Here is a 57671-nt window from a genome sequence, read left to right on the forward strand (position 1 = left end):
CGTCCGTCGCGTCCGGTGACGTAGGCGATGAGGCGGGGGGTGTTGTTGTCGTCGCGGCGGGTGACGATGGCGGTGGTGACGTCGGGGTGTTGTTCGAGGGTGGTTTCGATTTCGCCGAGTTCGATGCGGATGCCGTTGATTTTGATCTGGTGGTCGATGCGGCCGAGGATTTCGAGGGCGCCGGTGGTGTTCCAGCGGGCGAGGTCTCCGGTGCGGTAGGCGGTGCCGCCGGTGTGGGGGTCGGTGACGAATCGTTGGGTGGTGAGTTCGGGGCGGTTGAGGTAGCCGTCGGCGATGCCGTGGCCGGTGATGAGGATTTCGCCGGGCATGCCGGCGGGGACGAGGTTGAGGTTGGTGTCGACGATGTGGATCTGTCGGTTGGGCATGGGCCAGCCGATGGGTACGTAGGGTCCGCCCCAGCCGGTGGAGGCGTCGTACCAGGTGCACGCCACGGACGCCTCCGCCGGCCCGTACGCGTTCAGGACCCGTGCGCCCGCCGCCAGCCAGCGCTGGACGAGTTGCGGCGGTGCGGCCTCGCCGCCGAGGACGACGCAGCGCAGGCTGGGGCAGGCCGTCGGGTCGAGCGGGGCGACGTTCGTCGCGGGCCCGAAGGTGTGGGTGACGCCGTGCCGCTCGATGAGCCCGGTGAGCCGTCGTACGTCGAGCAGGTCGTCGCGGGAGCAGACGACGACGCGTCCACCGGAGATGAGCGTGGCGAAGACCTCCCCGAACGCGGCGTCGAAGACCGGTGCGGCCGAGTGCAGCATTCTGCTGTCGGGGTCGATGGCGCATTCGTCGGCCATCCACGTCAGGAAGTTCGTCAGTTTCTCGTGCGTCAACACCACACCCTTCGGTGTGCCCGTCGACCCCGACGTGTAGATCACGAACGCCGGCCCATCCACCGCGACCGTCGGCAGGTCCACCGGATCGGACGCCTCGATCTGCGGCCACTCGTCGTCCAACGCGACCACCCGCACCCCACCCGGGCACGGCACCCGAGACGCGACCTCACCCACGGTCAACACCACCCGCGCACCATGATCCGCCAACAACACCCGCATCCGCTCCGCCGGCCACGCCACATCCATCGGCGTATACGCCGCACCCGCCCGCAACACCCCCAACGCCGCCACCAACGTCCACAAACTCCGATCCAACGCCAACGACACCACATCACCGGAACCCACACCCACCGACCGCAGAAACCCCGCCACCAACCCCGACCTGCGCTCCAACTCCCCATACGTCAACACCACACCACCCGCCACGCCCGCCACCGCCTCCGGCGACCGCTCCGCCCACCCCACCACCAGGTCATGGATCGGCGTGGTCGGCACCACCCGCACCGGACCCCGACCCCACCCCAACAACCGCTCCCGCTCCACCACCGACACCAACGTGAGCCCCGACAACGCCACCCCCGCCCCGGCGACGCCCGCCGACACCAGCGTCACCACCGCATCCACAAACCCCCGCACCCACCCCGCCGAAAACTCCTCCACCGCAAAGTCCACCCGCAACCCCGACCCATCACCGGCCACCCACACCACCAGCCCCGCGTCCACCACATCCGGGCCCACCTCGCCCACCGGCCCATCGGCCACGTGCACCACCACCGGACCAACCGGACCATCCGCCGCCGGCGACGGAGCCGCCAACGCAACCTCGACCCGACCCGTCAACTCACCGAACCCCGGGTCACCCGCCACATCCACCCGCACCACACCACCACCGGCCAGCCCGAGCACCACCTCCGACTGACCCGTATACCGCGCCAAAACACCCACCAACCCCGCCACCACCACACCCGAACCCGCCACACCCGCCGGCCACGACACCACCCCCGACACCGAACCCGCCCGCGCCGGCCACACCACCACCCGCCGCAGATCACCCACCAGGTCCAGACCCCCGGCGTCCACCGCGCCATCAGCGAACCCAACAGGCATGAGCCCAACCTCCGAGTGAATGGGGACGACCGGGAGAGGCGTGGGCCGAGGCGGCCGGTCGGCCGTGGTGCCGTGGGGCGGACGTACCGCAGCACGACATGCCGTGGCGGGGACGTGTCGCGGGTGGACGTACCGCAGGGTGCCGGGCCACCGCCGAACGACCCGCCCTCGCCATGTTCCGGTCGCGGACGGGCCCACGATCGCCCACATCCGTTCCCGGTCCGGTGCGGTGCGGGGGAACGACGACCCGACGGGGCCAGACGCTACGGAGCCTGGCCAAGCGGCGTACACCCCTAGAATTCGGGTGGGGTGGACCCCTAGCGCGGCGGTGGCGAAATGGGCCGGTCCGACTCGGCTGTCCGGCCCATCCGCGCGCCGGCAGGGCGCTGACTATGCTTCACCGATCATGATGTCGATCATGACGCAGTCGGTGACTGGTTGATCACACATCGGCTGCTGGTGTGCACCGCGCCGGCGCAGCGCTGACCACAAGCCAGCCGCTAGCTGACCGGCCCAGCCCGGATCCGTCCGGCCGGTGCACGCGGCACGCCCGACTCTCGCGGCCGAGCGGCCTCACCAGGACCGGTACGCCATTGCCTCACCCGCCACGTGCTCCGCAGCTCGCGGCCGGGGCGTACCGGGCTTCTCGCCACACCCCGAGGCCCCCTGTGCGGGGCCGGCATGTCAGGAGATCCAATGGATGGGCCTATCCAAGTACAGGTGTTCGCGCACGACGGGGTGGTCCTGGCCCGGCCGCCCAGCCCGGTGGAGACCGCCGGCAGCCGCTATCTGACCAGCGCGGGCGCGGGCCTGCACAACGGGCTGGACATGGTCACCGGCCTCCACCTGACCCTGCCGCACCAGTCGGCGGTCATCTGCAGCAGCGGGGCCAGCGCCGACAAGTCGCTGCGCCTGCTCAGCCGGTGCGGCCTCAAGACGCCCAGCGACCTGCGTGAGTATCGCTCCGGCGAGCAGGCGGTGCGGCTCGCCCGGGAGGCCGCCGGGCGGGGCGAGCTGCTGGAGTTCCAGTTTCCCCCGCAGGACCCGCAGCTGCGGGCCGCGCCGGCCCGGGTCGCCCCGGACCTGCTGGCCCGCCTCAATAACAAGACGGTCCTGGAGTCCCTGATCGCGCCGGACTACCTGCCGCGCCGGCAGGTGGCCACCCCCGCCGAGGTACGGCAGATCGTGCGGGCCGACCGCCGGCCGGCGGTGCTCAAGCCGGCCGGCACCGAGGTGTACAGCGGGATCGCGATCTTCACCCGGAGGCTGCAGGACCGGCTCAACCGGTCGTTGTTCCACCAGCTGGAGCAGGTGAGCGACCAGTGGATCGTCGAGGAGGAGGTTCCCTTCCAGACGGTCTGGGGTCTCCAGTTCGGCGTGACGGAGAGCGGTTCGGTCGAGTATTTCGGTTCTTCCGTACACCTGCCGCAGCCCACCTCGACGTGGGTCGGTTGCGTGCTCGACGACGACCAACCGCCGGCGGAGCTGGTCGAAGCGCTGACGGCAGGGGTCCGAAAGGCCAGCGCCCTCGGGTACCGGGGGTACTGCTCGTTCGACGCCGGGGTCGGCCGAAACGGCGAGCTACGGGTCATCGACCCGAACTTCCGGGTCAGCGCGGCCACCACGTCGGTGCTGCACCGCAGCTCCCTGCTGGGTCAGCACCCGTGCGCCATGACCACCTTCTTCACGCTCGCGCCGGGCCTCGACGTCGAGCCGGTCCTCGCCCCGTTCATCGACCGCGGGGAGCTCGTCGTGTTCATGCACTACGACCCGGCGGAGACGGACAACGGCCCGCATCCGGCGACCATCCTCGGCATGGTGGGCGCGGCCGACCGCTACGCCTGCGGCGTCCTGATCTCCCAGATCCAACGCGCCCTCCCCACCTGACCCACCCCGCCCCCGACCCCCGCCGCGCCTCCCGGCACGGGCCCCCGGCACGCGGTGATCAAGAGGTTTGCGTCAGGATCGGCCTCGCGGTGACGCAAACCTCTTGATCACGGGGGAGGGGGGTCGCGGTGGGGGGAGGGTTACAGGGCGAAGGTGCCCCTCGCCTTCCAGTTGTATTCGTTGATTCCGGGGGACCAGAGGGTCACCTCGCCGTTGATCTGCGTCGTGCCCGGCGCGTAGACCATCATCGAGTAGCTCGATCCGTAACCGGAGTCCGACTCGCTGTTCCAGCCCCCGAGCGACGAGAAGATGTTCTTGGTCGTGTTGCCGCCGTACGGGTTGCCGGTCACGCGAATCCAGTTCGACTGGCAGGACCAGGAGTAGAAGATCTGGAGGGTGGCGACCTGCTGGCCGGTGGAGCGGTCGGTGATCGGCCGGGTGGCGATCTGCGACGCGTTGACGTTGCAGTAGACGCCGGACGAATCCTTGGTGGTCGCCGGGTTCTTGCCGTCGTAGTAGTTGCTGCCGCCGCTGGCGCTGCCGGCGTGGGCGGCTGTCGCGGCGGACAGCAGCAGCGCCGTGGCGGTCACGAGCACGGCGGCGATCCGGCGCGGCGCTTTCCGGCTCCCGGTGACTGTTCTCATGCTGATTCCTCTCTGCGCCCACCGTGGGCGACGGCCGGGCTGGGACGACTCCTCCCATCGTCGGAGGACGGCACGGCCGACGCCATTGGCCCGCTGCGTATCTGCGCCGGTCGGGCAGGTACGACAAAGTCGTACGTCAGAAGGGTCTCAGCTTGGCGGCGACGGCCGATCGTTGGCGGACGCCGAACTTCCTGAGGATGCGGGTCACGTGCGTCTTGGTCGTCTTCTCGGAGATGACCAGGCGGGCGGCGATCTGTTCGTTGGTGAGGCCGTCGGCGACGAGCCCGGCGATCTCGCGCTCGCGGGGCGTGAGCGTCGCCAGCAGGTCGCCCCCCTCGGTCGTGGGCGCCAGCAGGAGCTCGGCGATGTCGGTCTGTAGCTGCTCGCACTGTTCGAGCACCTCGCGCAAGGCGCGAACGGCGGCGTCGTCGTCGGGGCGGTGCAGCGCTGCGGTGATCCGTACCGTCATGGCGTTCAACGCGTGGCTGACCATCTCGACGACGCCCGGAACGGAGCCGTGGGTCAGCACGGTGCGGCTCGCCCCGCTGGCGAGCCCGGCCAGCTCGTGCGCGTCCTCCCGCTCCCGGGCGAGGGCCCGCATCGTGCGGCGAGCGAGCCACTCGAACGCCCGGACGGCCTCGTCGCCGTACGCGTCGGGCTGGTAGGTCAGCATCGACGCGAGCCCGGCGACCCGCTGGCCGTCGGGCGAGGACTCCAGCAGCGGGACGACGACCGCGTCGCGCGACAGGCGCTCGTGGTCGCCGAAGGTGTGGCCCCGGTGGAGCAGGCGGCCCCCGTCGGACCCGTACCGGTAGGTGCGCGCGTTCTTCTTGATCCAGGCGGTGAGGCCGTTCGGGCCGTAGGTCTGGAAACCGGCGTGTTCGCGTTCGTGCCCGTCGTAGAGGTACGGGATCACCAGCATGTGTTCGTCGCGGAGGAAGGCCAGGTAGAAGCTGTCGACCGGCGCGATGGTGGACATCGTGACGCGGACGAGGTTGTAGAGCTTGCGGTGGTTCCCCGGTGCGACGTGTCGGATGGAGAAGTCGGCGGTTTCCAGTGCACGGGCGACGGCGAGCGAGAAGCGTGCGCCTTCAGCAGTCACGCATCGATTATGGGTGGTGACGCCGAGGCGGCCGGTACGCGGCGGGCGGCGCACGCGCTCGGGCCGATGACGACGGTGAACGACACCTTCACCTGCACCGCCGACACCGGCGCGGACGCCCTGTACCGGGCCGAGCTGGGCGACGACACCTTCGCCGGGTTCGCCGCCACGCTCACCGGCCTCGGCCTCGACCCGGCCGACTACCTCTACCTGCCCGTGCACCCGTGGCAGTGGTGGAACCGGCTCGCCGTCACGTTCGCCGCCGACGTGGCCGAGCAGCGGCTGGTCTGCCTCGGCCCCGGCCCGGAGGAGCACCTCGCCCAGCAGTCCGTGCGGACGTTCTTCAACGTCACCCACCCGCAGCGGCACTACGTCAAGACGGCCCTGTCCGTGCTGAACATGGGCTTCGTGCGGGGGCTGTCGGCGGCGTACATGGAGGCCACCCCGGCGATCAACGACTGGCTCGCCGACCTGATCGACCGCGACGAGGTGCTCGCCTCGACCGGCCTGACGATCCTGCGGGAGCGGGCCGCGATCGGGTACCGCAACCGCCGCTTCGAGGCGGCGACCGACCGGTACTCCCCGTACCGCAAGATGCTGGCGGCGCTGTGGCGGGAGAGCCCCGTGCCGGGCCTGGAGCCGGGGCGGCGGCTGGCCACCATGGCGTCGCTGCTGCACGTCGACTCGGCCGGCGGGTCGTTCGCCGCCGCCCTGGTCGCCGAGTCGGGGCTGCCCGCGCCGGTGTGGCTGCGCCGCTACCTCGACGCGGGGCTGCTCAGCGAGGAGGAGTTCTGGCGCACGGTCGCCGACTGCGCGGCCGACTACGCCGCCCGGGTGCCGCACCTGGCCGACCGGCTGGCCCGCCACGACCTGTTCGCGCCGGAGTTCGCGCACTCCTGCCTCAACCGGCTCCAGTTGCGCGACAACCAGCAGATGGTGGACCTGTCCGACCCGTCGGCGGCGCTCCAGTTCGCCGGCACCCTGGCCAACCCGATCGCCCCGTACGCCCGCCGCGCCTGACGCCCGCCGCCGCCCGTGCCGTCAGCCCTTGCGGGGGTACGGGCGGCGGGTCAGCGTCGCGTGCAGCATGGTGGTGAGCGTGACGATGTCGAACACCGGCAGGCCCAACCGGGCCTGGACGGCGTGCGCGAACGGCACCAGGTCGGTGCACTCGACCACCAGCGCCCCCAGCTCGGGGTGCGCCTCGGCGAGCCGGTCGACGCGGTCGAGCACCTCCCGTTCGAGCCGGTCGGCGTCGAGGGCGTCGCGGCGGCCCTCCAGCATCACCTCGGTGAACTCCGGCTGCCCGGCCATGCCCGTCACCCGCACCGGCACGTGTTCCGCGCCGATCGCGGCGAGGTGGCGCGGGGTGAGCGCGGCCTCGTCGGCGACGAGCAGCCCGACCGGCCGGTCGACCATCCGGTGCACCAGCGGAAGCTGCAGCAGGCTCGACGACCACAGCGGCACCGACACGGCGGCGGCCAGTTCGGCCTGGAACAGCACCAGGAACCCGCACGCCCCGGTGATCCCGGCGACCCCGGCGGCTTCCAGGTCCCGGGCCGCCGCCACGAACGGCTCCAGCAGCGTCGGGTCGGCCTCCCGCACGAGTCGCTGCGGCGTGGCCCCCTCGACCACCCGGTAGACGACGGGGAAGTCGAAGGTGGCCGGGTTGCGGATGTGCCCGGGGATCTTCTCGAACGAGGTGTCCAGGCAGAGCACGCCGATCGGGGCGTCGGTCATCGGTTCCTCCGCGAGTCGGTTGCGCCGCGACGGCATCATCGGTTCCTCCGGGCGAACGGGCGACGCCGCCACCGGTCCACGGCGAACGGCGCGAGGTCCAGCTCCGGGCGCTCGCCGCCGACGAGCTGGGCGACGAGCCGGCCGCCCGCCGGGGCCAGGCCCATCCCGATGTGCCCGTGGCCGGCGGCGACGACCACGTTGCGGTACGCCCCGGGCCGGCCGATCAGCGGCAGGCTGTCCGGGGTGCAGGGGCGCAGCCCGCTCCACACCGCCACCCGCCGGTCGGTGTCCAGCCCCGGCAGGTACGCCGCGACGGTGCGCACGATGCCGTCGATCCGGCGCGGTGAGACGCTCGTGTCCATCCCCACCAGCTCCAGGGTGCCGGCCAGCCGCAGCCGGTCGCCCAGCGGCATGACGGCCACCTTCCCCTCGCTGAGCAGGATCGGCAGCCGGGGCGGGTGCGCGCCGGCGGCGACGGTCACCGCGTACCCCTTGGCGGGCTGGAGCATCAGGTCGACGCCGAGCCGGCGGGCGCAGGCCACCGACCAGACCCCGGCGGCGAGCACCACCTCGGCGGGGCGCAGGTCGCCGCCGCTGGTGCGCACGGCCCGCACCCGGTCGCCGGACACCTCGAAGTCTCGTACCTCGGTGTGGGTGCGGATGTCGACGCCCGCGGCCCGCAGCGCGTCGGCGAACGCGACCAGGAACGCGGGGATGCGCAGCGCGGCCCCCTCGGCGTTGAGCAGGGCCCCGGCCACGTCGAACGCGACGCCCGGTTCGAGGGCGGCCAGCTCGCCGGGGTCGAGCACCCGCAGCGGCACGCCCCGGGCGACGGCCGCCGGCACGGAGGCGCGGGCCGCCGCGAAGCCCTCCGGGGTCCGGCAGGCCAGCAGCATCCCCTGGGCGGTGAGGGTGCCGGCGAGCGGGCCGGTCGCGCACACCTCGCGCAGGATGGCGAGGCTGCGCTGCTTGAGGGTGAGCAGCACGTCGAACGCGGCCCGCGCGTGAGACGCGGTGCAGCGGCGGCGGAAGTGCCACAGCCAGGCCAGCAGGGCCGGGTCGGGGCGGGGCCGGACGTGGAACGGGCTCTCCGGGTCGAGCAGGTAGCGCAGCCCTTTCGCGGGCACGCCCGGCTCGGCCAGGGGCGCGGCGCCCTGGGTGCCGACGAAGCCGGTGTTCCCCGACGAGCAGGCCGCCGGGTCTCCTATCTCGCCCCGGTCGACGACGGTGACCCGGTGCCCGGCGCGGGCCAGGAACCAGGCGCAGAACAGGCCGACGACGCCCGCGCCGACGACCAGCACGTCGGGGTCGTCGCCGGGTGGGCGCGGCGCGGGCGGCGTCGACATCGCGGCGGCCTAGAGGCTGACCACGAAGAAGCAGGTGGGCAGGTTGAGCACCACCCGCTCGTAGATCTCGGCGGTCAGCGCCACCCCGGGCTCGGCGAACGTGCCCGGCGGCGGCTCGGCGAAGGAGATCATCGACCGGCCGGCGTCGAACAGCAGCGCGCCGTGGCCGAAGTCGCCGACGATCGCCGTGCCCGGGTCGACCAGCCGGGTCCGGACGATGAACACGCCGTTCTCCTCGACGTTGCGCATCAGGGTGCCGGAGCCGAGCAGCCGGTAGTAGTCGGCCGGGTTGATGATCAGGCCGTCGGCGGTGCTGCCGTTCTGCTCCACCTCGTTGCAGGCCGACAGGATGGTGGAGCCGAACGGGCCCGGGTCGGTGAGCCGGGCGATGTCCGGCATGGTCAGCAGGCCGCCCTCGCCGCGCAGGATGGTGACGTTCTCGGCGGTGGCGAGCCGCACCACCAGGCGGTAGTTGATGAACTCGGCGAAGCTGGTCGGGTCGTCCCAGAGCCCGTCGGGCACCTGCACCCACGCCTTCGTGGTGAAAAGCGGCGGGATGGGGGACCGGTGGAAATGGTTGGCGGCCTCCCGCCGCAGGTCCGCGCCGTCCACGGCCGGGTCGCCGGGGCGGGCGGGGCTCTCGTGCCAGTAGAACTCCTGCGGGTCGCGGGACAGGTCCACCACCTTGAGCATGTTGCGCGACGGGTAGCGCGGCTTGCGCCGGGAGCTGGTCAGGGAGTCGGTGATGGTGACGTCGTAGTCGACGCGGGTGTCGAAGCCGCCCTCGGCGAAGGCGTCGACGAAGACCTGCCCCGGCGAGAGCTGCTTGCGGCGGTCCTCGACGACCTCGGCGATGGTTCGTTTGATGACGTCGGTTCGTTGCATCGGGCGCACACCTTCCGGTCGGGGTCGGGTCGTCACTGCGCGGCGGGCTTGCGGGCGACGAACATGCCCCAGCCGAACTCGCCCCGGTCGATGGCGGCCTGGATCTCGCCGCAGGACGCGGCGAAGCCGAGGATCCACTCCCGGGCGGCCGGGTCGTCGGTCGCGGCGGCCCGCCGCCGGGCCGTCTCGCCGAGCACCCGGTACGTCTGCCGGATGTGGGTGTCGAGGCTGCGGGCGGTCAGCACCTCGAAGCCGGCGGCGGTCAGGGCCTCGGCGTACCCGTCGAGGGAGTAGCCGCCGCTCCACCGCACCCGGTCGTAGACGTGCCGGCGGGCGGCCTCGCCGATGTCGGTGGTGGGCTGGAGGAAGTCGGTGACCGCGAGGATCCCGCCGGGGGCGAGGACCCGGTGCATCTCGGCGTGGCTGCGCGGCTTGTCCGGCACCAGGAACAACGCGTCCTGGCTGACCACGTGGCTGAAGGTCGCCGCCTCGTACGGCATCGCGGTGGCCGAGCCGTGCCGGAAGGTGACACCTGCGACGCCCCGCTCGGCGAGCTTGGCCTGGGCGAACCGGACCCGCTCGATGCTCAGGTCCAGGCCCTCGCCCCGGCAGCCGGTCTGCCCGGCGAGCCGCAGCAGGAAGTTGCCGCAGCCGCAGCCGACGTCGAGCACCGTCGACCCGGCGTCGATGCCGGCCTCTGCGGCCAGCAGGTCCGAGGTGCGGTCGGCGGCGGCGTGGTAGTCGGTGTCGGCGTCGTCGGCGAAGTAGCCGGTGTGCAGCACGCCCTCGCTGTCCCAGAAGCTGAGGTACGTCTGGGTGGTCTGGTCGAAGAACTCGGAGACGTCCCGCTCGGTGAACGTGGGGCTGGTCGTGGACATCGCGCACTCCTTCGTGCTGTGCCGCCGGCCGGCGAGGCCGCCGCCGGGATGGGGATCTCAGGCGTAGGTGTCTTTCCGGACGCCGGTGAGGTGCGGCAGGTCCGGTCCGGTGGCGCTCGCGCCGCCGTCGACCAGGTGCACCCCGGCGGTGACGAACGAGGCCCGCTCGCCGGCCAGGAACGCGGCCACCGCCGCGACCTCCTCGGGGCGGGCCAGCCGGCCCAGCGCGCTGTGGTGGCCCATGGCGGCGAGCTGCTGCTCGACGTCGCCGTCGTCGCCGGCGAGCCGGGCGGCGGCCCGCTCCATCGGCGGGGTGCGCACCGAGCCGGGGGCGAGCACGTTGACGGTGATCCCGTCGCGACCCACGTCCACGGCGAGGCCCTGGGCGAAGCGGACCAGCGCGGCCCGGGTCACTCCGGACAGCAGCAGCGGGGCGATCGGCACGGCGGCGGTCTCCGAGGCGACGAAGAGCAGCCGCCCCCAGCCGGCGGCGCGCAGGTGCGGCAGCGCCGCGAGGGCCAGCCCGACGGCCGGCAGCAGCACCCGGTCGACGGCGGCCCGGTAGTCGGCCGTCTCGAACAGGGTGGCCGGGCCGATCGGCGGGCTGCCGCCGCTGACCAGCAGCACGTGCGCCGCGCCGAGGTCGGCGGCCACCCGGTCGACCCAGCGGCGGGCCGCGTCGGTGTCGGTGACGTCCACGGCGGTGGCGCTGACCCGGCCCTTCGCCACCCCGGCCAGCTCCCGCTCGGCGGCGGCGAGCCGGTCGGGGTCCCGCCCGCAGATCGCCACGTGCGCGCCCTCGGCGGCGAACTCCTTCGCGCAGGCCAGCCCGATGCCGCTGGACCCGCCCGCGACCAGCGCCACCCGTCCGGTGAGCCCCAGATCCACGTCTCCTACCTTCCGTCGGTCGGTGACAGCCGGCCCGCCCCGGCCGACCGGTAGCCGTAGCGGGTGAACAGGGGCTGGGCCAGGGCGGTGGCGGCCAGCCGGTCGGCGGCCGACAGGGTGCGCCGCCACGCCTCGTCGCTGTCGCGGATCACGGTCGGGCCGCTGCGGAACCGGTCGGGGTTGCCGGTCACCGTGTGGTTGGTGCCCAGCTCGACGGTGCGCCCGCGCACCGGGTTGCCGGCCGGGTCGGCCCCGCACAGCCGCAGCAGCGCGTCGATCGTCCCGGCCGGGTCGGCGGTGAACGACTCGTAGCGCAGCAGCGTCGACCGCTGCGGGTGCCGCCGGGTGATCGCCGCCGACGCCAGGTTGAACCCGTGCCAGTACGCGGTGCTGCGCGCCGCCGACATCGCGTAGACGTACTGCTTCGGCTCCCGCCAGGAGTGCGCCACGGCGCGCGGGTCGCGCACCAGGTGCACGTAGTAGGGGGTGATCCCGGGCAGGTGCGCCAGCAGCGCCGCCTCCCCGGGGATCTTCGTGGTGTCCACGATGGTGTGCGCGCCGGTGCGCTCGGCGACCGCCCGGTAGACCCGGCCCATCAGCTCGGCGTGGGCGCGGATCTCGCCGTCGTGCAGGCCCCGGCGCAGCACCCGCCAGGTGTGCCGGGTGCGCACCCGGGAACGCTGGCGGGCGATCACCTGTGCGGCGTGCGCGTCGGCCGACCGGCCGGCGGGCCGCCCGACGGGCAGCACCCGCGACCAGATGTCGCAGGCGGTCAGCTCCCGGCCGCAGCCGCACAGCCCGTTGACGCCCCGGCCGGTCGAGTTCTTCCACAGGAAGTGCAGCTCGCCGACGTGGAAGAAGCCGGGCACCTCGTTGAGGACGTTGCCGATGATGGTGCTGCCGTTGCGGCACCAGCCGGTGACGCACAGGACCGTCAGGTCGCTCATGCCGCGCGGGCCTCCGTCCGTTCGCTCCCGGGCTTCCCGGGCCTACCGGTGCCGCCGTGGCCGCCCGTCGGGCGGCCGATCCACGCCGCCATGGCCGCCGCCGCGACGGCGCAGGCCGCACCGACGCCGAACACGGCCGGGTAGTCGAGGGTCGCGGCCACCAGGCCCGTCACCGGCCCCCACACCGCGAGCCCCAGATCCCAGAACGAGGTGTACGCCCCGATCGCCGCCCCCTGCCGCGTCGGGTCGGCCCGGTTCATCACCATCAGCGCCAGCGACGGGTGCAGCAGCGAGAAGCCGACGCCGGTGACCACGCCGCCGGCCACGGCGACGGGCAGGTTCGGCGCGAGCGCGACGATCGTCAGGCCGACCGCCTCGCCGGCCGCCGACCAGGCCGCCACCCGGCGGGGGCCCAGCTTGTCGGGCAGGTGGCCGATGACCAGGCGGGTGCCGGCGTACACGGCGCTGAAGCAGCTCAGCACCAGCACGCCGGAGCCGATGCCGCGCGCGTCCAGGTGCAGCACGACGAACGCGGCCAGACCGGCGTACCCGGCGGCGCCGAGGGCGAGCGCCGTGCCGGGCAGCAGCGCCGGGCGCAGCAACAGCCCACCGCCGCCCCCGGATTTCCGTTGCGCGGCGGTCCCGGGCTCTCGTTGCGCGGCGGTCCCGGGCTCCTGGGGCGCTGCGGTCCCGGGCTCACCGTGCGGCACCGGGACCAGGGCGATCAGGGCGGCGGCCAGCAGGGGAGCGGCGGCGGCGAGCGCCCAGACGGCGGTGAAGGAGACCTGTTGCAGGGTCGCGCCGAGGAAGGTGCCGGCGGAGATGCCGCCCCACATGCTCACCCCGTACAGGCCGATGAGCTGGCCCCGGCGGTGGTGCGGGGCGAGCGCCACCGTCCACACCGCCCCGGCGGTGAACAGGGCGGCCTCGCCCGCGCCGAGCAGCAGCCGCACCGCCACCAACGCCGGCACCGCGAGCGGCAGGAAGTAGAGCAGCCCGCCGAGGGCCGCGACGAGCGCGCCGGTGAGCATCACCGTGCGGTGGCCGTACCGGTCGGCGAGCGCGCCGGCGACGGGCCGCACGAGCAGCGCCGTCCCGGCGGTGACCGTGACGACCAGCCCGACGACCAGGTCCCCGGCGGCGTGCCGGTCGCGCAGGAACGCCGGCAGCACCGGGATCACGGCGGTGAGGCCCAGGTAGCCGGCGAACAGCCCGCCGAAGATGCCGACCAGGGCGGGGCGCGGCACGGCGCGGGCGGGGTTGTCCGTCATCGGCCCACCGGCTCCGCCGCCCCGGCCGGCGCGACCACGGGGCCGGCCGGCCCGGTCGACGGCGGCCCGGCAGGTGCCGCGTCCCGCGCGGCAGCCACCTTGCGCACCGCCCGCACCAGGTCGTCGCAGTCCTCGGGGGTCAGGTTCGACGACAGCGGCACGTCGACGGCCTCGCGCAGGTAGCCGGCAGTGCGCGGCAGCAGCGCCCGGATCGCGTCCACGTCGTCGGTGTCGTACGCGAACCGCCAGTTCCAGAACGCGCGGACGTTGAGGTCGTCGTCGGCGCCGATGTTGCGCGCGTCGATGCCCTCCCGGCACAGCGCGCGGGCGAACCAGCCGGCGTCGCCGCCGGGCACCCGGAACACGAACGCCTCTCCGAGGTACGCCCCGGGGGCGACCGGCCGGCGGATCGCGATGCCCGGCACGTCGGCCAGCGCGGCGGCGACCCGGTCGTAGTTGCGGTGGAACAGCCCCAACCGCTGCGGCAGCCGGGCCATCTCGGCGCGCAGCAGCGCCGCCCGGATCTCGTCCATGCGCAGGCTGAGCAGGGGCAGGTCGAGGCCGGTCAACGGCGGCTCGGCGTCGGGGAAGTGCCGCCGCAGCCGCCCCTCGTACGCCCCGGACAGCGCCACCGCGCGGGCGAACAGCTCGGTGTCGTCGGTGACCAGGAAGCCGCCCTCGCCGCAGTTGAGCGCCTTGTCCGACTGGGTGCTGAACGCGCCGGCCGCCCCGAACGTGCCGAGCTTGCGGCCCCGCAGCTCCGCGCCGAGCGCGGGCACCGCGTCCTCGATCAGCGGCACGCCCATCTCGGCGGCGAACGCGGCGAGGGCCTCGGCGTCGGCGGCGAAACCGCGCATGTGCACCACGAGGATCGCCCGGATCCCCGGATGCCAGCGGCGGCGCAGGTCGTCGAGGTCCATCCGCAGGTCCTCGTCCACCTCGACGAGGAACGGCTGACAACCGGCCATGACGATCGCGCTCGGCGTGGCGACGAACGTGAACCCGGGGCAGGCGACCAGGGAACCCGGGGGCACCCGGGCCGCCATGATGGCCAGGGCGAGCGCGGCGGTGCCGCTGGACACCGCTAGCGCGTGCCGGGTGCCGAAGAAGCGGCACAGCTCGTCCTCGAACCGGCCGCACTCGGTCTCGTGCTGCGGGCGGTGGTCGTAGCGGAAGTAGAGGTGGCTGCGCACGGCCCGGCAGGCGGCCTCCTCGTCCTCGGGGTGGACGAAGACGGCACCCTTGTCGTACGTGGGCCAGGGGGTGTGCCGGACGGGTGCGCCGCCGTGCAGGGCGAGGCGGTCCTCCGGCCGATCAGGGCGCGCCGCCGGCAGTGGCCGGGGCGGCGCGGGAGCTTCGTCGTTCCCGTTCACCGGCGGACTCCTCGCTCGTTCCTGACGGGTGTTCCGCCGGCTTTTCTCCGACCTGCGGAACGGTGGCCGGCGCGCGTCGTGCGGACAGACCGAATAGCCCCACTGACGTGGGAGAATTCGTCGATCCGGAATCGCGTCAATCGCCGCCCAGTGACAGTCATGATTGCCTCGGGGGTGCGGCCCGTCAACCCGTGTCTTCGGTTCCCGGCGGGTTCCGTCCGGTCGTCGAGGAGGGGTCCGGTGACCGCCGGTCGTCGACCGTGCCGCAGTCGGCCGCTGGTGCGTCGTTGAGCTGGGCGGGCCTCCTCCGCTGCGCCCTCGCGATGATCACCCTCGGTAAGGGCTTCCCGGCGGCATTGCGTGGCGGTCGGAATGCCGACCCCGCAATTCCAATTCCCTAGTGGATAGGCAGCCTTTTCGCCTTCGGTTGGGCGCAAAGTTGGTCAACAGCCATCAATGGCGTGTTGTCCGAGCGGAACCGACTATCTGTCCCCACGGCGGCAGCCGAATGAATTGCCCGAGCGGCACACCCGACCAATGCCCCACCCCGTTCCACCCCCACCCCGTTCCACCCCCACCCCGTTCCACCCCCACCCCACCCCCGCTCGCGCTCGCGCCCGTGATCAAGAGAAAAGCGTCAGAGTTGATCTCCACGATGACGCAAACCTCTTGATCACCGGGGTGGGGGAGGGGTGTGAGGGGGTGGGGGTCAGGGTGGGGGCGGGGTTTACTGTTAAGAAAGTTTAATTTATGTTCATCGTATGCCTCCGGCGGGCGTGTCGGCCCAGCTCGGCGTGCTGCGCCGACGCCTGCCCCGAAACGAAGGAGCGTCACATGCGTCGAAGAGTCGTCCTCCCGCTGGCGTCGGCGGGGGCCGTCGTCGCCTCCCTGGCCGTCGCGGTGCCCGCCCAGGCGCACGGCTACGTGTCCGGACCGCCGAGCCGGCAGGCGCTCTGCGCCCAGGGCCGCGTCCCCGACTGCGGCCAGATCAGGTACGAGCCGCAGAGCGTCGAAGGCCCGAAGGGGCTGCGCAGTTGCAGCGCCGGTATCGGCCAGTTCGCCGTCCTCGACGACGACGCCCGGGGCTGGCCGGCCACCCAGGTCGGCAGCTCCGTCACGTTCACCTGGACCAACACCGCCCGGCACGCCACCAGCAACTGGGAATACTGGATCGGCGGCACCCGGGTCGCCGTCGTCGACGGGGGCGGGCGGCAGCCCGACGCCACCGTCTCGCACACCGTCAACCTGGGCGGCTGGTCGGGCCGGCAGAAGGTGCTCGCGATCTGGAACATCGCCGACACCGCCAACGCCTTCTACTCCTGCGTGGACCTCCAGGTCGGCACCGGCGGCACCCCGACGCCCACCCCGACGCCCACCCCGACGCCGTCGCCGACGAGGACGGCCACCCCCGCGCCGACCACCCCGGCCCCGCCCACCCCCGCGCCGGGCGGCACCTGGACGGCCGGTCAGGCGTACCGGGTGGGCGACCAGGTCACCTACGGCGGCGCGACGTACCGGTGCGTGCAGGCCCACACCGCCCTGCCCGGCTGGGAGCCGCCGAACGTGCCCGCCCTGTGGACCCGGCTCTGACCCGCTGGCGGGTGCGGCCCGGGCTCCCGGGCCGCGCCCGCCGTGCGGCGCTGGCGCTCGCCGCGCTCCTGGTCGCCACCGGCTGCGCGGCGGACCCCGGCCCGACAGTCCCCGCCCCGCCCGCCCCGCCGGCTGCCTCGGCGCCGACGCCCGGCGGGGACTGCGCGCGCTGCGCGCCCGCCCCGGCGGACGTGCCGTTCCTCCGGGCTATGGTGGCCCACCACGACCGGACCCGGGTCGTCGCCGCGGCGGCCACCGGCCGGATCACCGACGTCGAGCTGCGCACCCTCGTCGCCGCCGTCGACGTGACCGAGGCCGACGAGCTGGTCACCATGCGGCGCTGGCTCGCCGCGGCCCCCGACGGCGGCGCAACCGCACCGGCGGGCCACCATCCGCACCACGACGCCCACCACGACGTCCAAGGCACCCAGGGCGCCGCGGCGACCGCCGATCCCGACCTGGCGCGGCTGCGTGCCGCGCCCGTGGGCCGGTTCGACGCCGTACTCGTCGAGGTGCTCACGGCCCACCAGCGGGCGGCCGTCACGCTGGCCCGGGCCCACCTGCCGGTGGCGGTGGGTCCCGAGGTACGCGATCTCGCCGACCGCATCGCCCGCTCGCGCGCCGCGCAGCTCCGGCTGCTGGCCGGGCTCCCGGCGGCCTGACCGGCGGCAAACCGCCCGGGCCCGCCCACGTCACCTGCGGGACGTGTACGGTCCGGCCATGAGCAGCGGTGGGGGTGACGGCGGCGGCGCGGGGGCCGGCGCGTCCCGGGAGGATGCCGGGGTGACGCTGTTGGCGGAGGCCATCCGGGCCGACGGGGTGACGGCGCTGCGCCACGCCGTCACCGCCGCGGCCGGCGCCGCCGGGCTGGCCGACGTCGCCCTGGAGGACTTCGTGCTGGCGGTGCACGAGCTGGTGACCAACGTCGTCCGGCACGGCGGGGGCAGCGGCCGGCTGCGGCTGCGGCGCGACGGCGACCTGCTGACCTGCGAGATCAGCGACGACGGCCCCGGCCTCGGCGACGTACACGTCGCTCTGCCCGCGCCCCACGAGGTCGGCCACCGTGGCCTGTGGCTGGCCCAGCAGCTCACCGACGGCCTGGAGATCCGGGCCGACGGACGCGGCACGACCGCCTGGGTCAGCGCCCGCCTGCCGGCCCCGGCGGCCGACCGCCGCTGACGACCCGCCGGCCGCCCCCGATGCGGCTTGGGTGACCTTCCGGGCATACTTGCGCGGGTTTGGTGTCGCTGCCGGGCGGGCGGGCCGTCAGGCGGGTCGCGGTGCGGGGGGTTGCGATGGTCGAGCGGTCGGCGGCACGGCACGAAGGCGCGGCGCCCCACACGCCCCCCGGCCCGGTGACCGATCCCGGGCTGCGGCAGCTGCTGGCCGGCCTGACCGCGGTCCGCGACGGCGACTTCGGCACCCGGCTGCCGGAGGACGGCGACGGCCTGCTCGGCGAGATCGCCACCGTCTTCAACGGCATGGTCGACCAGCTGTCGCTGTTCACCTCCGAGGTGACCCGGGTGGCCCGCGAGGTGGGCACCGAGGGTCAGCTCGGCGGGCAGGCCGAGGTGCCCGGCGTGTCGGGCACCTGGAAGGACCTCACGGACTCCGTCAACGCGATGGCCGGCAACCCCTCACCGACCAGGTCCGCGACATCGCCGAGGTGGCGACGGCGGTGGCGCGGGGCGACCTGTCGCAGAAGATCACCGTGGACGTGCGCGGCGAGATCCTGGAGCTGAAGGTCACGATCAACACGATGGTGGACCAGTTGTCGTCGTTCGCCGACGAGGTGACCCGGGTGGCCCGGGAGGTCGGCAGCGAGGGCCGCCTCGGCGGGCAGGCCGAGGTGCCCGGAGTGGCCGGCACCTGGCGGGACCTCACCGACTCGGTGAACTTCATGGCCGGCAACCTGACCAGCCAGGTCCGCAACATCGCGCAGGTGACCACGGCGGTGGCGCGGGGCGACCTGTCGCAGAAGATCACCGTGGACGCCCGGGGCGAGATCCTGGAGCTGAAGAGCACGATCAACACGATGGTGGACCAGTTGTCGTCGTTCGCCGACGAGGTGACCCGGGTCGCCCGGGAGGTCGGTACCGACGGCCGTCTGGGCGGCCAGGCGCAGGTCAGCGGCGTCGCCGGCACCTGGCGGGACCTGACGGACTCCGTCAACTCGATGGCCGGCAACCTCACCGACCAGGTCCGCAGCATCGCGCAGGTGGCCACGGCGGTCGCGCGCGGCGACCTGTCGCAGAAGATCACCGTCACCGCGCACGGCGAGATCCTGGAGCTCAAGAGCACGATCAACACGATGGTGGACCAGCTGTCGTCGTTCGCCGACGAGGTGACCCGGGTCGCCCGGGAGGTCGGCACCGAGGGCCGCCTCGGCGGGCAGGCCGACGTCAAGGGCGTCTCCGGCACCTGGAAGGACCTCACCGAGTCGGTGAACGTCATGGCCGACAACCTCACCGCCCAGGTGCGCAGCATCGCCGAGGTCACCACGGCGGTGGCCAAGGGCGACCTGACGCAGAAGATCCGGGTCGACGCCCGGGGCGAGATCCTGGCCCTGAAGGAGACCATCAACACGATGGTCGACCAGCTCTCGGCGTTCGCCGACGAGGTGACCCGGGTGGCCCGGGAGGTGGGCACGGAGGGGCGGCTCGGCGGGCAGGCCCGGGTGCCCAACGTGGCCGGCACCTGGAAGGACCTCACCGACAACGTCAACTCGATGGCCAACAACCTCACCGGCCAGGTCCGCAACATCGCCCAGGTGACGACGGCCGTGGCCCAGGGCGACCTGACCCGCAAGATCGACGTGGACGCCCGGGGCGAGATCCTGGAGCTGAAGACGACCATCAACACGATGGTCGACCAGCTCTCGTCGTTCGCGGCCGAGGTGACCCGGGTGGCCCGCGAGGTGGGCAGCGAGGGGCGGCTCGGCGGGCAGGCCGAGGTCGAGGGCGTCTCCGGCACCTGGAAGAGGCTCACCGAGAACGTCAACGAGCTGCCGGCAACCTCACCCGGCAGGTCCGCGCCATCGCCGAGGTGACCAGCGCGGTGGCCACCGGCGACCTGACCCGCTCGATCACCGTCGACGCCTCCGGCGAGGTGGCCGAGCTGAAGGACAACATCAACTCCATGGTGGAGTCGCTGCGCGAGACCACCCGGATGAACCAGGAACAGGACTGGCTCAAGACCAACCTGGCCCGGATCTCCGGCCTCATGCAGGGCCACCGGGACCTGGAGGTCGTCGCGGGGCTGGTGATGGACGAACTGGCGCCGCTGGTCTCCGCCCAGCTCGGCACGTTCCTGCTGGTCGAGGACGGTGCCGGGGAGCCCACCCTGCGGGTGGTCGGCGGGTACGGTCACCGCGCCTCCGGCCGTCGCTTCACCCTCGGCGACTCCCTCGTCGGGCAGGCCGCCGCGAGCCGGCGGGCCATCGTGGTCGACGCCGTGCCGGCCGACTACGTCACCGTCTCCTCCAGCCTCGGCGCGGCGACGCCTCGGCACCTGGTGGTGCTGCCGATCCCCTTCGAGGACCAGGTGCTCGGGGTGATCGAGCTGGCCAGCATGAGCCGGTTCACCGAGACGCACCGCAACTTCCTCGACCAGTTGATGGAGACCATCGGCGTCAACGTCAACACCATCGTCGCCAACGCCCGCACCGACGTGCTGCTCACCGAGTCCCAGCGGCTCGCCGCCGAGCTGCGGGCCCGCTCGGAGGAGTTGCAGGCCCGCTCCGAGGAACTCCAGCGCTCCAACGCCGAACTGGAGGACAAGGCGGCGCTGCTGGCCCGGCAGAACGGCCGCAAGGGCATCGAGACGCTGATGCGCCACGACGACATCGACCTCGTGCTGATGGACGTGATGATGCCCGAGATGGACGGGTACGCCGCCACCGCCGCGATCCGCGCCATGCCGCGCTACGGGGACCTGCCGATCATCGCGGTCACCGCCAAGGCGATGCGCGGCGACCGGGAGAAGAGCATCACCTCCGGTGCCAGCGACTACGTCACCAAGCCGGTGGACGCCGAGGACCTGCTGCACTGCATCCACCGCTGGCTCGACGGCTGACGCCTCCGTCCCGTCCGGCGGGGCGCCGCGCGGGGGCGCTGGGCCGGCGCCGGGTCGCGCGTGCGGGGTCGCGCGCCGGTTCGCCGACATGGCGGCATCCGGGCGCGGGGATACCGCCACCTCGCCGACATCCGCGCCGGAGGTCCGGCGGCGCGGGCACAATGCCGGGGTGAACGAGCGACGGGTGAGCCTCGACGACCTGGGCGCGTGGCTGGTCAAGGGCAACGCCGACCGGGTCGACCTCGCGGCCCGGTTCCGGCGCGACCCCCGCGTCGAGAGTTGGTGCGTACGCCCCGGTTACCGGGCCCGCCTGATGCGACCCGGCCAGCCGGTGGTGCTGTGGGCCAGTGGCAGCCGGGGCCGACTGCCGTACGGGGTCTGGGGTGTGGGACGCGTCGCCGCCCCGCCGGTCGTGGACCGCGACGGGGGATGGTCCGTGCCGCTGGATCTGACCGTCCTCGACGAAGCGGACCGGGTGCCCCGGCACCGGCTGCGCGCCGACGCGCGGCTGGGCGGGCTGGAGGTGCTCCGCCAGCCGCAGGCGGCCAACCCGTCGTACCTCACCGTCGCCCAGTTCGCCGCACTCCGCGACCACCTTCCGCCCCACTGACCGCCCCGCCCGATCAGTCGGAAACCGGACGCGCGACGAAGATGCAGCGGGGTTACGGCGTGGCTACCATGTGTCGACGCCTTCCGAGCAGAGAGGTCGGCCCGCGTGCGTTGTCCCGCTGTCCGCTCCGCCCCAGCCGTGGTTGCCGTGGCGTCGCGGCGTGCCGGGGCCCCGTCGGCCCCGGGGGCAGCCCGACTGTGGCGGCGGGCCGGGCTGCTGCTGGCGGCGGTAGGTGCGGGCGTCGTCACGGCGGTCCTGTTCTCCGGCCCGGCGGCGGCACGTGAGGACTCGGGGCCACCCCGTCACGCCGACCCGCTCGCCGCCGCCCTCGCGCCCGGCGACGCCGGCCGACCGCGCCTCGCGTCGCCCGACCGGCCGCGTCCCGGCTCGTCCCTGCGGGATCCCGCGCGGCCCGACCGGGGGCGGCCCGTCCCGACCGGCCCGCTGCGCGGGGTGCTCCGACCGGCCCCGTCGCCTCCGGACGCCTCCACCCCCGCCCCGGCCGATCCCGCCCCGGCGAAGCCCGCCCCGGCCGATCCCGAGCCGGACAGGCCGTCCGGGCCGAGCAAGCCGTCCGAGCCGTCCGAGCCCGCCACACCGTCCGAGCCGTCCAAGCCAGCGCCCGCCACACCGTCCGAGCCCGCGCCGGCGTCGGACCGACCCGCTGTCGACCCCGTCTCCGGTGGACCGGGGGGTCCGGGCACGTCGTCCGGCGGGGTGGCGGTCACGCCGGGCGGACCGGCCGCGCCGGACGCCGCACCGCAGCACCCCGCCGTCCCGCCCGCCGGCTCGCTTCCCGCGCTGCCGTCCGGGGAGCCGGGGCGGGGCGGCGACGGGCGGCTCGCGCACTGCCTGCCGGAGGTCGTCCGCGACCTGACGAGTTCCCTCGGCGCCCTGCTCGCCTCGACCCTCTCCGGGGTCAACCAGCATCTCGTGGCCCCGATCCTGGGCCTGGTGGGCAACCTGCTCTCGCCGGTGCTGCCGGTGCTGCCCCTGGTCCCGTCCGATCCCGCCGACCCGACGGGGTCGGCGCCGCCGCGCGCGGGGCCGACACCCGGGGGCGGGCCGGTCGACCCGGTGGACGCCCCGGCGGTGGTACCCGGTGGTGAAGCGCCGTCCGCGTTCCCGCCCGTGCGGTCCGCCGTCGCGGCCGAGGCCCCGACCGGGACGTTCCTGGCCGCATGGCCGGCCGCCCCGGCCGGTGCGTCGTCGGATTCGTCGTCCGGGTCCGTCCGGGCGGCGGCGGGGCCGACGTCGGCGGGTGGCCCGAGCCGACCTGCGTCGCCCACGGACGACCGCGCCGACGACCCGCGCACCGGGTCCGGGCCCACGCCCGCAGCGGCCGAGGCCCCGCGCTCGACCGTGAGCGCGGTCGGTTACCACCGCACCGCCCTCCCGCCCGCCTTGGCCCACGGCCGGGCTCCGGGAGTCGCCGCCCATCCCGGCTGAGGTCTCGGCAGGGCCCGTCCCGCGGTCGCCGGCTCTGTGCCGTGCCGCACCGCCGACGTGGCCGTACGGGGCCTGTGGGCGTCCACCAGGGACCACCACGGGCCGACGCTGCCCGTTCCGCGCACACCGACCCCGCCCCGCCCGCCCCGAGCCGGCGTGGCCGGGCCGGCGTGCCGCGTATCCGAGATCGGAGATCCGTGGTGATCCACGTCGTCGTGGCCGAGGACATGGGACTGCTGCGCAGCGCGCTGTGCGCCGCGCTGTCGAGTGAGGAGGACATCGAGGTGATCGCCGACGCCGCCGACGTCGGCGACCTGTGGGCGGTGCTGCGCCGGGAACGTCCCGACGTGCTGGTGCTGGACCTGAAGCCGGAGCTGCCCGAGTCGGCGGAGGTGGTGGCCAAGGTGGTCGCCGAGGCGCCGGGGACGACCGTGCTGGCGATGAGCCACCGGTGGAGTCCGCCGCTGGTGGAGGCGGCCCTGGCGGCCGGGGCGCGCGGGCTGGTCAGCAAGGACGTCGCGCTGCCGGAACTGGTCCGCGCCGTCCGCACCACCGCCGCCGGGGAGCGGGTGATCGACCCGTCCGCCGCCGTCGCGGTGCTCAGCCCACCGGTCAACCCGCTCACCCGGCGGGAGCGGGAGGTGCTGCGGGAGGCGGCCGAGGGCGTACCGCTGAAGGAGATCGCCCGCCGGCTCTTCCTGGCCCACGGCACGGTGCGCAACCACCTGTCGGCGATCCTGCACAAGACGGGTGCCCGCAACCGGATGGAGGCGGTCCGCCTGGCGCACCGGGAGGGATGGTTGTAGACGTGCCGAACGGGGTACCGGCGAAGCGATCCGGTACCCCGTTCGCTCGTCGAGCGATGCATGGTGATTCGTGTTTGAATGTTCACGATCTGTGATGCGCCGAGACGCCTGGGAGAGGTCCAACGTGATCCGTACCCTGCTCGCCCTGGACGGTGCCCTGGTCCGGGGCGCGTTGTCGCTCGTCCTCGCAGCCGAGGAGGACATCCACGTGGTGGGGGAGGTGGGCCGCGGCGACGCGGTCGACCAGGCCGTCCGCGCCGGCCGGCCGGACGTCGCCGTGGTGGATTTCGATCTGATCAACGAGGGCCGGGCGATGGTGGACCCGGCGACGGCGCAGCCGTGTCCGCTGCTGGTGCTCGCCGACCCGCGCCGCGCCCGAGGGCTGCACGGGGTGTTCGCCCCGGGGCGCACCGTCGGCATCCTCGCCAGCGACGTGGCGCCGCAGCGGGTGGTCGACGGGGTCCGTCGCCTCGCCCGCCGGGAGTCGGTGGTCGACGCCGAGCTCGTCATGGCGGCGCTCGCCGCCGACTGCCCGCTGACCGCCCGGGAGACCGAGGTGCTGCGGCTGACCGCCGCCGGCGCACCGGTCTCCGAGGTGGCGGGGTCGCTGCGGCTGTCCTGCGGCACCGTCCGCAACCACCTCGGGCGGATCGCCCGCAAGACCGGGGCCCGCACCCGGATCGAGGCGGTCCGGTTCGCCCGCGAGTCCGGCTGGATCTGAGGCGCGCCGCCGGCCGGCCGCCGGCGGCCCGGGGCGGTCAGCTCCGGGCGGCGGCGGCCGGCCGGTCGTCCCAGTGGCCGACGAGTTCCCGGTACGTCGCCGACCGGGCCAGCAGCTCCTCGTGGGTGCCGAGCACCGGCCGCGCCCCGTCGAGCACCAGCACCCGGCGGGCCCGGACGGCCGAGCTGATCCGGTGGGCGATCACCACCAGCGTGCCGGGTCGCCGGGCGAAGGCCTCCTCGACCCGCGCCTCGGTCGGCGGGTCCAGGTGGCAGGTCGCCTCGTCGAGGAGCACCAGCGGGGCGGGGGAGAGGTACGCCCGCACCGCGGCGATCAGCTGCCGTTCGCCGGCCGAGAGCGCCGCCGGCGTCACCTCCCCGGCCAGCCCGCCGAGCCGGGCGGCGAGCGGGCCCGCGCCGAGGGCGTCCAGGGCCGCCGCGACCGTGGCGTCGTCGGCGTCGGGCCGCAGGTAGCGCAGGTTGTCGGCGAGTGATCCCGTGAAGACGTACGCCTCCTGGGGCACCAGCACCCGCAGCCGGGCCTGTGCCTCCGGCGGGGCGTCGGCGACCGGGACCCCGCCGAGGCGGACGGTGCCGGCCTGCGGCGCGAGCAGCCCGGACAGCAGCGCGGCCAGGGTGGACTTGCCCGCCCCGCTGGGCCCCACCACGGCGAGGTGCTCCCCGGCGGCCAGCGTCACGCCTGCGTCGTCGAGCACCGGCCGCGCCGCGACGCCGTACCGAAAGGTCAGCCCCCGGGCGCAGACGGCGGGCGTCCCGTCGCCGGGCGGGACGGGCGCGGCGTCGGGCCGCCCCACGGGCGGCTCGCCCGCCTCGTCGGGGCAGGTCCGCAGGATGCGGTCGAGGGTGACCACGTAGCGCAGGCCGCCACCCCCGACGCCCTGCACCAGCGCGTGCAGGGCGGGCTGGAGGCCGGTGGAGACGTACACCAGGGCCCCGAGCACCGCCCCGGCGGTGAGGCCCCGGTCGACGAGCCAGGGCGCGGCGAGCAGCAGCACCGCCAGCGGCAGCCAGCCGCCGAGGCCGAGGCTGAGGCTGCGCACGGCGGCCATCCGGGCCAGCGTCCGCTCGGCGGCGGCCTGGTCGGCCACCCGCGCGCCCACGTCGGCGACGACCCGCCCGGCCGCGCCACAGGCCCGCACGTCCCGGTGCCCGGCCAGCGCGGCGGAGGCGGCCCGGCCCAGCTCCTCCCCGGCGCGCACGTACCGGCGCTGCTGCCCCGCCATCGCCGGGAGCGCGGTGAGGAACACGACCACCCCCGCGACGAGGGGCGCGGCCACCAGCGCCGCGACCACCGGGTCGAGGGCGAGCAGCCCGATCAGGGCCGCGCCGGCGGCGAACAGGAACCCCCGGGTCACCATGAGCAGGCCGGCGAAGGTGTCGCGGACCAGCTCCACCTGGTGGGTGAGCCGGGCCGCGGCGGCGCTGTCGGGGCGTCCGCCGGGCCGGGTCGCGTCGTGCAGGGCGGCCCGGACCACCCGGGCGGCCAGGTCGTCGCGGAACGGTTCGACCACCACGCCGAGGCTGCGGTACGTCCGGCCGGTCGCCACCGCCCCCACGAGCACCGCCGCGCCCAGCGCCGCCAGCCAGCCGAGCCCCGCGCCGAGCCGACCGGCCAGGAAGCCCCCGTCGACGGCCCGCGCCACCAGGGCCCCCGACAGCAGCGCCGGCAGCGCCTCCACGGCCGACCAGCCGGCCAGCCGCACCACGGCCGCGCGCCGGGCGCGCAGCGCCGCCCACGTCGCCCGCCGAACCCCGGGCGTGCCCGCGTCGGAGGTGTCCCGCGCGCTCACCCGGCCTCCCCGTCCGCGCGGAAGACCGCCCGGTACGCCGGGTCCGCCCAGAGCCGGGCGTGCGGGGCGACGGCGCGCAGCCGGCCGCCGTCGAGCCACACCACCAGGTCGGCCGCCGCCGCCGTGGCGGCCCGGTGGGTGACCACGATGCGGGTACGCCCGCCCGGCCGCCCCGTCACCGCCCGGGAGATCCGGTGCTCGGTGACGGTGTCCAGGCTGGACGTGGCGTCGTCGAGGATCAGCAGCCGCCGCGCCCCGGCGAACGCCCGGGCCAGCCCGAGGCGCTGCGCCTCGCCGCCGGAGAACGGCGCGTCGGCCAGCGGGGTGCGGAAGCCCTGCGGCAGCCGGGCGACGACGTCGTCCACGGCCGCCGCCTCGGCGGCCCGCCGCACGGCGACCGTCGCGGGGGAGCCGTCGGCCGGGGGCGCGGCCTGCTGCGGGGGCAGCGCCAGACCGACCGCGTCGTGCACGGTCGCGCCGACCAGGGCGGGCCGGTCGAAGGCGTACCCGACGGCGCGGCGCAGCTCGGCCGGGTCGAGCCGGGGCAGCGGCACCCCGTCGAGCCGCACCTGACCGGCGTCGGGGTCGTGCAGCCGGCCGGCGACGGCGGCGAGGGTGGACTTGCCGGCGCCGGAGGGGCCGACCACCGCCACCGTCGCGCCGGCCGGGACGCTCAGGTCGACGCCGTCGAGGACGGGCCGGCCGTCGTCGCCGCGCACGGTCACGCCGTGCAGCCGCAGCGCCCCCGCGCCCGGCGGCAGCGGGGCGTCGCCGTCGGCCGGTGCCGGCAGGGCCAGCAGCTCGCCGACCCGGGCGGCCCCGGAGCGGCTGCGCACGAGCCGGTTCAGGGTGGCCAGCACCGCGCCCAGCCCCGCCCCGGTCGCCGCGTAACGGACCGCCGAGACGAGCTGACCGGGGGTGAGCCAGCCGACGGTCAGGGCGTACCCGCCGACGGCGACCACGGCCAGTTGCAGCAGCGGCGCCACGGCGGCCGTGCGGGCGCTGGCCCGGGCCAGCAGCTCCCAGCCGCGCCGGCCGTGCCCGCCCAGCTCCGGCAGGGCCGCGAGCACCCGGGCCTGCTCCCGCCGCCGGGTCCCGGCGGCGGCGATGGTCCGCGCGCCCGCGAGGGACTCCAGCAGCCGGCCGGCGATCCGGTTCAGGGCCTTCTGGTAGCCGGCGGTGGCCGCCGACGCGTCGGTGACGAACGCGCGCATCAGGCCGGCGAGCAGCAGGAGGCCGGCGAGCAGGGTCACCCCCAGCGCCGGCTCGATCAGGGTGAGCGCGACGACGCTGCCCAGCGGGGGCAGCAGCGCGATCGCGCCCAGCACGACGGTGTTGCCGGCCTGGCCGGCGTCGGCGGCCTGCCCGACCAGCCGGCCCACCAGGTCGCCGACCGGATACCGGCGGGCGGCGCGCACGTCGAGGGCGAACAGGTGCCGCAGCAGCCGGCCGCGCAGCCGGGCGGTGGCACGGGCGGCGCCGTAGCCGGCGGCCAGGTCACCGAGGGTGTCGGTGGTGACGAGCACGGCGACCAGGGCGCAGACGGCCACCGGCCACCAGCGGCTGCCGCCGGTCAGGGCGGCGTCGACGGCGAGGCCGAGCGCCGCCGGCAGCAGCAGCTCGGCGACGGTGCCGGTCAGGGTGACCGCGCCCAGCGCCCAGGCCCACGCCCCGGCGTCGCGGGCGGCCTGGCGGAACGGCCCGTCGTCCCTGCGCATCGGCGCCTCCCCGTGGAACGGCGGGCGGCCCCGGGTGGACACGTCTGTCCACCCGGGGCGCCGCGGAACGGTCTGGGTCAGTTGCAGGTGGTGACGGAGAGACCGCTGTCGCCGCAGAGCAGCAGGCTCGCGCTGGAGCCGCCGCCGGTGCGGTCGGCCGGGGCCATCTCGAGGCCCTGCAGGTCGAGGAGCGCCATGTCGATCAGTCCTTTCGAAGGTGGTGCGGTGGATGGGGGTCAGTTGCAGGTGGTGACGGAGAGACCGCTGTCGCCGCAGAGCAGCAGGCTCGCCCTGGAGTCGCCGCTGGTGCGGTCGGCCGGGGCCAGCTCGAGGCCCTGGAGGTCCAGGAGTGCCATGTCGAATCACCTCCTCCCGTCGGTTGGCGGGTCGTGGTCGCCCCCGGGGCTGCGGGGGAGTTCGGGCGCGCCGGCCAGCGGCGCGAGGAAGGGCAGGGTCGCCGGCTCGTCGTGCCGCGCGCAGGCCAGCGCGAGCAGCACCCCGGCGGCGCCGGTGCCCAGGTCCATGGAGAGGCGCAGCAGCTGCTCGCCGGGGAAGGCGGTCCCGCCGCCGTACGGCAGGGCGTGCCAGCCGAGCCGGCGCAGCTGCGTGTCCAGCTCCCGGCGGCTGTCTGGTTCGCCGAGCGTGGCCAGGTACGCGATGATCCCGGCCCGCCCGGCGAAGAGGCCGGACTGGGCGTAGAACGGGGACCGGGCGGCCCGGCGTGCCCCGGCGCTGGCCTCGGCGAAGCGCTCGTCGGCGCGGTGGCGCAGGTACTGGTCGAGGACCAGGCCGATGCCGACGCCGCCCTGCCCGAGGTACGGCATGGTGCGCCAGCCCTCGTTGACCTCCAGCGCCCCGTTCGGCCGGACCACGCACCGGCGCAGGTCCTGCCGCAGCGCGGTGGCGGCGTGCTCCAGCAGCGCCGGGTCGCCGGTCAGCTCGTGCATCCGCACCAGCAGCAGCGCCGCCCCGGTGCGCCCGCGCAGCAGCCCCGCGTACGGGTGCCGGCCGCCGCTGATGTCCGGGCCGGGGTCGTCGGCGAGCCGGTCGAGCACGGCGGCGGTGATCTCGTCGGCGGCGTCGCGCAGCGCGGTCTCCCCGGTGCGCCCGGCCAGCTCGGCGAGGTTCAGGGCGATGCCGGACAAGCCGTTGGCCAGGCTCAGGTCCAGCTCGGTCCACGGCTGGCGCAGGCAGACGTCGAGGACGTCGAGGGCGTCGGTGCGGCGGCCCAGGTGTTCCAGCGCGTACGCCACCCCGTGCAGGCCGTCGTAGAAGCCGATCCGGGTGCCCGACGCGGGGGCGGTGGCCCGCCGCGCGAGCCACTGTTCGTGCTCGGGGAACCGGCCCGCGCCGCTGACGGCGAGGGCGTGCAGCACCCCGGCCGCGCCGTGGGCCAGGTTGAGCCCGCCGCTGCGGAACTGCTCGATGTCGCCGGGGAAGAGCCGGTCGTCGCGGTGCGGTGTGGCGCTGGCGAGGATCGCGGTGGTGATCCGTCGGCGCGTGCCGGGCCAGTCGCCGGTCGCGTCGAAGGCGTCGTCGCCGCCCGCCTGTGCGCGACTGGTCACGGTGTCCCCGTCGCCGCCAGCGTTCTCGCGTCGGCCGGCGCCGGTGATCTCGGCGACCGCCTCGGCCAGCCACGCGCGGGGCACCGGGAAGCTCTCGGCGACGACGTCGGCGAGCTGGGCGGCCTTGTCCGGGGCGAGCCGGACGAGCTGGGTCAGCGGGAGGAACAGCGCCAGGCGCAGGCAGGCCAGCGCGTACCGGTCGACGGCGGTGCCGGTCCGGTCGTTCGGCGCGGCGAACCCCTGGTTGCGCAGGCCCGGGCGGCGGTGCCCCTCGATCGGGGCGGCCACCTCGAAGTCGACCAGGGCCACCCGGTCGTCGGGGCGGACCATGATGTTGAACAGGTGCAGGTCGCCGTAGACGAGGCCGCGCTCGTGGATCGCGGCGACGATCGCCTCGACCTGCGCCAGGACGTCGCGCGCCCAGCGGGCGTACTCGGCCCGGTCGGCGTCGGTGGCGTCGGCGTCGATCAGCGGGTACTTCTCGACGACCACCTTGTTTAGCGACCGGCCCTCGACGAACTCCAGGGCCAGGAACCGGTGGTCGCCGATGGCGAACTCGTCGTGCACGGCGGGCACCTGGGGCAGGTCGGCGAGCCGGCGCAGCGCGGCGGCCTCCCGGGCCAGCCGGGCCACCGCGTCGACGCCGTCGGCGTCGAGGCCGGCGTGCGGGCGGGCCTCCTTGAGCACCACCTGGACGTCGGTGCGCAGGTCCCGGCCCACGTACAGGCCGCCGCCGTTGGAGAAGTGGATGACCTTCTCGATCTTGTACGGCACCTCGGTGGTGCTGGTGGCGTTGCGGGCGGCCAGGTGCGGGGCCAGGAAGTCCGGCAGAGTCACCCACTCCGGCAGGTGGAACACCGGGTCGCGGCGGTCGGGCACCAGCGTGCCGGCGGCGTCGGCGATCGCGGGGACGACCTGGCCGTCCGGGGAGAGGCAGTAGCGGCGGGCGAATCCGCCGTAGCGCACGTGCACCGGCCCGGCGCCGTAGCGCAGGTCGCTGAGGATGTACGGCCCGGCCTCGCCGGCGAGCAGCGCGTCGAGCTCCTTGCAGGCCAGCTCCAGCTCGGCGGTGTCGTGCGGGTAGATGGTGACGAACTTGCCGCTGGCCGACCGCGACGCGTACTTCGAGTTGCGCAGCAGCAGGGTGCGCGGCCCGCGCAGGAACTTGAACGACAGCCCGCGCGGCACGCAGTAGTCCCACACCGCGTCGAGGACCCGCTCGGCGTTGTCGAGGGTCGCCGACACGTGGATCTTCCAGCCCTGCTGGGGCAGCGAGCCGCCCTCCGGCGCGTGGATCAGCCAGTCGTCGAGCGGCTCTCGACGCCAGCCGGCCGGCAGGTCCCGCTCGGCGGCGGCGAACGCCGGCTGCGCGACCGCGCTGCCCAGCGAGTCGTAGAAGAGCCGGTCCGCGGCGCAGTAGTTGTCGTAGCGCTCGTCCACCGTGACCCCCTCCGCGATCTCGGCCGGTTCCGTTGCCCGGCGACGGATATGAGTCTCGTGGACCGGACCCGTCCGCCCCCAGTGCAGTTAGTCATGACCGTGGATGCGGGCCGCACGGCCCGCGATGACAAAAGTCACCGGCGACCCGTGCCGCCTCGAAAGAAAGAACCGGCCGACGCCGCGGGGGCGTCGGCCGGTTCCGGGACCGCGGGCCGGTCAGTCGGTGGCGTGCCGCTGCGCCCGGTAGCGGGCGATCAGGGCACGGGTCGACGAGTCCAACCCGGACAGGTCGGCGTCGTCGCCGGTGAGCAGCGGCGCGAGCTGGTTGGCCATCACCTTGCCCAGCTCCACCCCCCACTGGTCGAACGGGTTGATGTCCCAGATCGCGCCCTCGGTGAACACGATGTGCTCGTAGAGCGCGATGAGCTGGCCGAGCACCGCCGGGGTCAGCTCGGCGGCGACGATCGAGGTGGTCGGGTGGTTGCCCGGCATCACCTTGTGCTCCGCCAGTTCCGCCGGGGTGCCCTCGTCCTCCACCTGCTCCCGGGTGCGCCCGAACGCCAGCGCGGCGGTCTGCGCGAAGAAGTTCGACATGAACAGGTCGTGCATGTCATCCAGGTCGTGCCGGGGCCGGCTGAACCCGATGAAGTCCGCCGGCACCAGCCGGGTCCCCTGGTGGATGAGCTGGTAGAAGGCGTGCTGACCGTTGGTGCCGGGCTCGCCCCAGAAGATCTCCCCGGTGTCGTACGACACGCGCGTGCCGTCCAGCGTCACCGACTTGCCGTTGCTCTCCATCGTCAGCTGCTGCAGGTACGCGGGGAACCGGTGCAGGTACTGCGAGTACGGCAGCACCGCGTGGGTCTGCGCGCCCAGGAAGTTGGTGTACCACACGTTGAGCAGCCCGAGCAGCGCCGGCACGTTGCGCTCCACCGGCGTGGTGCGGAAGTGCTCGTCGACGGCGTGGTAGCCGGCCAGCAGCTCCCGGAACCGCGCCGGCCCCACCGCCAGCATCACCGACAGCCCGACGGCCGAGGGCAGCGAGTAGCGTCCGCCCACCCAGTCCCAGAAGCCGAACATGTTCGCCGGGTCGATGCCGAAGTCGCGGACCCGCTGCTCGTTGGTGCTGACCGCGACGAAGTGCCGGGCCACCGCCGAGGCGTCGCCGCCCAGGCCGGCGAGCAGCCAGTCGCGGGCCTGCCGCGCGTTGGCCAGGGTCTCCTGGGTGGAGAACGTCTTCGACACCACCACGAACAGGGTGCTCGCCGGGTCCAGGTCGGCCGTCGCCTCGGCGATGTCGGTGGGGTCGATGTTGGAGACGAACCGGCAGGTGATCCCCGCGTCCCGGTACGCCTTCAGCGCCTCGTACGCCATCACCGGCCCGAGGTCGGAGCCGCCGATGCCGATGTTGACCACCGTGCGGATCCGCTCACCGGTGTGCCCGACCCACTCGCCGGAGCGGACCCGGTCGGCGAACGCCGCCATCCGGTCCAGCACCGCGTGCACGTCGGCCACCACGTCGCGGCCGTCCACGGTCAGCGCCGCGCCCGCCGGAGCGCGCAGCGCGGTGTGCAGCACCGCCCGGTCCTCCGTGGTGTTGATGTGCTCCCCGGCGAACATGGCCGCGATCCGGTCGGTCAGCCTTGCCCGCCGCGCCAGGGCGGCGAGCAGGGTCAACGTCTCGTCGGTCACCAGGTTCTTGCTGTAGTCGACGTGCAGGTCCGCCAGCTCGCCGGCCAACCGCTCACCGCGGTCCGGGTCGGCGGCGAACAGGTCGCGCAGGTGCGCGTTCCGCAGCTTCTCCGCGTGCGCCGCCAGCGCCCGCCACTCGTCGGTGGTGGTGATCTCCTCGGCCATTCCGGCTCTCCTCCCGCACCTGCTCACAACCGTTGCGCGGCCGTAACCGTACCTGCGTGCGCCCGGCCGCCCGGGCCAGCCTGCCACCAGCCGGGACGTGTCGCACCCCCGGCGCGCGCATCGCCGCCGCCCGTCCGGCCCGGCGGCGAACCTGTCGTACCCCGGGGGCATGATCTTTCCCAGGACGGGCGCTGCGGGGCCCGGTTCCGGCGGGCCACCGTGCTCCGCCATTCCCCTGTCGTCGCGCGCCGGCCCACGGCCGGCGCCCCAGTCGGCGCGCCCGCGGGCGCACCGGTTACGGAGGTCGCAGTGCCCCAGACGCAGCACGCACCGTGGGAGCGGCGCAGCCTCGCGCCGGTGCTGCCCGCGGTGCGTCCCCGCAAGCTCGCGAAGGTCCCCTTCGTCGAGCTGGCGGACGGCCGGTTGCAGGGGGTGGTGTCCAGCGGCTCCGACATCGAGCGGGTCTACGTCTCCTCGATCGCCGCCGGCAGCCACGCCTTCCACTGCTCCACCAACAACAACCGGCCCTGCGGCGGCCTGCGCGGCGCGCCCTGCAAGCACCTGCACGCCCTGCTCGACGAGGCCGTCCTGCAGTACGGCGTCGCCCGCGTCGCCCGCTACCTGCGCATCGACGCGCCCGACGGGGCGCAGACCGGCGGCGACCTGCTCTGGGGGATCGACGGCCACCACGAGCCCACCCCGGCGGCGGTCGTGTTCAGCCGGTTCCTGCGCCACCTGGCCTACCTGGAGCTGCCGGCGGCCGACGGGCCGCTGCCCGAGCTGCACTGGTTCCCGGCGACCGGGGCGGGCCGCTGATGCGCGGGGCCCAGCTCACCGCGCTGGTCGACGCCGCGCCGGCCGGCGTCGACGCGGCCCTCGACGTGGTCGCCGGCCTCGACGACGCCCTGGTCGCCGGCCTGGCCCGCCCCGGCGAGACGCAGCTCGCCGCGCTCGGCGACGTCGCCGCCGCCCTGGCGGTCACCCCGCTGGGCGGCCGGGTCGCCGAGGCGGTCGCGCAGGTCACCGCCGGGGCGCCCGCCGCCGAGCACCTCGCCGCCCTGGCCGGGGCCCGCGCCGCCCTGCTCGGCGCGGCCCACGACGCCCTGCTGGCCGCCGCCGACGCCGCGCTCGGCCGGGAGCGCGCCGCGCCGCCCGCCCCGGCGGCCGGTCCGCTGCCGGACGGGGCCGCCGCCCCGCTGGCCGCCGCCCGCTCCTGGCTGACCGAGCTGGCCATCACCGGCTGGCGCGGGGTCGGCCACGACCTGGCCGCGGCCGGGGGCCGGCCGGTCGAGGCGACCCTCGCCGTCGCGCCGCTGCGCCGCCTCGCCGTGCTCCTCGACGGCCTGGCCGGCGAGCTGGCCGCGTCCTGCCCGGTGGCCACCATGCCGGCGGTGCCGGCCCGGCGGTGGGCCGACCTGTGGGCCCGCGCCGTGCTGCTCGCCCAGGACACCGCGGGCGTGGCCGACCCGGCCGCCGTCGAGCGGGTCTCCGGCCGGCTGCTGGTGCTCGGCGTCGACGTGCACGAGCACGCCACCGCCGTCCAGGTGCAGGTGCACGGCGTCCTCGAACCGTCCGGCGGCGCCCCGGCGCGGCTGGTCCGCACCGCCGTCGCCGCGACGAAGGTCGACACGATCGTCGGCCCGGCGCTGTGGCGGCTGCTCGCCGACCACCCCGTCCTGCTGGCCGCGCTGGCCGAGCGCCGCGCCCTGGAGGTGACCGACCTGCCGCTGGCCGGCGGCGACCTGTGGTGGCGCGACGGGCAGGCCCGCGCCGGCGAGCCCGCCGACCCGTTCGCCACCGCCCGGGTGCTGCTGCCCGCCGCGCTGGCCGCGCCGACGCCGCCGCTGGACCGGCACCCCGTCGCCGTCGCCGAGCCGGTGCTGCTGGAGGGCTACGCGGTCGACACCACCGGCGACGACGTCCGGCTCACCGTCGACGGGGCGAGCATCGCGGTCGACATCGACCGGCTGCCGACCTGCGGCCCGCTCACCCCCGCCCTGGTCGCCGCCTCGACGGCCTGCCTGGGCCTGCTGCGCTGGGACGCCGGCCGGTGGACCGTGCAGCCGCTGGCCGTGCAGAGCACCGTCAAGCGGGCCACCGTCGCCGCGCACACCGGCGACTGGGCGCAGGGCCCCACCGACGCGAAGGTCGCCAAGGCCGAGGCGAAGGCCGGCGACTCCGTCGCCGTGCTGCGGGAACGCGCGGGACGGCTGCTGCGCCGATGACCACGACCCCCGACACCCCGCAGGGCACGCCCGCTCCCGGGCCCGGCGACGCTGCTGCGGGCCTGCCCGTTCCCGGGTCGGACGACGCCGCGCGCGCGCCCGTGAACCCCGACGCCAACCGCCGGCAGGTGCTCTACTGGCGGCTGCTGGCCCGGCTCTTCGACCCCGAGGAGCAGCCGGCGCTGGAGGCGGCGAGCGTCGCCGTCGTCGACGACCTCGGCCTGCCGGCCGCGCTGCTGGACCCGTCGGTCTCCGTCGACACCGTCGTGCAGCGCTTCCCCGACCTGGCTGGCGAGCTGACCGGCCTGCTCACCCCGCCCGAGCCCTCGCCTGGTCCCGAGCCTGCGGCGGGTGCGGGGTCCGCCCCGCCCGCGGATGAGGCGGTGCCACCGGGCGACGGGCCCGCCCCGCCGGCCGGCGGGGCGGAGGTGCGGCGGGCCGCGCTGGTGTCGAAGCTGCTGCTCAACGTGTTCGCCACCGGCGGCGGCAGTGTCAGCGCCACCCAGCTCGCCCGGTGGCAGTCCGACGCCGGCTGGTTCGAGCGGGCGCTCGGCTGCGAGCCCGGCGACCTGCGCCGGCAGGCCGGCAACGGGCGCGACGGCGGTGGCCTCGGCGGGGTGCTGGCCGGCCTGGAGGGCGACCTGGTGCGCCGGATGCACCTGCGCGAGGTCCTCGCCGACCCGAAGCTGGCCGCGAAGCTCACCCCGAGCATGTCGCTGATCGAGCAGCTGCTGCGCGACAAGTCGAACCTGTCCGGGGTGGCGCTGGCCAACGCCAAGGCGCTGATCCGCCGGTACGTCGACGAGGTCGCCGAGGTGCTGCGCACCCAGGTCGAACAGACCAGCGTCGGCACGATCGACCGGTCGGTGCCGCCGAAGCGGGTGTTCCGCAACCTCGACCTGGACCGCACGATCTGGAAGAACCTCACCAACTGGAGCCCGGAGGACCAGCGCCTCTACGTCGACCGGCTCTTCTACCGGCAGACCGCCCGGCGCACCACCCCGGCCCGGCTGATCGTGGTCGTCGACCAGTCCGGCTCGATGGTCGACTCGATGGTCAACTGCACGATCCTGGCGTCCATCTTCGCCGGCCTGCCCAAGGTCGACGTGCACCTCATCGCGTACGACACCCGGGCGCTGGACCTGACGCCGTGGGTGCACGACCCGTTCGAGGTGCTGCTGCGCACCAAGCTCGGCGGCGGCAACGACGGCCCGGTGGCGATGGCCATGGCCCGACCGAAGATCACCGAGCCGCGCAACACCGTGCTGGTCTGGATCTCCGACTTCTACGAGTTCGACCGCTCCCAGCCGCTGTTCGACGGCATCGAGGCGGTGCACCGCTCCGGGGTGAAGTTCATCCCGGTCGGCTCGGTCAACAGCTCCGGCACGCAGATCGTCAACCCCTGGTTCCGGCAGCGCTTCAAGGACCTGGGCACCCCGGTCATCTCCGGCCACATCCGCAAGCTCGTCTTCGAGCTGAAGAACTTCCTCTAGGAGACCCCTGACATGTCCGAGATGTTGCGCGCCCCCGCCGAGGTCACGTTCGCCGAGGAGCTGGCCTGGCTGGAGTCGGTCGACACCGGCCCGAAGCCGTTCTCGTGGCGGCTCAGCCCCCGGATGGTGCGGCTGTTCGTCCTCGGCTCCGAGCGGGCCGACGGCCTCGACCGGGAGGTCGCCCAGAAGTGGTTCGGCGACCGCAGCTTCGTCGAACGCGCCATCGTCACCCTCGCCTCCGACCGGGGCCTGCTGCTCATCGGCGACCCGGGCACCGGCAAGAGCTGGCTCGCCGAGCTGCTCGCCGCCGCGATCTGCGGCAACTCCACCCTCGTGGTGCAGGGCACCGCCGGCACCACCGAGGACCACATCAAATACTCGTGGAACGTCTCCATGGTCATCGCCAGGGGGCAGTCCCGCGAGTCGATGATCCCGTCGCCCATCATGACCGCGATGGAGCAGGGCGTCATCGGCCGCTTCGAGGAGCTGACCCGTTCCACCAGCGACGTGCAGGACGCCCTGATCTCCATCCTGTCCGAGAAGTACGTCGCCATTCCCGAGCTGGACGCCGACAACATCGTCTTCGCCAGGCCCGGCTTCTCGATCATCGCCACGGCCAACAGCCGCGACCGGGGCGTCAACGACCTCTCCTCGGCGCTGAAGCGGCGGTTCAACTTCGTCCGCATCCCCGTGGTGACCAACAAGCGCAGCGAGGCGGAGATCGTCCGGTTCCGCACCGAGGAGCTGCTGCGCCGGCACCGCATCGAGCTGGACGTCCCGCCCACCCTGCTGGACATCCTGCTGCAGAGCTTCGCCGACCTGCGGGCCGCCGCCGCGTCGGCGACCAGCGACGACGAGAAGCTGGAGTCGGCGCTGTCCACCGCCGAGCAGATCGGCGTGCTGGAGGACGCCATCCTGCACAGCCAGTTCTTCGGCGACCGCACCCTGCGCGCCGAGACCCTCGCCGGCTCGCTGGTCGGCTCGCTGGCCCGGCGCAGCCCGGAGGACCTGGCGATCCTCAACAAATACCTGCACGGCGTGGTGGAGCCCCGGGCCAAGGCCGACGGCGGCCCGTGGGAGGGCTTCCTCGACGGCGGCCGCCAGGCGATCGCCACCCTGTCGTGACCGGCCCGACGACCACCCCGCCCGGCGCGGCTCCCGGGGTGCACCCACCCGGCGTCGTCGCGCCGGTCCCCACCCCGCCCGCCGGCGTCGCTGTCCCGCTCGCCGGCGGCTCCGGCGCGTTCGACGCGCTGCGCGGACAGCTCACCGACGCCGCCGCGGCCTTCGCCGGCAGCCCCGGCGCGCTCGCGGAGATCCTCACCGGGATGATCGACGACGTCGACCGGGCGCTCGGCGAGCGGCTGGAGATCTTCCCGGTCTGCCACCACTCGCCGGCCTCCGCCCTGGCGATGGCGCGCCGGCTGCGCGCCAAACGACCGAAGGTGATCTACCTGGAGCTGTGCGAGGACCTGCAGCCCCTGCTGGGGGAGCTGCGCAACTGCCGCCTCCCGGTGGCCGTGCAGGCGTTCGCGTCGAAGCTCGACGGCTTCCCCGCCGAGTGGGCCCCGCTCAGCGTCGTCGCCCCGGTCACCGAGGCGTCGGCGGAATACCAGGCCATCGCGTACGCGCTGGAGACCCCCGGCGTGGAGTTGGTGCTGGTGGACCGCTCGGTCGACCACGTCTTCCAGTGGGCGCCCCGCGACCCGGCCGAGGGGCCGGCGGGCACCCCCGACGCCCCGGCGGCGGCCGAGGAGGAGGCCGCGCTGCACGGCGACGCCGTCGGCGTGGAGATCGGCGACCTGCGGCCCCGCTTCGCCGAGCTGGAGTCCTACCTGCTGCACCACGGCAAGGTCCGGCACTGGTCGGAGTGGTGGGACCAGTACGTCGAGCAGCCCCTCGTCGCCGCCGACCACGAGACGTACCGGCAGGTGATGGTCCTCATCGGCAGCCTGTTCCGGCGGCTGCGCCCGGCCGACGCCGACCGCCTCGACCGCGACGCCGACCGCGAGCGCTACATGTGGACCCGGATGCGGCAGCACCTCGCCGCCTCCGGCGTCGACCCGACCGACTGTCTCTACGTCTGCGGCGCGTTCCACGCCGCGAGCCCCGTCGAACAGTTCGGCACCGGGCCCGACGCCGCGCCGTACGAGATCAGCCCGCGCACCGCCACCCGCTGGCTGTACGGGCTGATCCCGTCCAGCCACTCCGCCATCGAGGCGCAGTTCGGGCTGGCGCCCGGCTCGGTCTCGATCGCGGCGGCCATCTGGGCCAAGGCGGTGTCCCGCTCCGGGGTGACCCCGTTCCGGCTGGCCGGGCAGGCCGGCGGCAGAGCGGCGAAGGGCCGGGCCCGCAGGGCCACCCCGGCCGAGGCCGCCGACGAGCCCGTCACCGATCGACTGTCGGGGTTCCTCGCCCGGCCGCCGGTCCTCGACGAGCTCGACGAGGCGGAGCTGCGCGGCTGGTGCGTGGACATCGTCCGGCTGGCCCGACGCAACGGCTACCTGGCCAGCACCGCCGACGCGATCGCCGTGTTCGAGACGTCGATCCTGCTCGCCGGGCTGCGCAACCGGGCCCGACCCACCCCGTACGACTTCGCCGACGCGGCCGTGACCTGCATCGAGAAGGACGTGGTCCCGGGCCGGCGCGACGTGCGCCGGCTCTGCGAGATCCTGCTCGGCGGCGACCGCATCGGCCAGGTCGGGTACGACGCCCTGCCCCCGCTGGCCCGCGACGTGCTCGACCGGCTCGCCCCGCTCGGGCTCGACCTGGACAAGCGCACCATCCAGCGGGCCCTGCTGGACCTGACCGCCGACCCGGCCGTGGCCGGCTGCTCGGACCTGCTGTGGCGGCTGCGCCACCTGCTGCCCCGCGACGCCGTCCGCCCGATCATGGGGGAGCGCCGGCTCGGGGAACGGTCGACCCAGGAGAGCTGGGACCTCGCCCTCGGCCGCAACCAGCGCGCGCTGATCGAGCTGGGCTACGAGGGCGTCACCGTCGAGCAGGTCCTGGAGCAGCGGCTGCGCCGCCGGGCGTGGGGGCCCCGGGCCACCGCCGCCGTCGCCCTCGAAGCCGTCGAGGACGCGCTCCTGCTGCTCGACGGCCGCCGGCTCGTCGACGAGCTGGGCACCCGGGCGGTGGAGCTGCTCGCGGCCGAGCGCACCGTCGACGAGGCCCCCGAGGTGCTGCGCCGCATCCGCCGGCTGCTGGCCCACTACCGGGCCACCGAGCCGACCCTGCCGCCCTGGTGCGCCGCGTTCGTCACCACCGGGTACGCCCAGTACTGCACGCTGCTGCCCACCGCGTTCGTCGACGCGGAGACCGGGGTGCGGCAGGTGGGCGCGATGCTCGGCTTCCTGTTCGGCATGGAGAGCCTCGCGCTGTCCCTCGGCTGCGACCGTACGCAGCTCGAACTGGCGGTGCGGCAGTCCCGGCCGGAGGCGCCGGCCCGGGTGGCGCTGCACTGGGCCGCCCAGCACCACCTCGGCCTGCTGCCCCTGGCGCAGCTGCGCGCCCGCAGCGCAGAGCTGCTGGCCAACCCGCTGGTGGTGCCGTCCTTCCCGCAGTACCTCAGCGGGTTCGTGCAGGCCCTGGAGCCCGTGCCCGGGCTGGCGCCGTTCGTGGTGGAGGTGATGTCCACGGCGTTCGCCCGGCTGCCCGACCCGGTGCTGCTGCCGTGGCTGCCGACGCTGATCACCACGCTGCGCGCCCAGGCCGGCGAGCTGGTGCCGACCCTGGTCCGCGAGGCCGGCCGCACGTTCCCGGCGGCCCTACCCGTCCTGGACGCCTGGGTGCCCCCGTGGGCGCCCCGGCCGGCGGGCGGGTCGGCGGCGGGCGGGTTGCTCGCCCCCGGGGCGCTTGTCCCGGGACCGGTGACGGCGGGATCGGCGGCTGTCGCGCCCGGCCCGCTGGTCGACCTGCTGGCGGGCCACCCGGCGACCTGCGACGCCGTGGCGGAGCTGCTCGGCTGCGCGGGCGGCTGGACCCTCGACCCAGCCGTCACCGGCTCGGGCGGCCTCGGGCCGGGCGGCCCCGGCTCGGCGGTCGCCGTCGGGGCCGGAGGGCTGCTCACGGCGTACCCGGCCACCGCCGCCGCGCTCGCGGCCCTGCTCGCTCCGCCGGCCTGACCGTTCCGACCCGGGCGGCCCGCCCGCCGCTCGGGCGACGAGCCGGATGATCGACTCCATGTCGGCGACATCGGGGCATCCCCGTCGCAGGACACCCCCGTGTCGCCGACATGGCGAGCCCGCTCCGCCCCGCCCCGCGAGCCGCCCCGGCAACAGGTGAGCCAGGGCGGGCGGTCAGGGGCGGCGGACCAGGTGGTGGCGCAGCGCCAGGTGCAGGGCGAGCCGGGCGTCCGGGTCGTCGAGGTCCGCGCCGTAGCGTTCCCGTAGCCGGCGCATCCGGTACCGGACGGTCTGCGGGTGCGTGTGCAGCAGCCGGGCGGTCTCCACCACCTGGCCCTGGGTGTCCAGCCAGGTGGCGAGCGTCTCGGCCAGGGCCCGGCGGGCGGCCGGCCCGAGGGGCGCCAGCGGGGCCAGGGCGCGGGCGACGAGCCGGTCGGTCAGCCCTGGCTCCCAGTGGGTGAGCAGGGTGAGCAGGTGCGCGTCGCAGTCCACGACGCCGTCGGCGGGAAGCGCCCCGGCGGCGTGCAGGCGCAGCGCCCGCCGCGACAGCCGGTACGACGCGCGGGCCTGCCGCACCGGCACGGTCGGGCCGAGGGCCGCCCGCCGGCCGGTGAGGGCCCGGCGCAGCGCGGCGATCCGGCCCGGGGCGTCCGGGTCGGGCAGCACGATCCGCACCGCGTCGTCGATGACCGTGGCCACGGCTCCGCCGCCGACGGCGCGGGCGAGGTGCTCGTCGTCGGAGCCGTCGACGCTGATCACGGCGACGGTGGCGGGCAGCGGCCAGCGGGCGGCCTCGGCGGCGGAGTGCAGCGCGGTGTCGGCGGGCGGGTCGGGCTGCACGAGCAGGGTGATCAGCCTGCGGCGGACGACGATCCAGTCGTGTGCGGCGTCGCGCTGCTCGTCGAGGTAGCCCTCGGCGGCGGCCCCGGCGAGGGTGTCGGTGTAGCCGAACAGGGCGGCGGCGATCACGTACAGCTCGTCGGCGGCCAGCCGGTCCGGTCGTTCGGGCGCGACGAGGAACGCCCAGATGGCCCGGGCTCCCACGGTGAGCACCGAGCGCAGCGCGTCGACGCGGTGCCCCTCCTGGTATTCGGTGCGGCCCAGCGCGTGGAACACCTGCCGGGTGTCGGCGAGCGGGAGGGTCGGCTCGGCGACGGCGGCCACGAACGCGTCCACGGCCGTCCGTACGCCCAGGGCAAGGCCCCGGCCCTGCTTACCGGTCAGCGACCGGCCCTGCTCGCGCATGGTGGCCCGGACCGCGTCGAGGGTCCGCTCGTGCAGCGCCGCCCGGACGGCCCGCAGCCGCTCGCCGACGTGCCGGGGCAGCCCGCCGAGGCGGGGCTCCAACTCGGCGAGGCTCTCCGCCACCGCGCCGCCCCCTCGCGTTTGTCATCCGGATGACAGTTCCGGGCGCGAAACCTGCTTCCGCGTACCACTGATTTTGGCACCCGGGTCCGTAGGGTTCCGGCATGGATGCGGATGTGATCGTCGTCGGGGCCGGCCTGGCCGGTCTGGTCGCCGCCACCGAGGCCGCCGACGCGGGCCGGACGGTGCTGCTGCTGGACCAGGAGCCGGAGCAGAACCTCGGCGGCCAGGCGTGGTGGTCGTTCGGCGGGTTGTTCCTGGTCGACTCGCCCGAACAGCGGCGGATGGGGGTGCGCGACTCGGTGGAGCTGGCCTGGCAGGACTGGCTGGGCAGCGCCGCGTTCGACCGCCCGGAGGACCACTGGCCGCGCCGGTGGGCCGAGGCGTACGTGCACTTCGCCGCCGGGGAGAAGCGGTCCTGGCTGCGGTCGATGGGGCACCGGCTCTTCCCGGTGGTGGGCTGGGCCGAGCGGGGCGGCGGCGCGGCGGACGGGCACGGCAACTCGGTGCCCCGGTTCCACGTCACCTGGGGCACCGGCCCCGGCGTGGTCGAGCCGTTCGCCCGCCGGCTGGCCGCCGCGGTGGACGCCGGCCGGGTGCGGCTGCGCTTCCGGCACCGGGTCGACGGCCTGGTCACCACCGGCGGGGCCGTCACCGGCGTACGCGGGGCCGTGCTGGAGCCCAGCGACGTCCCGCGCGGCGCGCCCAGCTCCCGGGTCGAGGTGGGCGAGTTCGCGTACGCGGCGCAGGCCGTGGTCGTCACCTCGGGCGGCATCGGCGGCGACCACGACCTGGTGCGGGCGGCCTGGCCGGCGCGGCTCGGCGACCCGCCGAAGCGGATGGTCTCGGGCGTGCCCGCCCACGTCGACGGGCGGATGCTCGGCATCACCGAGGCCGCCGGCGGGCAGGTGATCAACCCGGACCGGATGTGGCACTACGTCGAGGGGCTGCGCAACTGGGACCCGATCTGGCCGCAGCACGGCATCCGGATCCTGCCGGGGCCGTCGTCGCTGTGGCTGGACGCCACCGGCAGGCGGCTGCCCGCGCCGCTGTTCCCCGGCTTCGACACCCTCGCCACGCTGCGCCACCTGCGCGCCACCGGCCACGACCACAGCTGGTTCGTGCTCACCAGGAGGATCGTCGCCAAGGAGTTCGCGCTCTCCGGCTCCGAGCAGAACCCGGACCTGACCAACCGCAGCGTCCGGCAGGTGATCGAGCGGGCCCGCGCCGGCACCCCGGCCCCGGTGGCGGCGTTCCTGGAGCGGGGCGCCGACTTCGTCGTCGCCGACACCCTGGAGGCCCTGGTGGCCGGGATGAACGACCTCGTCGCCCCCGACGGCGGCCCGACCCTGGACGCCGCCCGGGTGCGGCGGACCGTCGAGGCCCGCGACCGCGCCATCGCCAACCCGTTCGGCAAGGACGCCCAGGTCGCGGCGATCCGGGGTGCGCGGGCGTACCGGGGGGACCGGCTGATCAGGGTGGCCCCGCCGCACCGGCTGCTGGACCCGGCGGCCGGGCCGCTGATCGCGGTGCGGCTCAACATCCTGACCCGCAAGACCCTCGGCGGCCTGCACACCGACCTGGACGGGCGGGTGCTGCGCCCCGACGGGCAGCCGCTGCCCGGCGTGTACGCGGCCGGCGAGGTGGCCGGCTTCGGCGGCGGGGGCATGCACGGCTACAACTCGCTGGAGGGCACCTTCCTCGGCGGCTGCCTCTTCTCGGGTCGGCAGGCCGGCCGGGCAGCCGCCGCGGCGACCCGCTGACGGACCGCGCCCCGAGCTGGGGTGATCAGCGGATCAGTATGACCATGATGGATATTGACCGCTGAATCGACGCGTGTAAGTGTTTCCTTCCCTGGAACGAACGTCGCGGCGCCCCCTCGCCACGCCGCCGGACCCCGCCCGCCCCACCCTCGCGAGCGGGGTCCGGTCACGCCCAGGTGCACGACACCCCCTACCTGCACCGAGGAGCACCCATGAGACGCACCACAGTGACAGCGGGCCTGGCGTTCGCCGCCGCCCTCGCGCTGACCACATCGACGGCGGCCCTGCCGGCCACCGCCGCCGAGGTCCCCGCCGCCCCCGCTGCCGCCCCGGCCGTCGCGGCGCTGGCCGCGCCGGACATCTCCGTGACGAACGTCCAGGCCCACCTGAGCCAGTTCCAGAGCATCGCCACCAGCAACGGCGGCAACCGTCGCTCCGGCTCCGCCGGCTACACGGCGTCCGTCAACTACGTCAAGGGCAAGCTCCAGGCCGCCGGCTACACGGTCACCGAGCAGACCTGCACCAGCTGCACCTACTCGGGCAACAACGTGATCGCCGAGTGGCCGGGCGGCGCCCCCGCCGACCAGGTCATCATGTTCGGCGCGCACCTCGACGGCGTCACCGCCGGCCCGGGCATCAACGACAACGCCTCCGGCTCGTCGGTGCTGCTGGAGAACGCCCTCGTGCTGGCCCAGCAGAACCCGAGCCTGACCAAGCGGGTCCGGTTCGCCTGGTGGAACGGCGAGGAGCAGGGCCTGCAGGGCTCGAAGTTCTACGTGAACTCGCTCAGTGCCACCCAGAAGGGCTACATCAAGGGTTACTACAACTTCGACATGGTGGCCTCGACCAACGGCGGCTACTTCATCAACCGGGTCACCTCCACCACGGCCGCGCCGCTGAAGGCGTACTGGGACTCCCTCGGGCTGTCGCCGGAGGAGAACGTCGAGGGCCAGGGCCGCTCCGACGACTACTCCTTCCAGCAGGCCGGCATCCCCACCTCCGGGTACGCGATGGGCGCCAGCGCCACCAAGACCTCCGCGCAGGCCACCAAGTGGGGCGGCACCGCCGGCTCGTCCTACGACCCGTGCTACCACCGGGCCTGCGACACCACCAGCAACATCAACGCCACCGGGCTCAACCGCAGCGCCGACGGCATCGCGTACGCGATCTGGGACCAGGCCGTCGGCGGCGGCACCCCGACCAATGACTTCTCCGTCGCGGTGAGCCCGACGTCCGGCAGCATCGCCCGGGGCGCCTCCACCACCGCCACGGTCTCCACCGCCACCACCTCCGGCAGCGCCCAGACCGTCGCCCTGTCCGCCACGGGCGCGCCCAGCGGGGTGACCGTGTCGTTCAGCCCGTCGTCGGTGACCTCCGGCGGCTCGTCCACGATGACGATCGCCGCCTCCGCGTCGGCGGCCCCCGGCACCTACGCCATCACGGTCACCGGCACCGGCTCGGCGACCCGCACCGCCACCTACAGCGTCACCGTGACCGGCACCGGCGGCTGTGCCGGCGGCCAGGTGGTCGGCAACTCCGGCTTCGAGAGCGGCGCCACCGTCTGGACCGCGTCCTCGGGCGTCATCACCAACTCGGCCAGCCAGGCCGCGCACGCCGGCTCGTACAAGGCGTGGCTCGGCGGGTACGGCGGCAGCCGCGCCCAGACGCTGTCGCAGTCGCTGACCGTCCCGGCCGGCTGCGCCACGTACACGCTGTCGTTCTGGCTGCACATCGACACCGCCGAGACCACCTCTATCAGGCAGTACGACAAGCTCACCGTCGCCGTCGGCGGCACCACCCTGGCGACGTACTCGAACCTCAACAAGGCCAGCGGCTACACCCAGCGCACCTTCGACGCCGCGGCGTACGCCGGCCAGACGGTCACCCTGACGTTCACCGGCGTCGAGGACTCGTCGCTGCAGACCAGCTTCGTCGTGGACGACGTCACCCTCACCGCCAGCTGAGGTGCAAGGAAGGGCCCCTTGTTAACGCCTGCGGTATAGCAGGGTTCCCTTCTCACCGGCGCGGGGTGGCGAGAGCCGCCCCGCGCCGGCCGGGGATCGGGTTGCGACACGTGTTCGACATGCCGATGACGTGCTGACATCGATCGGTCGCGCACAGTAGGCTCCCGGTGGTCGTCGGTGTGCCGCCGGTCGCGCGGCCCGCGCCCGCCTCGGAGGTGCCCGTGAAGAGAGCCGTCCGCCAACGCCGATCACCCGACGCCACCACCCCCGCCGAGCCCAGGCCGACGGCCCCCGGCACGGCCCCCACGCCGGGGGACCCCGCGCGGGAAAGCGCCGCGCCGGCGGGCGGAACGGCGGAGGGCGCCGCGCCGGCGGGCGGCGCGCCCGACACCGCCGAGGCGTCGGTGCTGCCCGAGCTGGAGGACCGGGCGTGGATGCACCACGCGACCGAGTTCGCCCACACCACCTTCTGGGCGGTGGCCCGCCGGCTGCCCCGGCTGGCCCGCGAGGCGGTCGCCCTGGCCTGGGCGACCAGCCGCCGGGACACGGCCGCGTCCATCGGGCTCAACGTGGCCGCCGGGGTGATGACCACCCTCGGCCTGCTGGCCACCACCGGCGTGCTGCGCGAGCTGTTCGCGGCGGGCCCGACGCCGGACCGGATCCGGGCGGCGCTGCCGGCCCTGGCCCTGGCGGCGGCGGCCGTGACGGCCAAGGGCGCGCTGACCATCGCGGCCGGCTGGGCGCAGGCCCGCCTCACGCCGCAGATCAACTACCAGGTCGAGCTGCGGCTGTTCGAGGCGACCACGGCCGTCGACCTCGCCGCGTTCGACGACGCCGGGTTCGCCGAGGAGATGGACCGGGCCCGCGAACGCGGGGTGACGGAGGCGGCGTTCGTCGTCGATCACACCGTCAACCTGATCACCGGTGTGGTCGGGGTGCTCGCCACCGCCGCGGCGGTCACCGTGATCCAGCCGCTGCTGCTGCCCTGCCTGCTGCTGGCGGCCGTGCCCGAGGCCGCGACCGCCGTGAAGACGGCCCGCCGGCAATACCTGGAGATGCTGGCCCGGTTCAACCGTCGTCGCCGGATGTGGATGCTGGCCAACCTGATGGCCAACCGGCACACCGCCGCCGAGATCCGGGCGTACCAGATGCGCGACTTCCTGCTCGGCGAATACCGCAAGATGATGGCCACCGAGACGCGGGCCCACCTGCGCCTGGTCCGCGTCCAGACCCGGACCAGGGTGCTCGGCACCGCCACCGCCGGCCTGGCCACCTTCGGCGTGTACGCGGTCCTCGCCGGCCTGCTGCTGGCCGGCATGGTGGCGCTGGCCGCCGCCGCGACGGCGCTGATCGCCCTGCAGTCCGCGCGGTCCAGCCTCGGCGTCGCGGTGTTCGCCACCAACTCGCTCTACGAGGACGCCCTCTACTACCAGGACTACCGGGACTTCCTCGACCGCGCGGTCGGCCGGACCGCCGCCGGGGGTGACCGGCCGACCGGCGGGTTCGACGTCATCGAGCTGGACCGGGTGAGCCTGCGGTACCCGGACACCGACCGGCCGGCCGTCGACGAGGTCAGCCTGGCCGTCCGCCGGGGGCAGGTGGTCGCCCTCGTCGGCGAGAACGGCTCCGGCAAGACGACCCTGGCGAAGCTGATCGCCGGCCTGTACCGGCCCACCGGCGGGACGATCCGCTGGGACGGGGTCGACGCGGCCGAGCTGGACCCGCGCCAGGCCGGCGCGCAGGTCGCCGTGCTCACCCAGGAGTGGTGGAAGTTCCCGTTCACCGCCGGGCAGAACATCCGCGTGGGCCGGCACGACCGGCCCGCCGGGCACCGGGGGCCCAGCGTGGAGGACGCTGCCCGGGCCGCCGCCGCGCACGACATGATCGTCGGCCTGCCCTTCGGCTACGACACGCTGCTCGACCGCGAGTTCAAGGACGGCCACGACCTCTCCGGCGGCCAGTGGCAGCGCCTCGTCGCCGCTCGTGGCCTCTACCGGGACGCCCCGCTGCTGATCTGCGACGAGCCGTCGGCGGCGCTCGACGCCCGCGCGGAGCACTCCCTCTTCCAGCACCTGCGGCGGCGTCCGGACCGGGCGGTCGTGCTGATCACCCACCGGCTGGCCAATGTCCGGCACGCCGACCAGATCTTCGTGCTGGAACGCGGCCGACTCGTGCAGCAGGGCACCCACGACGAGCTGGTCGCCGCCGACGGGCTCTACCGGGAGCTGTTCCACCTCCAGGCCAGCGGCTACGTCGCCGACACCGAGGGCGTCGCCCCGCCGCCCTGACCGCCGCCTTCGAAGGCGCCGCCGTGCCGGCCGGCGACAGGAAGGCTTCGCGCTCCGGCCGTCGACACCGGAAGCGCCGCGCACCGGCCGCCGGGACAGTGGCGTCAGCAGACCGTCACCGGGTGCCGGACGACGCCGTCGAAGAGGTACCCGAGGTCGTTGTGTCGGGCCCGGCCCGGCTGGCCGGCGCCGGTGGCGTCGGTGGCCCGCGCGCGCAGCATCACCGGGCCGGGCCCCGCCGGCCGCCAGCGGGCCGTCCAGCGTTGCCACGGGCCGCCCGCGTCGGCGCTGACCAGCTCGGCCGGTCGCCAGCCGCCGTCGCCGGTGTGCACCTGCACCGACCGGATCGGGCCCGCCCCCGACCAGGACCGGCCACGCAGCAGCACCTCCGCGCCGGCCGGGACGCGGGCGTCCCAGGGCAGCTCGAAGGCGCTCTTCACCGACTGCGCGCCCAGCGCCGCGCCGTCGGCCGGGTAGCCGGGGCCGAACATGCGGTAGAGCTGGGTGTTCCACGGCGAGAACAGGGCGGTCGCGGAGACCTCGACCGGGCCGACCCACTTGATCGAGGAGACGCCGATCCAGCCGGGCACCACCACCCGCACCGGGTGGCCGTGGTCGGGCGGCAACGGCTCGCCGTTCATCTCGTACGCCAGCAGCACGTCGTCGAGGGCCTTGCCGACCGGCAGGGGGCGGCGGACCCGGCCCAGGTTCACGCCGCCCGTGACGTACTCCGGGTCCAGTCCCTCCGGCATGACGTCGACGGCCGCGCCGGTCAGCCCGGCCCGGCGCAGCACCTCCGCGAGCCGCACGCCCCGCCAGTGCGCCACGCCGACGCCGCCGAGCCCCCACGCCACCCCTGGCGTCGGCCGGCCCTGCTGACCGGCGAAGAACCGGCGGCCGTTGCCGGCGCACTCGACGAGCGCGGTGACCCGTTCGGCGGGCAGCCCGCGCAGGTCGTCGTAGCCGAACTCGACGGGCCGGTCCCGGGTGGGCGCGCCGCGCAGGCCGTCGCCGAACAGGCTCAGCCGCCAGGTCCCGGCGTCGATCCGGGGGGTGTGGGTGTGGTTGCGGACGAAGAACCGGTCGGTCGGCACGACGTACCCCTGCCCGGCCATCGCCTCCCAGCGCATCTCGGCGTTGGTGTCGTGCCGGGCGAACAGCTGCGGCGGCAGCGGCTTGACGATGCCGGGCGGGCCGTCGCCCGCGTCTGCGGCGGGCCGGGAGTCGGGCGCGCCGGACCCGGAGCCGGGCCCGGCGGCCCCGGGGTCGGTCGCCCCGGGGTCGGTGCCGACCGGCTGGGGTGCGACGGCGACCGGCTCGCGCTCGGCCGCGGCGGCGGCGAGGGCGGTCATCGCCGCGCCGAGTTCGAGCAGGCGCGGGCGGGGGACTCCCGCGCCCCGGGCCCGCCCGGCGAGCCACTGGCGGGCCCGCCGGGCGTCGTGGTCGGCCTCGTCGTGCGACAGGTGGTGCGGCATCGGGGTTCCCTCCGGCTCGGCGACAACTAACTCCTATTGAACCAGTAGGAGTTAGCGGGGCGTCGCCGGCGGTGCTCCTCAGGTCGCCGCGACCAGCGTCACCACACCGGCGGCCACCAGCACCCCCGCCCACAGCCGGTCCACGTTGAACCACGCCCGCCGCAGCACGCCGACGCCGAGCACCTCGTACACGACCACGGCGGCGGCCAGCGCGACGCCGAACATCGCCACCGTGTGCACCCCGGCGGCGGCCAGCCCGGGCAGCGCCCCGGCAGCGGCCTGCCCCGGCAGCGCCCCGGCCGCCGCCAGGTGCCCGGCGTGCCCGCCGCCGACGACCGGCTCGGCGAGCAGCACCGGCAGCAGCATCAGCCCCGCCCCGTGCGCCGACGACATCAGGAACGACCAGCCGGCGAGCTGCGCGTTCGACAGCCGCATCCCGGCCCAGCGGAAGTGCCGGCGCGACAGCAGCCGCCACAGCCCGAACCCGACCAGCAGCACGCCGCCGGCGACCGCCACGGCGGTGCTCGCCGCGACCGACCGGGTGGCCGTGACCAGCGCGGCCACCACGCCGACGGAGACGAGGTGGCCGAGCGCGATCGGCGGCAGCGACGCCAGCAGCACCCGCCGGCTGCGTTCCTGCAACCCGCGGGCCACCGCGAACAGCCAGCCCATGGCCGGGTTCAGCCCGTGGAACGCGCCGAGCCCGGCCAGCGTCAGCCAGGTCGTCGCGGTCACGGGAAGCAGTACGAGTCGGAGGACGCGTCGCCGCCCTGCAGCCGGGTCTGGTGCACCCGCAGCCCCCGGAACTCCTCGCGGCGCGGGAAGAACCGGGCGTCGGGGGTGAGGCCGCCCGCCTCGGTGTCGACGTCCAGCTTGGCCAGCCACGCGCCCACCCCGTCGGGATAGAACTGGTCGTCCCACGAGCCGTAGAGCGAGTTCGACACGTACACCCGGCGGCCGTCGCGGCTGATCTCCACCATCTGCGGGCCGCCGGCCAGGGGCTCGTCGGGGAAGCCGGGGTGGGGGGTGCGCCGCACGATCCCGCCGAGGCGCACCGAGCCGGTCAGCACCGGGTGGAACGGGTCGCTGACGTCGTACTGGCGCAGCTCGCCGGTGCCCCAGCAGGAGACGTAGAGGAACCGGTCGTCCACGGACAGGTCGATGTCGGTGACCAGCGGCGGCACGGCCCCGAACGGCTTGAGCAGGTCGGGCAGGTCCGCCGCGTCGGCCGGCTCGGCGGGGATGTCGATCACCTTGGTCACGGCCCACGCCTCGCCGTCGCGGTGCTCGCCGTCGCGGTGCCACAACCAGATCGAGGCGGACAGGTCCTCCACGCTGATCACCACGCCGACGAAGCCGTACGTCTGCGTCGGGTCGTGCGCGGGGCGCAGCTCCAGGGGCATCTGGTACGCGTCGCCGAGGTCGACCCGCTGCACGTGCCGCCGCCTGGCCAGGTCCCAGAAGTGGATCGCGTGCCCGTACCGGCGGCCGAGCAGCAGCTCGCCGACGATCCCGTCCTCGATCATCGACGGGGTGCCCCACTCGCTGGTCACCAGCACGTCGTGGTTGAGGTGCCACCAGAAGTCGTACGCGAGGTGCTGCGGGCCCCGGTCGGCCTCCCACGCCCCGCGTACGTCGAAGGTGGTGTGGTCGAGGATCGCGATGCCGCCGGGGCCGTCGGCGTCGCCCGCCCCGCCGAGGGCGGACAGGTAGATGCCGTCGGGCCCGCAGTGCACGGTGTGCGGGCGGGAGTATCCGGCCCGCTCGGCCAGCTCCCCGGGCTCGATCACCTTGACCAGCTTCGGCGCGCGCGGGTCGGGCTTGGTGTCGTAGACGTGCACGCGCGACGAGCGCAGCCCGGGGACGATCAGGTAGCGGCGCTCGACGTGCGGGTGCGGCGCGGTGGGGCAGAGCGCGCTGCTGCAGGCGTTCCAGCCGAAGTGGTGCAGCTCGTCGCCCGTGTGCGGCAGGTCGGTCCAGCCGACCACCCGCCCGTACTCGGGGGAGTCGGGGTCGGTGTCGAGCACGGCGAGCGCGTCGGGCCGCTCGGCGGCGCGGTCGAACGCGGCGACGTACGCCAGCTTCTCGGCCGGGGCCTGCGCGGCCTCGCGCGGCGACGGGTAGAACGACGGGTCGGGGGTCCAGCGGGTCATCGGGTCTCCGGGTCGGGTGGTGGGCGGCTCCAGGTGCGGGCACGCCGAGGCGGCCGCGGGCGAGAGCAGCCTACTAACCCGATAGGTTATGTGGGTAGTGTGCCGGCGTGGTCGTCCCACCCCTCAGGAGGCGACAGTCGGCCGGATGCCCGTCAGGCTGGCCGGTGGGCGGCGAGGAAGTCGGCGAGCACTTGGGTGTGGGTGGAGAACGCCAGCTCCACCGGTTCGGTGACGACCAGCCACTCGGTCGCCTCCTCCGTCGGCGCCGACGGAGGCAACTGCCCGGCGGCCTGCTCCGGCAGCGTCCCGAAGACCATCATGGTGCCGCCCGCCGGCGCCCCGTGCACCGCGAACAGCTGCGCGTCGTCGGCGGACGCCACCAGCCCCGTCTCCTCCCGCAGTTCCCGCACCAGGGCCTCCTGCCACGCCTCGCCGTACTCGATGAAGCCGCCGGGCAGGGCCAGCAGCCCGCGCGCGGGCTCGATGTCCCGGCGGACCACGACCACGCCGAGGCCGGCGTCGGTGCGCACCGGCAGCACCGCGACCGCCACCGGCGTCGGGTTGCGCCACACGGTCTGGCCGCAGGCCGCGCACACCCGGGGCCAGTCGGCCGCCGCCGGGTAGCCCGCGCCGCAGTAGGAACAGTGGGAGTACGGTGCGCCGGTCACGCCCGGCACGTTACCGCGTCGGCCGCGCGCCTCCGGCCCGGGTGCCAGCCGGCTGGCCGGGGCAGGGCGGGGCGCTGGTGGGGGCGGGTCAGGGGCGCAGGGCGGCGCGGGCGGCCATCAGGGCGAAGCCGAGCAGGTTGTCGCCGCGCCAGCGGGCCGGGTCCTGCGCGTCGGGGTCGCCGGCGGCCAGGCCGATGCCCCACACCCGGTCCACCGGGCTCGCCTCGACCAGCACCCGTTCGCCCGTGCCGAGCAGGAACGCACGCAGGTCGTCGTGCGCGGCGAACTTCGCGACGCTGCCGGCCACGACGATGTCGTACCGGTGCGCCGCCCAGGTGGCCTCGTCGAAACCGCGGACCGCGCGCCCGAGGGCCTTGGCCCGCTGCGGGTGCCCGGCGGTGAGGACGCGCGCCGCCGTGTCGTGGTCGCCGAACAGGGCGGCCTTGTGCCACATCATCCAGTGCTCGGCGGTGGCGAAGACCCGGCCGTCCACCGTGAACGGCGCGGGCCACCACTGGCTCAGGCAGCCGGCCCCGGCCGTGCCGTCCGGCCGGGGGCGGTGCCCCCAGAAGTGCAGGTAGCGGACGCGGGTGCCGGCGTCGCCCAGGGCGAGCAGATCGGCGACGGAGCGGGGCGACATGGCCGACAGTCTGCCGAACGCCCCCGACACCGCGCCGCCGGTTTACCCGTGGCCGGCCCGAGCGCGTCGACCCGCCCGGCCGGTCCGGCCCTCGCCGGCCGTGGTACTTGCCGGCCCGGCCGACCTGCCGGGCCGATTTGCTGGGCCGACCTGCCGAGCAGACCTGCCGGCCGCCGGCCCGGCGGTCAGCCGGCCGGGGCCCCCGTGTACGCCTCCGTGGTCCGCCGCGCCGCCGCGGCGGCCTGGGCCGGATCGGTGCCGGCCGCCGCGCTCGCCTCGCCCCAGAGTCGGCTGACCGTCACCAGGAACTCCCGGCCCTCGGTCGAGGCGGCCCACTCTGCGCCCCGCGCGGCCGGGTTGTCGTCACCGCCGTCCCCGGAGTGCAGGTAGGTGGCCAGCCCGACCAGCCCCATGTCCCAGCCGACCCCGACCGCCCCCGGGCCGAACTGGTCCCAGATCGCGTCGTCGACGTGCGCGACGTGCTCCAGCGTGAACCGGGTCCGGCCGCCGGGCTCGGGGGAGAGCCGCACCTCGATCCAGCTCACCTGGTCGCCCATCTCCCAAGTGGCGGCGAAGCTCTCCGGCGGGTCGCAGCGCTGCACCTCGCCACCCGCGTTGCCCTCGAACTGGTACCGGCCGTGCAGCCGCAGCTCGCCGCTGATCGGCAGGAACCAGCGCGGGATGCGGTCGGCGTTGGTGCAGGCGTCCCAGACGTCCTCGACCGGCGCGTCGTACGTCTGACTGATGGTCATGACCCGGGCCTGCCCGGCGGGCAGCACGCGGCTGCCCACCCGACGTTCCACGGCGCTGATCTGGTGCGTCGCGTCGATCATCCTGGTCTCCTCTTCTCGGCTCTCTCGTTCTCGGGTGCGGCGGACGCCGGGGGCCCGGCGGCCTCCTGGGCCCCGGCGGGCTGCGTGGCTTCGGCGGACGCCGTGGCCCCGGTGGGCTCCCCGGGCCGGTCGGCTTCCGCGGCGAGGCGGCGTTCCCGGCGGCCCCGCGCCAGCTCGGTGGCCAGGGCGTGCAGGGGCGGGGTCCAGAACCGGCGGAAGTGGCCGAGCCAGTCGTCGACCTCGCGCAGCGGCTCCGGGTTGACCGCGTACAGCCGCCGGGCCCCCTGCGGGCGCACCGTGGCGAAGCCGCTGTCGCGCAGCACCCGCAGGTGCTGGGACACGGCCGGCTGGGAGATGCCGAACTCGGCCCTGATCACCTCGCAGACGGACCCGGCGCTCCGCTCGCCCTCGGCGAGCAGTTCGAGGATCCGCCGGCGTACGGGCTCGCCCAGCACGTCGAAGGCATGCACCCACCTTTTATATCAGAGCCGCCTTATATAAGCCGAGGTTGACAAAAAACTCCTCGGGCGGCGTGTCGATCCCGGCCGGTCCCGTTCGTATGGAGGGTGCAGGGTGGACGTGGAGGCCGGCAGCGTGCCGGCCGCGCGACCGAGGAGGACCACATGGGGCAGTACCTGATCAGCATCTATCACCCGGCCGACACGGGGCGGCCGGACCCGGAGTTCCTCGCCGGGGTGATGCGTGAGGTCGCGGCGATCCACCACGAGCTGGTGGAGGCCGGCTCCTGGGTCTTCGGGCAGGGCCTGCGCGCGCCGGAGACGGCCACCGTGCTGCGGGCCGACGGCGACGGGATGCTGGTGACCGACGGCCCGTTCGCCGAGGGCAAGGAGTACCTCGGCGGGATCACCATCGTGTCGGTGCCGGACCTCGACGTCGCCCTCGACTGGGGCCGCCGCTACGCGCGGGCCACCACCCTGCCGGTCGAGGTCCGTCCCTTCGCGGGCGGGTCCTGACCGGCGTGCCCGGGCACACCGACGTCGGGCACACCGACGTCGAGCGCGCCTTCCGCGCCGGCCACGGTCGCGCCGTCGCGGTGCTGATCCGCCTCCTCGGCGACATCGACCTCGCTGAGGAGGCGGTCCAGGAGGCGTTCGTCGAGGCGGCGCGGCGCTGGCCGGTCGACGGCACGCCGCCCAGCCCCGACGGCTGGATCATCACCACCGCCCGCAACCGGGCCGTCGACCGGCTGCGCCGGGAGGAGACCCGGGCGCGGCGGCACGCCGAGGCGGCCCTGCTGCACGCCCCCGCCGAACCGCCCGAGGAGGGGCCCGTGCGCGACGACCGGCTCCGGCTGCTCTTCACCTGCTGCCACCCGGCGCTCGCCCCGGCCGCGCGGGTCGCGCTGACCCTGCGGCTGCTCGGCGGGCTGAGCACCGCCGAGATCGCCCGCGCCTTCTTGGTGCCCGAGCCCACCATGGCCCAGCGCCTGGTCCGGGCCAAGGCCAAGATCCGCGACGCCGGCATCCCGTACCGCATTCCGCGCGACGCGGACCTGCCCGACCGGCTCCGCGGGGTGCTCGCCGTGGTCTATCTGATCTTCACCGAGGGGCACACCGCCAGCGCCGGGGAGCACCTCGTCCGCGACGACCTGTGCGCCGAGGCGATCCGGCTCGGCCGGCTGCTCGTCGAGTTGATGCCCGACGAGCCCGAGACGCTCGGCCTGCTCGCCCTGATGCTGCTCACCGAGTCCCGCCGCCCCGCCCGCACGGCCCCCGACGGGGATCTGGTCCCGCTGGCGGAGCAGGACCGCAGCCGCTGGGACCACGCCCTCGTCGCCGAGGGGCACGCGCTCGTGCGCCGCTGCCTGCGCCGCGCCCGCCCCGGCCCGTACCAGCTCCAGGCCGCGATCGCCGCCGTGCACGGCGACGCGTCGAGCGCCGCCGACACCGACTGGGCCCAGATCCTCCAGTTGTACGACCACCTCGCCGCCCTCGCGCCGAGCCCCGTCGTCGCGCTGCACCGGGCGGTGGCCCTCGCGGAGGTACGCGGCCCCGCCGAGGCCCTGGCGGTCGTCGACGAACTGGGCGGCGCAGCCTCGCCGCTGCTCCGCTACCACGTCTACCACGCCGTCCGCGCCGACCTGCTGCGCCGCCTGGACCGCCCCGAGGAGTCCCAAGAGGCGTACGAGACAGCAATCGCCCACACCGCCAACACCCGCGAACGCACCCACCTCGCTCGCCGCCTGGCGGCGCTCGCACCCCCGTGATCGTCTGTCGAGAAGTGAGCCGACACGCCGACGATCGTCTCCGAAATCAGCAGACGATCGAGGACGCCTTACCACATCCTCGCCCCGAGCGGGCCTCGTCCACAGCGGAGCCCCTGTCCACAGCCGGCGGCCGGCGGGGTTGCGGCGCGGGGACGGCCACCGACACCGTCCATGCCGTGGACGAACCGCTTCGAGCGCTGCTGGACCGCCATGACGGCCTGCTCACCCGGACGCTGGCGACCCAGGTGGTGCCCGCCTGGGTGCTGCGACACGCGGTGGACACCGGCGACCTGCTCCGCGTGCTGCCCGGCGTCTACGTCGAGTCGTGCCGGACGCGGCCGGGTCGTGCTGGGCTCGCCGCGCCCGCGCCTGGCTCTGCTGAAGTTGCCGTGCTCCCGCCCGGCTCGGCTGGGCTGGCTGCGCCTCTGTCCCGCTCGGCTGGGCTCGCCGTGCTCCCGCCGGAACTGCGGCACCGCGCCGCCGTGGCGTACGCGCAGGGGCGGGGCGCGCTCGGCGGACCCACCGCCCTGCACGCCTGGGGTGTGCGCCGGCAACCCGAGGACGAGGCCGTGCACCTCGACGTGCCGGCCCGGTCGGGCCTCCGCTCCCGGCCACCGCACCTGGTGCTGCACCACCGGCACGGCTTCCGCCCCGAGCCGCCGCAGGCGGTGACCCGCCGGGGCCTGCCCGTCGTCCCGCTGGAACGGGCACTGGTCGACGCCTGGCCGCTGCTGCCGGCCGTGGACCGCCCCGCCCCGCTGATCCGCGCCGTCAACGACGGCCTGACCACCCCGGCGCGCGTCGGGGAAGCGCTCGCGGAGGCGCCCCGGCTGGCCCGCCGCGCCGCGCTGCGCGTGCTGCTGGACCGACTGTCCGTCGGCTGCCGCAGCCCACTGGAGGTGTGGGGACACGACCACGTCTTCACCGGGGCGCAGCTGCCCCGGCTGCGCCGGCAGTTCCGGGTACGGATCGAGGGGCGCACCATGTATCTCGACGTCTACGCCGAGCAGGAACGGGTCGACTTCGAGCTGGACGGGGCGACCGCGCACGGTGACCCCCGGCAGCGGGAGATCGACCTGCGCCGCGACGCGCTGCTGGCGACCCGGGGCATCCTCGTGGTGCGCTTCGCCCACCGCCGGCTGGTGCGCGAGCCGGCCCGGGTACGCGCCGAGGTGCTGGCCATCCTCGCCAGCCGCCGGGCGGCCTGACGGGCCGGGCTGACGGGCCGGTCGGACCGGCCGGTCGGACCGGCCGGGCACAGAAGGAGGCGGGGCGGTCGGCGGTCAGTCGCGCAGGGTCCGCAGGATGCGGGCCAGGTGGGCCCGGTCGGCGGGGCTGAGCCCCCCGAAGAGGCGCTCGGCCTCGGCGTGCCGGGCGGCGCGGATCGCCGCGGCGACGCGTACCCCCTCGTCGGTGGGGCTGACCAGGGTGGCCCGCCGGTCGGCCGGGTCGGGGCGGCGGGCGACCAGGCCGCGCTCCTGGAGGCCGTCGACGACCTCGGTGGCGGAGCGCGGCGCGATGCGCAGGTGCTCGGCGAGCGCGCTGAGCCGCAGCGCGCCGTGCCGGGTGAGGACGCCCAGCGCCCGCGCCTGCCCGGGGTTGACCTGCCACGGTTCGAGGGTCTGCCGGGACAGGTGGCGCAGCCGGCGGGCGACGGCCCAGAAGCTCTCGGCCAGGCCCTCCTCGTCGGCGCTCACCGCAGTGGCGGGGCTCACCGGGATGTCGGCGCTCACCGGAATACGGTAGCAGAGAATGCTGTTGCTCCCTCATGATGAGGTAACCTCAGCATTGTTCCCGACGAAGGGCGGTCCCTTGGACACACCCACCACCCACCGCGAGGGCCGGGGCGGCCCCCGCACCGTCAGCCCCGCCGAGAAGGCCCAGGCCCGCCAGGTGCCGCTGC

General features: G+C 75.0%; 46 protein-coding genes and 3 pseudogenes (1 of these 49 running past the window's edge). 23 read left to right on the top strand and 26 right to left on the bottom strand.

Features of this window, described 5'->3' with window-relative positions; genetic code table 11:
• The coding region (locus GA0070558_RS08705; protein ID WP_141722179.1) for a non-ribosomal peptide synthetase at positions 1–1949 on the bottom strand (1949 nt) is incomplete at its 3' end.
• A 720-nt stretch (positions 1950–2669) separates the two neighbouring features.
• On the opposite strand from GA0070558_RS08705, the gene GA0070558_RS08710 reads away from it, so the two are divergent.
• The gene (locus GA0070558_RS08710) at positions 2670–3836 is read left to right on the top strand and encodes an ATP-grasp domain-containing protein (protein WP_256091823.1); all 1167 of its coding nucleotides are present in this window, start codon (positions 2670–2672) and stop codon (positions 3834–3836) included.
• Positions 3837–3976: 140 nt separating this feature from the next.
• Here GA0070558_RS08710 and GA0070558_RS08715 read toward each other — a convergent pair whose 3' ends face one another.
• Both GA0070558_RS08715 and GA0070558_RS34175 read right to left on the bottom strand, forming a co-directional pair.
• On the bottom strand, positions 3977–4480 hold the full coding sequence (locus GA0070558_RS08715; protein WP_091277550.1) for a DUF2690 domain-containing protein: 504 nt from the start codon (positions 4478–4480) through the stop codon (positions 3977–3979).
• A 136-nt stretch (positions 4481–4616) separates the two neighbouring features.
• Entirely contained in the window at positions 4617–5582 is a 966-nt protein-coding gene (locus tag GA0070558_RS34175) for a helix-turn-helix transcriptional regulator (protein WP_256091824.1), read from the bottom strand.
• Positions 5583–5660: 78 nt separating this feature from the next.
• Between GA0070558_RS34175 and GA0070558_RS08725 the strand changes: the two are divergent.
• Positions 5661–6602 (top strand): annotated as a pseudogene (locus GA0070558_RS08725) (IucA/IucC family protein); the annotation flags it as partial.
• A gap of 21 nt (positions 6603–6623) precedes the next feature.
• Here the strand turns inward: GA0070558_RS08725 and GA0070558_RS08730 are convergent.
• Genes GA0070558_RS08730 through GA0070558_RS08765 form a run of 8 tightly spaced genes read right to left on the bottom strand, consistent with a single transcriptional unit; the run spans position 6624 to position 14910 of the window.
• Positions 6624–7322, bottom strand: coding sequence for an aspartate/glutamate racemase family protein (locus GA0070558_RS08730; protein ID WP_091277805.1), 699 nt, complete (start codon positions 7320–7322; stop codon positions 6624–6626).
• 35 nt (positions 7323–7357) lie between these two features.
• Entirely contained in the window at positions 7358–8668 is a 1311-nt protein-coding gene (locus tag GA0070558_RS08735) for an NAD(P)/FAD-dependent oxidoreductase (protein WP_091277552.1), read from the bottom strand.
• Positions 8669–8677: 9 nt separating this feature from the next.
• Complete coding sequence (locus GA0070558_RS08740) at positions 8678–9553, bottom strand: family 3 encapsulin nanocompartment shell protein (RefSeq protein ID WP_091277554.1); 876 nt, start codon at positions 9551–9553, stop codon at positions 8678–8680.
• Positions 9554–9585: 32 nt separating this feature from the next.
• A complete protein-coding gene (locus GA0070558_RS08745; protein ID WP_091277556.1) occupies positions 9586–10431 on the bottom strand; it encodes a methyltransferase domain-containing protein in 846 nt (281 codons plus the stop codon).
• 57 nt (positions 10432–10488) lie between these two features.
• Positions 10489–11319 carry an SDR family NAD(P)-dependent oxidoreductase gene (locus tag GA0070558_RS08750; RefSeq protein WP_091277558.1) on the bottom strand — a complete coding sequence of 277 codons (831 nt, stop codon included), beginning with the start codon at positions 11317–11319 and terminating at the stop codon, positions 10489–10491.
• A gap of 5 nt (positions 11320–11324) precedes the next feature.
• Positions 11325–12266 carry a sulfotransferase gene (locus GA0070558_RS08755; protein ID WP_091277560.1) on the bottom strand — a complete coding sequence of 314 codons (942 nt, stop codon included), beginning with the start codon at positions 12264–12266 and terminating at the stop codon, positions 11325–11327.
• On the bottom strand, positions 12263–13537 hold the full coding sequence (locus GA0070558_RS08760) for an MFS transporter (protein WP_256091825.1): 1275 nt from the start codon (positions 13535–13537) through the stop codon (positions 12263–12265). Before GA0070558_RS08760 ends, GA0070558_RS08755 begins: the two co-directional genes overlap by 4 nt.
• Positions 13534–14910, bottom strand: coding sequence for a DegT/DnrJ/EryC1/StrS family aminotransferase (locus GA0070558_RS08765; RefSeq protein WP_091277561.1), 1377 nt, complete (start codon positions 14908–14910; stop codon positions 13534–13536). Before GA0070558_RS08765 ends, GA0070558_RS08760 begins: the two co-directional genes overlap by 4 nt.
• 834 nt (positions 14911–15744) lie before the next feature.
• Between GA0070558_RS08765 and GA0070558_RS08770 the strand changes: the two genes are divergently transcribed.
• From GA0070558_RS08770 to GA0070558_RS08805, 9 genes and pseudogenes are all read left to right on the top strand, one after another.
• Positions 15745–16500, top strand: coding sequence for a lytic polysaccharide monooxygenase (locus tag GA0070558_RS08770; protein ID WP_091277562.1), 756 nt, complete (start codon positions 15745–15747; stop codon positions 16498–16500).
• Positions 16485–17162: a DUF305 domain-containing protein gene (locus GA0070558_RS08775; RefSeq protein WP_091277563.1), complete on the top strand. Its 678-nt coding sequence runs from the start codon at positions 16485–16487 to the stop codon at positions 17160–17162. Before GA0070558_RS08770 ends, GA0070558_RS08775 begins: the two co-directional genes overlap by 16 nt.
• Before the next feature lie 58 nt (positions 17163–17220).
• Positions 17221–17679: an ATP-binding protein gene (locus tag GA0070558_RS08780; protein ID WP_091277565.1), complete on the top strand. Its 459-nt coding sequence runs from the start codon at positions 17221–17223 to the stop codon at positions 17677–17679.
• Between the two features lie 215 nt (positions 17680–17894).
• A pseudogene (locus GA0070558_RS08785) lies at positions 17895–20295 on the top strand (HAMP domain-containing protein); the annotation flags it as partial.
• Between the two features lie 57 nt (positions 20296–20352).
• A pseudogene (locus GA0070558_RS33820) lies at positions 20353–20574 on the top strand (response regulator); the annotation flags it as partial.
• A gap of 169 nt (positions 20575–20743) precedes the next feature.
• The gene (locus GA0070558_RS08790; RefSeq protein ID WP_077937734.1) at positions 20744–21184 is read left to right on the top strand and encodes an EVE domain-containing protein; all 441 of its coding nucleotides are present in this window, start codon (positions 20744–20746) and stop codon (positions 21182–21184) included.
• 717 nt (positions 21185–21901) lie between these two features.
• Positions 21902–22633, top strand: a complete 732-nt coding sequence (locus tag GA0070558_RS32765) for a hypothetical protein (RefSeq protein WP_141722180.1) — start codon at positions 21902–21904, stop codon at positions 22631–22633.
• Between the two features lie 200 nt (positions 22634–22833).
• The gene (locus tag GA0070558_RS08800; RefSeq protein ID WP_256091826.1) at positions 22834–23439 is read left to right on the top strand and encodes a response regulator transcription factor; all 606 of its coding nucleotides are present in this window, start codon (positions 22834–22836) and stop codon (positions 23437–23439) included.
• A 124-nt stretch (positions 23440–23563) separates the two neighbouring features.
• Positions 23564–24160, top strand: a complete 597-nt coding sequence (locus GA0070558_RS08805) for a response regulator transcription factor (RefSeq protein WP_091277807.1) — start codon at positions 23564–23566, stop codon at positions 24158–24160.
• A 37-nt stretch (positions 24161–24197) separates the two neighbouring features.
• Here GA0070558_RS08805 and GA0070558_RS08810 read toward each other — a convergent pair whose 3' ends face one another.
• From GA0070558_RS08810 to pgi, 6 genes are all read right to left on the bottom strand, one after another.
• Positions 24198–25970, bottom strand: coding sequence for an ATP-binding cassette domain-containing protein (locus tag GA0070558_RS08810; protein ID WP_091277571.1), 1773 nt, complete (start codon positions 25968–25970; stop codon positions 24198–24200).
• Positions 25967–27688: an ATP-binding cassette domain-containing protein gene (locus GA0070558_RS08815; protein WP_091277809.1), complete on the bottom strand. Its 1722-nt coding sequence runs from the start codon at positions 27686–27688 to the stop codon at positions 25967–25969. The genes GA0070558_RS08810 and GA0070558_RS08815 overlap by 4 nt, the downstream gene beginning before the upstream one ends.
• 77 nt (positions 27689–27765) lie before the next feature.
• Positions 27766–27885, bottom strand: a complete 120-nt coding sequence (locus tag GA0070558_RS08820) for a SapB/AmfS family lanthipeptide (protein ID WP_043963346.1) — start codon at positions 27883–27885, stop codon at positions 27766–27768.
• 39 nt (positions 27886–27924) lie between these two features.
• The gene (locus tag GA0070558_RS08825) at positions 27925–28044 is read right to left on the bottom strand and encodes a SapB/AmfS family lanthipeptide (RefSeq protein WP_074476205.1); all 120 of its coding nucleotides are present in this window, start codon (positions 28042–28044) and stop codon (positions 27925–27927) included.
• Positions 28045–28050: 6 nt separating this feature from the next.
• The gene (lanKC, locus tag GA0070558_RS08830) at positions 28051–30693 is read right to left on the bottom strand and encodes a class III lanthionine synthetase LanKC (protein WP_091277573.1); all 2643 of its coding nucleotides are present in this window, start codon (positions 30691–30693) and stop codon (positions 28051–28053) included.
• A 216-nt stretch (positions 30694–30909) separates the two neighbouring features.
• Entirely contained in the window at positions 30910–32547 is a 1638-nt protein-coding gene (pgi, locus tag GA0070558_RS08835; RefSeq protein ID WP_091277574.1) for a glucose-6-phosphate isomerase, read from the bottom strand.
• 309 nt (positions 32548–32856) lie between these two features.
• Here pgi and GA0070558_RS08840 point away from each other — a divergent pair, with 309 nt between their 5' ends.
• From GA0070558_RS08840 to GA0070558_RS08860, 5 genes are read left to right on the top strand one after another with little or no spacing between them, the layout of a single operon-like run.
• The gene (locus GA0070558_RS08840) at positions 32857–33363 is read left to right on the top strand and encodes a hypothetical protein (RefSeq protein WP_439709580.1); all 507 of its coding nucleotides are present in this window, start codon (positions 32857–32859) and stop codon (positions 33361–33363) included.
• Positions 33363–34772 (top strand): hypothetical protein, encoded by a 1410-nt coding sequence (locus tag GA0070558_RS08845; RefSeq protein ID WP_091277576.1) that lies wholly within the window; start codon positions 33363–33365, stop codon positions 34770–34772. Before GA0070558_RS08840 ends, GA0070558_RS08845 begins: the two co-directional genes overlap by 1 nt.
• The gene (locus tag GA0070558_RS08850; RefSeq protein WP_091277578.1) at positions 34769–36265 is read left to right on the top strand and encodes a VWA domain-containing protein; all 1497 of its coding nucleotides are present in this window, start codon (positions 34769–34771) and stop codon (positions 36263–36265) included. Before GA0070558_RS08845 ends, GA0070558_RS08850 begins: the two co-directional genes overlap by 4 nt.
• Before the next feature lie 12 nt (positions 36266–36277).
• Positions 36278–37390: an ATP-binding protein gene (locus tag GA0070558_RS08855; protein ID WP_091277580.1), complete on the top strand. Its 1113-nt coding sequence runs from the start codon at positions 36278–36280 to the stop codon at positions 37388–37390.
• A 38-nt stretch (positions 37391–37428) separates the two neighbouring features.
• Entirely contained in the window at positions 37429–40392 is a 2964-nt protein-coding gene (locus GA0070558_RS08860; RefSeq protein ID WP_439709583.1) for a DUF5682 family protein, read from the top strand.
• 174 nt (positions 40393–40566) lie between these two features.
• On the opposite strand, the gene GA0070558_RS08865 is transcribed toward GA0070558_RS08860, so the two are convergent.
• Positions 40567–41760, bottom strand: coding sequence for a PucR family transcriptional regulator (locus GA0070558_RS08865; RefSeq protein WP_091277582.1), 1194 nt, complete (start codon positions 41758–41760; stop codon positions 40567–40569).
• Between the two features lie 101 nt (positions 41761–41861).
• Between GA0070558_RS08865 and GA0070558_RS08870 the strand changes: the two genes are divergently transcribed.
• The 3 genes from GA0070558_RS08870 to GA0070558_RS08880 all read left to right on the top strand — a co-directional run bounded on the left by GA0070558_RS08870 (position 41862) and on the right by GA0070558_RS08880 (position 47772).
• A complete protein-coding gene (locus GA0070558_RS08870; protein ID WP_091277584.1) occupies positions 41862–43520 on the top strand; it encodes an FAD-binding dehydrogenase in 1659 nt (552 codons plus the stop codon).
• A 212-nt stretch (positions 43521–43732) separates the two neighbouring features.
• The gene (locus GA0070558_RS08875; protein ID WP_091277586.1) at positions 43733–45484 is read left to right on the top strand and encodes a M28 family metallopeptidase; all 1752 of its coding nucleotides are present in this window, start codon (positions 43733–43735) and stop codon (positions 45482–45484) included.
• A 221-nt stretch (positions 45485–45705) separates the two neighbouring features.
• A complete protein-coding gene (locus GA0070558_RS08880; RefSeq protein ID WP_439709581.1) occupies positions 45706–47772 on the top strand; it encodes an ABC transporter ATP-binding protein in 2067 nt (688 codons plus the stop codon).
• A gap of 104 nt (positions 47773–47876) precedes the next feature.
• On the opposite strand, the gene GA0070558_RS08885 is transcribed toward GA0070558_RS08880, so the two are convergent.
• From GA0070558_RS08885 to GA0070558_RS08915, 7 genes are all read right to left on the bottom strand, one after another.
• Positions 47877–49247: a molybdopterin-dependent oxidoreductase gene (locus GA0070558_RS08885; protein ID WP_091277587.1), complete on the bottom strand. Its 1371-nt coding sequence runs from the start codon at positions 49245–49247 to the stop codon at positions 47877–47879.
• A 78-nt stretch (positions 49248–49325) separates the two neighbouring features.
• On the bottom strand, positions 49326–49982 hold the full coding sequence (locus tag GA0070558_RS08890) for a hypothetical protein (RefSeq protein ID WP_091277589.1): 657 nt from the start codon (positions 49980–49982) through the stop codon (positions 49326–49328).
• Positions 49979–51400 carry a selenium-binding family protein gene (locus GA0070558_RS08895; protein WP_091277591.1) on the bottom strand — a complete coding sequence of 474 codons (1422 nt, stop codon included), beginning with the start codon at positions 51398–51400 and terminating at the stop codon, positions 49979–49981. The genes GA0070558_RS08890 and GA0070558_RS08895 overlap by 4 nt, the downstream gene beginning before the upstream one ends.
• 152 nt (positions 51401–51552) lie before the next feature.
• Positions 51553–52068, bottom strand: a complete 516-nt coding sequence (locus GA0070558_RS08900) for an NUDIX domain-containing protein (RefSeq protein WP_091277593.1) — start codon at positions 52066–52068, stop codon at positions 51553–51555.
• 88 nt (positions 52069–52156) lie between these two features.
• Positions 52157–52708 (bottom strand): riboflavin biosynthesis intermediates N-glycosidase, encoded by a 552-nt coding sequence (gene ybiA, locus GA0070558_RS08905; protein ID WP_176734149.1) that lies wholly within the window; start codon positions 52706–52708, stop codon positions 52157–52159.
• A gap of 185 nt (positions 52709–52893) precedes the next feature.
• Entirely contained in the window at positions 52894–53541 is a 648-nt protein-coding gene (locus GA0070558_RS08910) for an SRPBCC family protein (RefSeq protein ID WP_091277597.1), read from the bottom strand.
• Positions 53538–54011: an ArsR/SmtB family transcription factor gene (locus GA0070558_RS08915; protein WP_091277598.1), complete on the bottom strand. Its 474-nt coding sequence runs from the start codon at positions 54009–54011 to the stop codon at positions 53538–53540. The genes GA0070558_RS08910 and GA0070558_RS08915 overlap by 4 nt, the downstream gene beginning before the upstream one ends.
• Before the next feature lie 153 nt (positions 54012–54164).
• On the opposite strand from GA0070558_RS08915, the gene GA0070558_RS08920 reads away from it, so the two are divergent.
• The 3 genes from GA0070558_RS08920 (at position 54165) to GA0070558_RS08930 (ending at position 56976) form a co-directional block, all read left to right on the top strand.
• Positions 54165–54515 (top strand): YciI family protein, encoded by a 351-nt coding sequence (locus GA0070558_RS08920; protein ID WP_091277601.1) that lies wholly within the window; start codon positions 54165–54167, stop codon positions 54513–54515.
• Between the two features lie 5 nt (positions 54516–54520).
• A complete protein-coding gene (locus tag GA0070558_RS08925; RefSeq protein WP_091277603.1) occupies positions 54521–55768 on the top strand; it encodes an RNA polymerase sigma factor in 1248 nt (415 codons plus the stop codon).
• Positions 55769–55944: 176 nt separating this feature from the next.
• Positions 55945–56976 carry a DUF559 domain-containing protein gene (locus GA0070558_RS08930; RefSeq protein ID WP_091277605.1) on the top strand — a complete coding sequence of 344 codons (1032 nt, stop codon included), beginning with the start codon at positions 55945–55947 and terminating at the stop codon, positions 56974–56976.
• A gap of 75 nt (positions 56977–57051) precedes the next feature.
• On the opposite strand, the gene GA0070558_RS08935 is transcribed toward GA0070558_RS08930, so the two are convergent.
• Positions 57052–57501, bottom strand: coding sequence for a MarR family winged helix-turn-helix transcriptional regulator (locus GA0070558_RS08935; RefSeq protein ID WP_256091827.1), 450 nt, complete (start codon positions 57499–57501; stop codon positions 57052–57054).
• A gap of 79 nt (positions 57502–57580) precedes the next feature.
• On the opposite strand from GA0070558_RS08935, the gene GA0070558_RS08940 reads away from it, so the two are divergent.
• A protein-coding gene (locus GA0070558_RS08940) for an ABC transporter ATP-binding protein (protein WP_091277607.1) crosses the window boundary here: on the top strand, positions 57581–57671 show its start. 1709 nt of this gene lie beyond the right edge of the window; 91 of the gene's 1800 nt are visible here — the first part of the coding sequence; the start codon lies at positions 57581–57583; the stop codon falls past the right edge of the window.

This window comes from Micromonospora haikouensis (assembly GCF_900091595.1).
Taxonomy (GTDB): domain Bacteria; phylum Actinomycetota; class Actinomycetes; order Mycobacteriales; family Micromonosporaceae; genus Micromonospora; species Micromonospora haikouensis.

Coding starts and splice junctions, on each gene's coding strand:
- GA0070558_RS08745 (WP_091277556.1), bottom strand. CDS start 10,431: ATGTCCACGACCAGCCCCACGTTCACCGAGCGGGACGTCTCCGAGTTC.
- GA0070558_RS08820 (WP_043963346.1), bottom strand. CDS start 27,885: ATGGCGCTCCTCGACCTGCAGGGCCTCGAGATGGCCCCGGCCGACCGC.
- GA0070558_RS08920 (WP_091277601.1), top strand. CDS start 54,165: ATGGGGCAGTACCTGATCAGCATCTATCACCCGGCCGACACGGGGCGG.
- GA0070558_RS08870 (WP_091277584.1), top strand. CDS start 41,862: ATGGATGCGGATGTGATCGTCGTCGGGGCCGGCCTGGCCGGTCTGGTC.
- GA0070558_RS08780 (WP_091277565.1), top strand. CDS start 17,221: ATGAGCAGCGGTGGGGGTGACGGCGGCGGCGCGGGGGCCGGCGCGTCC.
- GA0070558_RS08760 (WP_256091825.1), bottom strand. CDS start 13,537: ATGACGGACAACCCCGCCCGCGCCGTGCCGCGCCCCGCCCTGGTCGGC.
- GA0070558_RS08715 (WP_091277550.1), bottom strand. CDS start 4,480: ATGAGAACAGTCACCGGGAGCCGGAAAGCGCCGCGCCGGATCGCCGCC.
- GA0070558_RS08895 (WP_091277591.1), bottom strand. CDS start 51,400: ATGACCCGCTGGACCCCCGACCCGTCGTTCTACCCGTCGCCGCGCGAG.
- GA0070558_RS08875 (WP_091277586.1), top strand. CDS start 43,733: ATGAGACGCACCACAGTGACAGCGGGCCTGGCGTTCGCCGCCGCCCTC.
- GA0070558_RS08855 (WP_091277580.1), top strand. CDS start 36,278: ATGTCCGAGATGTTGCGCGCCCCCGCCGAGGTCACGTTCGCCGAGGAG.
- GA0070558_RS08850 (WP_091277578.1), top strand. CDS start 34,769: ATGACCACGACCCCCGACACCCCGCAGGGCACGCCCGCTCCCGGGCCC.
- GA0070558_RS08740 (WP_091277554.1), bottom strand. CDS start 9,553: ATGCAACGAACCGACGTCATCAAACGAACCATCGCCGAGGTCGTCGAG.
- GA0070558_RS08730 (WP_091277805.1), bottom strand. CDS start 7,322: ATGACCGACGCCCCGATCGGCGTGCTCTGCCTGGACACCTCGTTCGAG.
- GA0070558_RS08755 (WP_091277560.1), bottom strand. CDS start 12,266: ATGAGCGACCTGACGGTCCTGTGCGTCACCGGCTGGTGCCGCAACGGC.
- GA0070558_RS08910 (WP_091277597.1), bottom strand. CDS start 53,541: ATGATCGACGCGACGCACCAGATCAGCGCCGTGGAACGTCGGGTGGGC.
- GA0070558_RS08815 (WP_091277809.1), bottom strand. CDS start 27,688: ATGCGCAGGGACGACGGGCCGTTCCGCCAGGCCGCCCGCGACGCCGGG.
- GA0070558_RS08735 (WP_091277552.1), bottom strand. CDS start 8,668: ATGTCGACGCCGCCCGCGCCGCGCCCACCCGGCGACGACCCCGACGTG.
- pgi (WP_091277574.1), bottom strand. CDS start 32,547: ATGGCCGAGGAGATCACCACCACCGACGAGTGGCGGGCGCTGGCGGCG.
- GA0070558_RS08770 (WP_091277562.1), top strand. CDS start 15,745: ATGCGTCGAAGAGTCGTCCTCCCGCTGGCGTCGGCGGGGGCCGTCGTC.
- GA0070558_RS08845 (WP_091277576.1), top strand. CDS start 33,363: ATGCGCGGGGCCCAGCTCACCGCGCTGGTCGACGCCGCGCCGGCCGGC.
- GA0070558_RS08825 (WP_074476205.1), bottom strand. CDS start 28,044: ATGGCACTCCTGGACCTCCAGGGCCTCGAGCTGGCCCCGGCCGACCGC.
- GA0070558_RS08885 (WP_091277587.1), bottom strand. CDS start 49,247: ATGCCGCACCACCTGTCGCACGACGAGGCCGACCACGACGCCCGGCGG.
- ybiA (WP_176734149.1), bottom strand. CDS start 52,708: ATGTCGCCCCGCTCCGTCGCCGATCTGCTCGCCCTGGGCGACGCCGGC.